Annotated in this window: 56 protein-coding genes and 2 pseudogenes (1 of these 58 only partly in view); 25 read left to right on the top strand and 33 right to left on the bottom strand. The window is 69.6% G+C overall.

From position 1 onward, the window contains the following. The first annotated feature begins 107 nt into the window (after positions 1-107). The gene (locus HH310_RS21610) at positions 108-701 is read left to right on the top strand and encodes a bifunctional 2-polyprenyl-6-hydroxyphenol methylase/3-demethylubiquinol 3-O-methyltransferase UbiG (RefSeq protein ID WP_211192451.1); all 594 of its coding nucleotides are present in this window, start codon (positions 108-110) and stop codon (positions 699-701) included. A gap of 6 nt (positions 702-707) precedes the next feature. Here the strand turns inward: HH310_RS21610 and HH310_RS21605 are convergent, their stop codons facing one another. The 3 genes from HH310_RS21605 to HH310_RS21595 all read right to left on the bottom strand — a co-directional run bounded on the left by HH310_RS21605 (position 708) and on the right by HH310_RS21595 (position 3762). Further along, the gene (locus HH310_RS21605; RefSeq protein ID WP_169177461.1) at positions 708-1619 is read right to left on the bottom strand and encodes a LysR substrate-binding domain-containing protein; all 912 of its coding nucleotides are present in this window, start codon (positions 1617-1619) and stop codon (positions 708-710) included. 2 nt (positions 1620-1621) lie between these two features. After that, positions 1622-2647, bottom strand: a complete 1026-nt coding sequence (locus HH310_RS21600; RefSeq protein ID WP_169177411.1) for a putative sulfate exporter family transporter — start codon at positions 2645-2647, stop codon at positions 1622-1624. A gap of 68 nt (positions 2648-2715) precedes the next feature. Next, entirely contained in the window at positions 2716-3762 is a 1047-nt protein-coding gene (locus HH310_RS21595; RefSeq protein ID WP_169177410.1) for a GDSL-type esterase/lipase family protein, read from the bottom strand. Between the two features lie 37 nt (positions 3763-3799). Between HH310_RS21595 and HH310_RS21590 the strand changes: the two genes are divergently transcribed. After that, positions 3800-4687, top strand: a complete 888-nt coding sequence (locus tag HH310_RS21590) for an NAD(P)H-binding protein (RefSeq protein WP_169177409.1) — start codon at positions 3800-3802, stop codon at positions 4685-4687. Between the two features lie 46 nt (positions 4688-4733). Here HH310_RS21590 and HH310_RS21585 read toward each other — a convergent pair whose 3' ends face one another. After that, on the bottom strand, positions 4734-5288 hold the full coding sequence (locus HH310_RS21585; protein WP_169177408.1) for a cupin domain-containing protein: 555 nt from the start codon (positions 5286-5288) through the stop codon (positions 4734-4736). A 100-nt stretch (positions 5289-5388) separates the two neighbouring features. Between HH310_RS21585 and HH310_RS21580 the strand changes: the two genes are divergently transcribed. After that, the gene (locus HH310_RS21580) at positions 5389-5970 is read left to right on the top strand and encodes a TetR/AcrR family transcriptional regulator (protein ID WP_169177407.1); all 582 of its coding nucleotides are present in this window, start codon (positions 5389-5391) and stop codon (positions 5968-5970) included. A gap of 108 nt (positions 5971-6078) precedes the next feature. Then, complete coding sequence (nuoF, locus tag HH310_RS21575) at positions 6079-7413, top strand: NADH-quinone oxidoreductase subunit NuoF (protein WP_169177406.1); 1335 nt, start codon at positions 6079-6081, stop codon at positions 7411-7413. A 157-nt stretch (positions 7414-7570) separates the two neighbouring features. Here nuoF and HH310_RS21570 read toward each other — a convergent pair whose 3' ends face one another. Beyond that, positions 7571-8731, bottom strand: a complete 1161-nt coding sequence (locus tag HH310_RS21570; protein ID WP_169177405.1) for a glycosyltransferase — start codon at positions 8729-8731, stop codon at positions 7571-7573. A gap of 275 nt (positions 8732-9006) precedes the next feature. Between HH310_RS21570 and HH310_RS21565 the strand changes: the two genes are divergently transcribed. Further along, positions 9007-9288, top strand: coding sequence for a DUF3099 domain-containing protein (locus HH310_RS21565; protein WP_169177404.1), 282 nt, complete (start codon positions 9007-9009; stop codon positions 9286-9288). A 13-nt stretch (positions 9289-9301) separates the two neighbouring features. Here HH310_RS21565 and HH310_RS21560 read toward each other — a convergent pair whose 3' ends face one another. Then, positions 9302-9916, bottom strand: a complete 615-nt coding sequence (locus tag HH310_RS21560) for an NAD(P)-dependent oxidoreductase (RefSeq protein ID WP_169177403.1) — start codon at positions 9914-9916, stop codon at positions 9302-9304. 104 nt (positions 9917-10020) lie between these two features. Here HH310_RS21560 and HH310_RS21555 point away from each other — a divergent pair, with 104 nt between their 5' ends. Beyond that, positions 10021-10410 carry a helix-turn-helix domain-containing protein gene (locus HH310_RS21555; RefSeq protein ID WP_169177402.1) on the top strand — a complete coding sequence of 130 codons (390 nt, stop codon included), beginning with the start codon at positions 10021-10023 and terminating at the stop codon, positions 10408-10410. A gap of 345 nt (positions 10411-10755) precedes the next feature. Continuing rightward, positions 10756-11502 (top strand): MBL fold metallo-hydrolase, encoded by a 747-nt coding sequence (locus HH310_RS21550; RefSeq protein WP_169177401.1) that lies wholly within the window; start codon positions 10756-10758, stop codon positions 11500-11502. Between the two features lie 773 nt (positions 11503-12275). On the opposite strand, the gene HH310_RS21540 is transcribed toward HH310_RS21550, so the two are convergent. Further along, the gene (locus HH310_RS21540; RefSeq protein WP_169177332.1) at positions 12276-12566 is read right to left on the bottom strand and encodes a hypothetical protein; all 291 of its coding nucleotides are present in this window, start codon (positions 12564-12566) and stop codon (positions 12276-12278) included. Between the two features lie 260 nt (positions 12567-12826). On the opposite strand from HH310_RS21540, the gene HH310_RS21535 reads away from it, so the two are divergent. Next, positions 12827-13210 carry an HPF/RaiA family ribosome-associated protein gene (locus HH310_RS21535; RefSeq protein ID WP_169177400.1) on the top strand — a complete coding sequence of 128 codons (384 nt, stop codon included), beginning with the start codon at positions 12827-12829 and terminating at the stop codon, positions 13208-13210. Positions 13211-13356: 146 nt separating this feature from the next. Next, a complete protein-coding gene (locus HH310_RS21530; protein WP_169177399.1) occupies positions 13357-13833 on the top strand; it encodes a peptidoglycan-binding protein in 477 nt (158 codons plus the stop codon). Positions 13834-14521: 688 nt separating this feature from the next. On the opposite strand, the gene HH310_RS44875 is transcribed toward HH310_RS21530, so the two are convergent. From HH310_RS44875 to HH310_RS21505, 5 genes are all read right to left on the bottom strand, one after another. Further along, a complete protein-coding gene (locus tag HH310_RS44875; RefSeq protein WP_211192449.1) occupies positions 14522-15262 on the bottom strand; it encodes a hypothetical protein in 741 nt (246 codons plus the stop codon). 484 nt (positions 15263-15746) lie between these two features. Continuing rightward, a complete protein-coding gene (locus HH310_RS21520) occupies positions 15747-17135 on the bottom strand; it encodes an MFS transporter (protein WP_248294242.1) in 1389 nt (462 codons plus the stop codon). After that, a complete protein-coding gene (locus tag HH310_RS21515) occupies positions 17110-18045 on the bottom strand; it encodes an alpha/beta hydrolase (protein ID WP_211192448.1) in 936 nt (311 codons plus the stop codon). Before HH310_RS21515 ends, HH310_RS21520 begins: the two co-directional genes overlap by 26 nt. A 100-nt stretch (positions 18046-18145) precedes the next feature. Continuing rightward, positions 18146-19102: an AraC family transcriptional regulator gene (locus tag HH310_RS21510; protein WP_169177396.1), complete on the bottom strand. Its 957-nt coding sequence runs from the start codon at positions 19100-19102 to the stop codon at positions 18146-18148. A gap of 51 nt (positions 19103-19153) precedes the next feature. Further along, positions 19154-20023 carry an AraC family transcriptional regulator gene (locus tag HH310_RS21505; protein WP_169177395.1) on the bottom strand — a complete coding sequence of 290 codons (870 nt, stop codon included), beginning with the start codon at positions 20021-20023 and terminating at the stop codon, positions 19154-19156. A gap of 233 nt (positions 20024-20256) precedes the next feature. On the opposite strand from HH310_RS21505, the gene HH310_RS21500 reads away from it, so the two are divergent. Continuing rightward, complete coding sequence (locus HH310_RS21500; protein WP_169177394.1) at positions 20257-21324, top strand: class I SAM-dependent methyltransferase; 1068 nt, start codon at positions 20257-20259, stop codon at positions 21322-21324. A gap of 9 nt (positions 21325-21333) precedes the next feature. Then, a complete protein-coding gene (locus tag HH310_RS21495) occupies positions 21334-21732 on the top strand; it encodes a rhodanese-like domain-containing protein (protein ID WP_169177393.1) in 399 nt (132 codons plus the stop codon). 45 nt (positions 21733-21777) lie between these two features. Here HH310_RS21495 and HH310_RS43980 read toward each other — a convergent pair whose 3' ends face one another. Continuing rightward, positions 21778-22236: a hypothetical protein gene (locus HH310_RS43980; protein ID WP_248294269.1), complete on the bottom strand. Its 459-nt coding sequence runs from the start codon at positions 22234-22236 to the stop codon at positions 21778-21780. Between the two features lie 132 nt (positions 22237-22368). On the opposite strand from HH310_RS43980, the gene HH310_RS43975 reads away from it, so the two are divergent. Beyond that, positions 22369-22590 (top strand): hypothetical protein, encoded by a 222-nt coding sequence (locus HH310_RS43975; protein ID WP_248294268.1) that lies wholly within the window; start codon positions 22369-22371, stop codon positions 22588-22590. A 164-nt stretch (positions 22591-22754) separates the two neighbouring features. On the opposite strand, the pseudogene HH310_RS43970 reads toward HH310_RS43975, so the two are convergent. Then, positions 22755-23012: pseudogene (locus HH310_RS43970) on the bottom strand (helix-turn-helix domain-containing protein); the annotation flags it as partial. 260 nt (positions 23013-23272) lie between these two features. Here HH310_RS43970 and HH310_RS21485 point away from each other — a divergent pair. The 3 genes and pseudogenes from HH310_RS21485 (at position 23273) to HH310_RS43960 (ending at position 25143) form a co-directional block, all read left to right on the top strand. Next, positions 23273-24052: a DapH/DapD/GlmU-related protein gene (locus HH310_RS21485; protein WP_169177392.1), complete on the top strand. Its 780-nt coding sequence runs from the start codon at positions 23273-23275 to the stop codon at positions 24050-24052. A gap of 304 nt (positions 24053-24356) precedes the next feature. Further along, positions 24357-24620, top strand: a pseudogene (locus HH310_RS43965) (acyl-CoA dehydrogenase family protein); the annotation flags it as partial. A 70-nt stretch (positions 24621-24690) separates the two neighbouring features. Next, positions 24691-25143 carry an acyl-CoA dehydrogenase family protein gene (locus HH310_RS43960; protein WP_312034249.1) on the top strand — a complete coding sequence of 151 codons (453 nt, stop codon included), beginning with the start codon at positions 24691-24693 and terminating at the stop codon, positions 25141-25143. A 49-nt stretch (positions 25144-25192) separates the two neighbouring features. On the opposite strand, the gene HH310_RS21475 is transcribed toward HH310_RS43960, so the two are convergent. Both HH310_RS21475 and HH310_RS21470 read right to left on the bottom strand, forming a co-directional pair. Continuing rightward, a complete protein-coding gene (locus HH310_RS21475; protein ID WP_312034248.1) occupies positions 25193-25666 on the bottom strand; it encodes an NUDIX hydrolase in 474 nt (157 codons plus the stop codon). Positions 25667-25787: 121 nt separating this feature from the next. Further along, positions 25788-27038 (bottom strand): DUF2786 domain-containing protein, encoded by a 1251-nt coding sequence (locus HH310_RS21470; RefSeq protein WP_248294241.1) that lies wholly within the window; start codon positions 27036-27038, stop codon positions 25788-25790. A gap of 244 nt (positions 27039-27282) precedes the next feature. On the opposite strand from HH310_RS21470, the gene HH310_RS21465 reads away from it, so the two are divergent. Next, entirely contained in the window at positions 27283-28479 is a 1197-nt protein-coding gene (locus HH310_RS21465) for a S9 family peptidase (protein WP_248294240.1), read from the top strand. Positions 28480-28530: 51 nt separating this feature from the next. On the opposite strand, the gene HH310_RS21460 is transcribed toward HH310_RS21465, so the two are convergent. From HH310_RS21460 to HH310_RS21450, 3 genes are all read right to left on the bottom strand, one after another. Next, positions 28531-29475 carry an NmrA/HSCARG family protein gene (locus tag HH310_RS21460; protein ID WP_169177390.1) on the bottom strand — a complete coding sequence of 315 codons (945 nt, stop codon included), beginning with the start codon at positions 29473-29475 and terminating at the stop codon, positions 28531-28533. Positions 29476-30295: 820 nt separating this feature from the next. Further along, positions 30296-30976: a hypothetical protein gene (locus tag HH310_RS21455; protein WP_169177389.1), complete on the bottom strand. Its 681-nt coding sequence runs from the start codon at positions 30974-30976 to the stop codon at positions 30296-30298. Between the two features lie 81 nt (positions 30977-31057). Next, complete coding sequence (locus tag HH310_RS21450; RefSeq protein WP_169177388.1) at positions 31058-31777, bottom strand: hypothetical protein; 720 nt, start codon at positions 31775-31777, stop codon at positions 31058-31060. A 133-nt stretch (positions 31778-31910) separates the two neighbouring features. Between HH310_RS21450 and HH310_RS21445 the strand changes: the two genes are divergently transcribed. Then, positions 31911-32672, top strand: a complete 762-nt coding sequence (locus HH310_RS21445) for a hypothetical protein (protein ID WP_169177387.1) — start codon at positions 31911-31913, stop codon at positions 32670-32672. Between the two features lie 24 nt (positions 32673-32696). Here the strand turns inward: HH310_RS21445 and HH310_RS21440 are convergent, their stop codons facing one another. Genes HH310_RS21440 through HH310_RS21430 form a run of 3 tightly spaced genes read right to left on the bottom strand, consistent with a single transcriptional unit; the run spans position 32697 to position 36423 of the window. Then, on the bottom strand, positions 32697-35123 hold the full coding sequence (locus HH310_RS21440; protein ID WP_169177386.1) for an FtsX-like permease family protein: 2427 nt from the start codon (positions 35121-35123) through the stop codon (positions 32697-32699). Further along, positions 35120-35836 (bottom strand): ABC transporter ATP-binding protein, encoded by a 717-nt coding sequence (locus tag HH310_RS21435; protein WP_169177385.1) that lies wholly within the window; start codon positions 35834-35836, stop codon positions 35120-35122. Before HH310_RS21435 ends, HH310_RS21440 begins: the two co-directional genes overlap by 4 nt. Beyond that, the gene (locus HH310_RS21430; protein WP_169177384.1) at positions 35833-36423 is read right to left on the bottom strand and encodes a PadR family transcriptional regulator; all 591 of its coding nucleotides are present in this window, start codon (positions 36421-36423) and stop codon (positions 35833-35835) included. The genes HH310_RS21435 and HH310_RS21430 overlap by 4 nt, the downstream gene beginning before the upstream one ends. Positions 36424-36585: 162 nt before the next feature. On the opposite strand from HH310_RS21430, the gene HH310_RS21425 reads away from it, so the two are divergent. The 4 genes from HH310_RS21425 (at position 36586) to HH310_RS21410 (ending at position 41000) form a co-directional block, all read left to right on the top strand. Continuing rightward, positions 36586-37488, top strand: a complete 903-nt coding sequence (locus HH310_RS21425; protein WP_312034247.1) for a hypothetical protein — start codon at positions 36586-36588, stop codon at positions 37486-37488. A gap of 45 nt (positions 37489-37533) precedes the next feature. Then, on the top strand, positions 37534-38466 hold the full coding sequence (locus HH310_RS21420) for an undecaprenyl-diphosphate phosphatase (protein WP_169177383.1): 933 nt from the start codon (positions 37534-37536) through the stop codon (positions 38464-38466). Positions 38467-38746: 280 nt separating this feature from the next. Then, positions 38747-39541: an alkaline phosphatase family protein gene (locus HH310_RS21415; protein WP_169177382.1), complete on the top strand. Its 795-nt coding sequence runs from the start codon at positions 38747-38749 to the stop codon at positions 39539-39541. A gap of 88 nt (positions 39542-39629) precedes the next feature. Next, positions 39630-41000, top strand: coding sequence for a cell wall metabolism sensor histidine kinase WalK (locus tag HH310_RS21410; protein WP_169177381.1), 1371 nt, complete (start codon positions 39630-39632; stop codon positions 40998-41000). Here HH310_RS21410 and HH310_RS21405 read toward each other — a convergent pair. The 8 genes from HH310_RS21405 to HH310_RS21370 form a co-directional block, all read right to left on the bottom strand. Then, the gene (locus tag HH310_RS21405) at positions 40973-41650 is read right to left on the bottom strand and encodes a response regulator transcription factor (RefSeq protein WP_169177380.1); all 678 of its coding nucleotides are present in this window, start codon (positions 41648-41650) and stop codon (positions 40973-40975) included. The two genes, HH310_RS21410 and HH310_RS21405, sit on opposite strands and share 28 nt — an antisense overlap. An 11-nt stretch (positions 41651-41661) precedes the next feature. After that, positions 41662-42576, bottom strand: a complete 915-nt coding sequence (locus HH310_RS21400) for a decaprenyl-phosphate phosphoribosyltransferase (RefSeq protein WP_169177379.1) — start codon at positions 42574-42576, stop codon at positions 41662-41664. 9 nt (positions 42577-42585) lie between these two features. Continuing rightward, the gene (locus HH310_RS21395) at positions 42586-43722 is read right to left on the bottom strand and encodes a hypothetical protein (protein WP_169177378.1); all 1137 of its coding nucleotides are present in this window, start codon (positions 43720-43722) and stop codon (positions 42586-42588) included. A 78-nt stretch (positions 43723-43800) separates the two neighbouring features. After that, entirely contained in the window at positions 43801-44622 is an 822-nt protein-coding gene (locus tag HH310_RS21390; protein WP_169177377.1) for an SDR family NAD(P)-dependent oxidoreductase, read from the bottom strand. Next, on the bottom strand, positions 44615-46003 hold the full coding sequence (locus HH310_RS21385; RefSeq protein ID WP_169177376.1) for an FAD-binding protein: 1389 nt from the start codon (positions 46001-46003) through the stop codon (positions 44615-44617). The genes HH310_RS21390 and HH310_RS21385 overlap by 8 nt, the downstream gene beginning before the upstream one ends. Before the next feature lie 59 nt (positions 46004-46062). Continuing rightward, complete coding sequence (locus tag HH310_RS21380; RefSeq protein WP_169177375.1) at positions 46063-46779, bottom strand: polysaccharide deacetylase family protein; 717 nt, start codon at positions 46777-46779, stop codon at positions 46063-46065. Continuing rightward, positions 46776-47876, bottom strand: coding sequence for a glycosyltransferase (locus HH310_RS45435; RefSeq protein ID WP_169177374.1), 1101 nt, complete (start codon positions 47874-47876; stop codon positions 46776-46778). The genes HH310_RS21380 and HH310_RS45435 overlap by 4 nt, the downstream gene beginning before the upstream one ends. After that, positions 47873-48679, bottom strand: a complete 807-nt coding sequence (locus HH310_RS21370) for a hypothetical protein (protein WP_169177373.1) — start codon at positions 48677-48679, stop codon at positions 47873-47875. Before HH310_RS21370 ends, HH310_RS45435 begins: the two co-directional genes overlap by 4 nt. A 118-nt stretch (positions 48680-48797) precedes the next feature. Between HH310_RS21370 and HH310_RS21365 the strand changes: the two genes are divergently transcribed. From HH310_RS21365 to HH310_RS21355, 3 genes are all read left to right on the top strand, one after another. Next, on the top strand, positions 48798-50213 hold the full coding sequence (locus tag HH310_RS21365; RefSeq protein WP_248294239.1) for a cell wall metabolism sensor histidine kinase WalK: 1416 nt from the start codon (positions 48798-48800) through the stop codon (positions 50211-50213). A gap of 60 nt (positions 50214-50273) precedes the next feature. Next, positions 50274-50894, top strand: coding sequence for a VTT domain-containing protein (locus tag HH310_RS21360; protein ID WP_169177372.1), 621 nt, complete (start codon positions 50274-50276; stop codon positions 50892-50894). Positions 50895-50977: 83 nt separating this feature from the next. Further along, on the top strand, positions 50978-51808 hold the full coding sequence (locus HH310_RS21355) for an alkaline phosphatase family protein (protein ID WP_169177371.1): 831 nt from the start codon (positions 50978-50980) through the stop codon (positions 51806-51808). A gap of 20 nt (positions 51809-51828) precedes the next feature. Here HH310_RS21355 and HH310_RS21350 read toward each other — a convergent pair whose 3' ends face one another. From HH310_RS21350 to HH310_RS21340, 3 genes are all read right to left on the bottom strand, one after another. After that, positions 51829-52731 (bottom strand): M48 family metalloprotease, encoded by a 903-nt coding sequence (locus tag HH310_RS21350; protein WP_169177370.1) that lies wholly within the window; start codon positions 52729-52731, stop codon positions 51829-51831. Beyond that, a complete protein-coding gene (locus HH310_RS21345; protein WP_312034246.1) occupies positions 52728-53105 on the bottom strand; it encodes a BlaI/MecI/CopY family transcriptional regulator in 378 nt (125 codons plus the stop codon). Before HH310_RS21345 ends, HH310_RS21350 begins: the two co-directional genes overlap by 4 nt. A 1761-nt stretch (positions 53106-54866) precedes the next feature. After that, positions 54867-55724 carry an ABC transporter permease gene (locus HH310_RS21340; RefSeq protein WP_169177369.1) on the bottom strand — a complete coding sequence of 286 codons (858 nt, stop codon included), beginning with the start codon at positions 55722-55724 and terminating at the stop codon, positions 54867-54869. Positions 55725-55901: 177 nt separating this feature from the next. On the opposite strand from HH310_RS21340, the gene HH310_RS21335 reads away from it, so the two are divergent. Further along, positions 55902-56084: the start of a bifunctional diguanylate cyclase/phosphodiesterase gene (locus tag HH310_RS21335; RefSeq protein ID WP_169177368.1), read on the top strand. 1773 nt of this gene lie beyond the right edge of the window; the window shows 183 of its 1956 coding nt (coding positions 1-183); it begins with the start codon at positions 55902-55904; its stop codon lies beyond the right edge, outside the window.

Below are 56084 nucleotides of genomic sequence, written 5' to 3'. Positions count from 1 at the left end.
CTAAATCGGACGGAAGATCCCCGGCCTCCACCGATCTATCGAGTCCCCCGAAGCCGCCGCCCGACGGCTGTCGATGGATGCCGCCGGGTCGGGTAGGCTCACGCGCCATGCGAGACACGCAGGGTGAGGACTACGCCAAGCGCCTCTACGACAAGGAAACTGCCCGCTGGAAGCAGGTCCTCAACGTGCAGGCGCCCTACCAGTGGAACCTGCGGCGCCATCAGCTCGGCCGCACGCTCGACGTCGGCTGCGGCATCGGTCGCAACCTCGAGACGCTCGGCGCGGGCTCGGTCGGCGTGGACCACAACAAGACGTCCGTGGAGATGGCGCGCGCGCGTGGCCTGACCGCCCTGACCGTCGAGGAGTGGGAGACGTCCGAGCTGCGCGTGCCCGAGTCCTTCGACGGGATCCTCGTGGCCCATGTCATCGAGCACCTGTCGCCGGAGACCGGCGAGCAGGTGGTGCGCGACTACCTGCCGTACCTCAAGCCCGGCGGCACCGTGCTGTTCATCTGCCCGCAGGAGCGCGGCTACGCGTCCGACCCGACGCACATCCGGTGGACCACCGGCCAGGACCTGATGGACCTCGCCACCAGCCTGGGCCTGCAGCCGCAGCCGTGGCGCAGCTTCCCGCTCCCCCGGCAGGCGGGCAACGTCTTCACCTACAACGAGTTCAACGTCGCGGCGACGAAACCCGCGTAGCGCCGATCACGCGCCGGCCGCGATGGCCACCAGCTCCGCGGCAAGCGCGTTCGGGGCGTGCCCGGGCCACAGCACATGCAGCGGCCGGCTCAGCGTCAACCCCTGCACGCGCAGCTCGACCAGCTCCCCGGCCGCGACGGCGGACGCGGCCGCGCGGGCGCTGATCACGCCGATCCCGCCGCCGGCGCGGACGGTGGACAGGATCGTGGTGGTCGAGCCGAGGCTGATCGCGTGCGGCAGCACCGGCGGGAAACCGAGGGCGTGCTCGAGCGCCTTCAGGAACGTGTCACGGGTGCCGGAGCCCGGTTCGCGCAGCAGCAGCGGCTGGTCGGCCAGGTCGGTGGGCCGCAGTTCGCGCCACGCGTGCGCGGCGAGCGGGTAGCCGGCCGCGACCACCAGCGCCAGCCGATCCTGGTCGACGACGCGCGAGCCCAGGTCGGCGGGGATCTCGGGCGCTTCGACGAAGCCGAGGTCCACCGTGCCCGAGCGGACCGCCTCGATCACGTGGTGGCTGTTCGCGACCTCGGCCGCGATGTCCACGTCCGGGTGGGCCCGGCGCAGCGTCAGCAGCCAGGCCGGCAGCAGGTACTCCGCCACGGTGAGGCTCGCCGAGACGCGCAGCCGGGCCTGCTGGTCGGCGCGCAACGTGAGGACCCCGTCGGCGAGCGTCCGCGCCGCGTCGATCAGGCCGCGCGACCAGGCGACCACCGCCTCGCCCGCGGGCGTGAGGACGCTCCCGCGCCGCGAGCGCACCAGCAGCGACACGCCTAGCTGCTGTTCCAGTTTCGTCAGGCGAGCGCTGGCGCTGGGCTGGGTGATGCCGTGCAGGTGCGCGGCGCGCCCGACGCTGCCGGTCTCGGACACGGAGAGCAGCAGGTCGAGCGCACCCAGGTCGCTGATCCAGGGCGGGAGTGGCATCGTCACACCACGTATTGCACACCAAGGCTGGTCACCGTCACCGCGGCCCACAGGATCAGGCCGAGCAGCAGCGGCCGGGCCCCGGCGCGGCGCAGCGCGGGCACGTCGGTGGAGAGCCCGATCGCCCCGAGCGCGATCGTGATGAACAGCAGCGCCACCTGGTGCAGCCCGCCCTGCGCGACGGCCGGGATCAGCCCCGCGGTGTGCAGCGCCGCCATGCCGAGGAACGCGACGAGGAACCACGGCACCAGCGCGATCGCGGGCCGGGCCGGTTCCCCCGTCGGTCGCGGCGTGCCCGTGCGACGCCGCGTCAAGAAGGTGAGCCCCAGCACCACCGGGATGATCATCAGCGTGCGCACGAGCTTGACGACCACGGCGTACTGGACCGCCTGCGGACCGTAGCTGCCGGCGGCCGCCACCACCGAACTGGTGTCGTTGACGGCGGTGCCCGCGAACAGCCCGAACGCGTGCTGGCTCAGCCCGAGCGCGTGCCCGAGCGGCGGGAAGATCAGAACGGCCGCGACATTGAACAGAAAAATCGTCGAGATCGCGTACGCCACGTCGTTGCTCTTCGCCCTGATCGCCGGCGTGGTGGCGGCGATCGCCGAGGCGCCGCAGATGCCGGTGCCCACACCGATCAGCGTGCGCAGGTCGGCGGGCACGCGCAGCCACCGGCCCACCGCCCAGGCGAGCGTCAGGCAGACCGTGAGCGTGCTCAGCATGACCGGCAGCGACGCCGCGCCGGCCGTCAGCACCTCACCCAGCGACAACTGCGCGCCGAGCAGCACGACCGACACCTGCAGCACCGGGCCCTTGGCCACGGCCAGCCCCGGCCCCAGCGCTCCGGACCGGGACCGCACCAGGGGGCTGAGCAGCACCCCGGCGACGACGGCGAAGACGGGCCCGCCCACCACCGGAACCATCCGGCCCAGCTCGCTGGCGACGACGCCGATGAGCACGGCCGCGCCGAGCCCGGCAGCCGGCGCCGGGATGAAGCCGTGGGTGAGTCGCCCCGCGAGAGTGGTCACCAACCAAGCGTCGGCACCGCCGGATGCGGCCGGTAGAGCAGTTCGCGTACCACGGTCATAGGCGTTGCCTATGACCTCAGAAGGCCGGGATCGACGGTGCCGGCCATGACCGCCGCGCCCCGGTCGTTGAGATGCATGCCGTCGCCGGCGCCGAGGGCGGCCCGGATGCGATCGGGAGAATGCGGATCCGCGACGGCCCGGGCGACATCGAAAACCGCGTCAACGGCCTTGGTCGTACGGATCCAGTCGTTGACCTCGTGCCGAATGCGGTGGTCGGCGCCGTCGAAGGGGCTGATGGTGGCGGCCAGGATCGTCAGTCCGGCCCGGTGCGCGCGATCGGCCAGGCCGGCGAATCCGTCGATGAGCTCGCCGGCGGTGACCGGGGCTTCGCCGAGCAACGCGGGCAGCGCGAGGTCGTTGATCCCGAAATGCAGCAGGACGTGCGTCACCGCGGGCACCGCGAGAACGTCCCGGTCGAAACGCGCGGCCGCATGGTCCCCGACCCCGTCGCGTAACAGCCGGTTCCCGGCGATGCCCTGGTTGACCACCCACCCGCTGTCGAGGCGCAGGTTGAGGAAGTCCACCGAGCGATGATTCGCGCCGATCGTGGTGCCGACCCCCTCGAACCAGGAGTCGCCGAACGCCACGGCGATCGCGGTGCCGTCCGGGACGAGCACGTCGATGCCCGAGACGAAATATCGTGCCTCCACCCGCTCGTTCCCGGGCCCGATGAGGGCGAGCTCGGCCGGCCTGTGCGAATAGGTGGCGAGACCCGTCTTCTCCGGGAAGTGAAGGTCGAGGAGCACGTTCGTGCCGGCGGCGACGCTCAGCTCCACCGGGTCGAGGACGGCCTCCTCGCCCGCCTCGACAACGAAGCGGTCCGCGCCGCCCAGGGTGAGGACGGCCCGCCGGCGACCGACGGCGACCGACGCGGCCCCGACGGACAACGGGGCACGCCCGTACTGGTTCGTCAGGCGCACCCGGAGCGCCTCTCCCCCGCCGGCCATGTGCAGCACCTGGCGCACGGTCTGGCCGTCGAAGCCCCGTGGCTCGGCGAACTGCAGCCGGTCGTAGGGGTCGATCACCGCGGTCCGGAAGCCGGCTGCCCACATCATGCCCGTAGTATAGTCCAGATCCTGGACAGTCCAATACATGGACTTTCTTATCGTCAAGGAAGGGACCCACGACGTGACGATTCTGGTCACGGGGACGACAGGCACCGTCTCTACCGAAGTTCTGCGCGGCCTCGCCGAGGCCGACCACCCGCCCGTGCGAGCGCTCGTGCGCGACCTCGCCCGCGTGCCCGACCTCCCCGGCATCGAGTTCGTGCAAGGTGACCTCGACGAGCCCGCCACCCTGGGCGACGCCTTCCGCGGCGTGGACACGTTGTGGCTGCTGTCGGCGTACGCGGCAATCTCGCCCCATCAGACGTCGAACGCGCTCGTGGCGGCCCGGGAAGCCGGCGTGTCGCATGTCGTGCGGATGTCCGCGATCGGCGCCGGGCACGACGCGCCGACCCGCAACGGCCGCCTGCACGCGCTCTCCGAGATCGAGCTGCGCTACGGCGACTTCGACTGGACGATCATCCGACCGTTCTATTTCATGCAGAACCTGTACGGATCGCTGCAGGGCGACGCGCTGTACGGCGGCCTGCAGGACGGGCGGGTCGCCATGATCGACGCCGAGGACATCGGGGCGTTCGGCGCCAAGATCCTGCTGGACCCGGCGGCGCACGCGTCGCAGGTCTACACCATCTCCGGCCCGCGCAGCATCTCCCTCTACGACTACGCCGCCGCCATCGGCGAGGTGACCGGCCGGCCGACGAAGTACCACCCGCTGGGGTTCGACGAGTTCCAGCAGATGATGCTCGACGCCGGCTTCAGCTCCTGGTTCGCGGGCGTCAACACCGAGTACGCCCGGGCCTACGCCGACGGCTGGGGCGACCGCACCACCGACGACTTCCCCCGGCTGATGGGCCGCCCGGCCCACGACATCACCGAGTTCGTCCGGGACCACCTTTCCGAGCTCCGCGGCCAGTGATCGGCGGGGCCGGTCGGCACCCCCACCGACCGGCCTCGCTCCGCGATCACACTCCGCCGGCGCCCGGCCCGGGGCGGAACAGATGGTCGAGCTCCGGGTGCGGGAAGATGTCGACGTCGAGGTGCGCCACGGCGTCGAGCGCCTCGGCGAACCGGTCCGCGTCCCACACGATCGGCGCCGAGCCCGGCGCCGGCTTGTCCCCGGCGTAGTTGAACATCAGCTCCGGCCCGGCCGGGTTGAAGAAGAACAGCAACCGGGCTTCGACGTCGCCGACGTTCTTGAACCGGTGCAGCGTGCCCTGCGGAACGTGCACGAAGGAACCGGGCTCGGCCGCGATCGTCTTGGTCCCGCTCAGAAACGCGATCGTCCCCGAGGCGACGAAGAAGCTCTCGTCCGACTTCTTGTGCACGTGCGCGATCGGGCCGCCGCCGACCGGCACGATCCCGTCGATGAACCCGATCCGTCCGACGCCGTCCTCGCGCGAGGCCGCGACGCGGTAGACGTCGCCGGACACCCAGCTCATCACGCCGGCGTCACCGGGCGTGTAGATCGTCCTGTCCGAATTCAAGATGTCGTCGTCGTACGGTCCCGCAACACTCACGGCGCCCCCTGATTTCTGGTCCGATCGTTCAAGAATGGCCAGACGCTAGCGTTTTCTGGAACGCTGAGTCAAGATAGGGCGCGCCAGCGAAAGGATCACCATGGCCCGCACCCGGGAGTTCGACACCGACGCCGCGATCACCGCGGCCATGGACCTGTTCTGGAGCCGCGGCTACGAGGGCACCAGCATCCAGGACATCGTCGAGGTCACCGGCGTGCAGCGCGGCTCTCTCTACGCGGCGTTCGGCAGCAAGGAGAACCTCTACCTGGTGGCCCTCGACCGCTACCGCGAGTTCCTGTCGCAGCGCATCACCGACCGGCTGCGCGCCGGGCAGCCCATTCACGACGTGCTCCGCAGCGCGCTGCTGTCACTGGTGGATCTCGCGGTGGACGCGCGGGGCACCCGCTGCTGCCTCATCATCGGCGCCACCGCCGAGCGCTTACCGGTCGATCCCCAGGTCGCGGCCCGCGTCCGCAACACCATGGACGTGATGGAGGAAGCCCTGCACGAGGGCCTCGCCGCCGCGCAGCAGCAGGGCCAGATCGCCGCCGGCAAGGACCCCCGCGCTCTGGCCCGGTTCTTCGTCATGACGATCCAGGGGCTGCGGGTCGTCGGCACGGTCCGCCCCGACCGCGACGAGCTCACCAGCACCGTCGACGCCGCCCTGACCGTATTGGGCTGATCAGCACCGACGTGTGAAGCACTTCACGTGCCGTTCGCTGTCACATCCGATGCCGCTGCGTCGTCTCCCTGCAGCTAGCAACAACCGCACGTGCGGAAGGTGACAAGCATGACCATCGAGACCTCGTACGCGGAGCCCCGCCCCGAAGTTCTCCGCAAGCTCACCCCGGTCCTCACCAAGCGGTGGCTCACGCCGGACGCGTACCGGATCGACGTCTACGAGCAGCTCGACGGCTATCGGGCGCTGCGTAAGGCCCTCGATGTGCACCCGGACGACCTGATCCAGCTGGTCAAGGACTCGGGTCTGCGCGGCCGGGGCGGTGCGGGCTTCCCGACGGGTCTCAAGTGGGGGTTCATCCCGCAGGGCGACGGGAAGCCGCACTACCTGGTCGTCAACGCCGACGAGGGCGAGCCGGGCACCTGCAAGGACCTGCCGCTGATGACGTACGACCCGCACTCGCTCATTGAGGGCGCGATCATTGCCGCGTACGCCGTCCGGGCGAGCCAGGCGTTCATCTACATCCGTGGCGAGGCGGTGCACGCGTCCCGCCGGCTGCGTAACGCGATCGACGAGGCGTACGCGAAGGGTTATCTGGGTCAAAATATTCTGGGCTCGGGGTTCGACCTGGACATGGTGGTGCACAGCGGCGCCGGCGCATACATCTGCGGCGAGGAGACCGCACTGCTCGACTCGCTGGAGGGCTTCCGTGGGCAGCCCCGGCTGCGGCCGCCGTTCCCCGCGGTCGCCGGCCTCTACGCGAGCCCGACCGTCGTGAACAACGTCGGCACTCTCGCCAGCGTGCCGCCCATCGTGCTGGGCGGTTCGGACTGGTGGCGCAGCATGGGCACCGAGAAGTCGCCGGGCCCGATCATCTACTCGCTGTCCGGGCGCATCGCCAACCCTGGCCAGTACGAATGTGGTCTCGGCACCACGTTGCGCGAGTTGATCGAGCTCGCGGGCGGCATGAAGCCCGGCCACAAGCTGAAGTTCTGGACGCCCGGCGGATCGTCGACCCCGCTGTTCACCGAGGAGCACCTGGACGTGCCGCTCGACTTCGACAGTGTCGCGGCGGCCGGCTCGCTGCTGGGCACCACGGCCATCCAGATCTTCAGCGAGCAGGACGACCCGGTGTACGCGACGTGGCGGTGGCTGGAGTTCTACCACCACGAGTCGTGCGGCAAGTGCACGCCGTGCCGCGAAGGCGCCTATTGGATGGTCAACACGTACCGGCGGATCCTGTCCGGCGAGGGCACCGTGGAGGATCTCGACACACTGCTGGACACGGCGGACAACATCAACGGCCGGTCGTTCTGCGCGCTCGGCGACAGCGCGGCCACGCCGGTGATGTCGACGATCAAGTATTTCCGCCAGGAGTACCTGGACTACATCGAGGGCCGGACCGCTCCGCGGTTGTCCGCGCGGGCCTTGGCCGGGGTGCACTGACCGCCGAGCGAAGGGGCTGGCGCAGCCCCTTCGCCGTGCGGCCCTTGCGCAGCCCCTTCGCCGTGCGGCCCTTGCGCAGCCCTTTCGCCGTGCGGCCCACGCGCAGCCCTTTCGCCGTGCGGCCCCAGCTCGCGGCCAGCCCTGTCGCCGTCCGGCCTCAGCTCGCGGCCAGCGCCTCGGCCAGGTCGGCGGCGACCCGCTCCGGAGCGGACATCGCCTCGATCTCCCGGCGGATCCGGCCGGCCGCGTCGGCGTACGCGGGATCGGTCACCACCTGGCGTACCGCCTCGCGCAGCACCGGCGCCGACACCGGGCCGGGCGGCAGGCCGATGCCGGCGCCGGCCGCGTGCACGGCGACGGCCTGCACCGGCTGGTCGAGGCCCTGCGGCCAGACCACCAGCGGCACCCCTTCGGCGAGACAGCCCAGCGTCGTGCCCGCGCCGCCGTGGATCAGCGCCGCGGTAACGCCGGTGAGCAGCCGGGACAGCGGCTGGAACGGCACCACGGTGACGTGCTCGGACCGGTGCCGGACCCCGGCCACGTCGGCCCCGGGGAGGATCGTCGCCACGAACTCGACGTCCAGCGGTTCGCTGCCGCCGGTCAGGTCGTCCAGCAGCTTGACGACGACCTCCGACGCGGCGAACTGCGAGCCCAGCGTGATCAGCACGCGCGGCCGGCCGGGCACCGGGGCGGGCAGCGCCGGCGCCGCCCCGGCCGAGTCGCGGTGCGCCTCGGGGCGCAGTGTCAGACGCTCGGCCTTGGTGGGCGTCCGGGAGGCGCTGAGGCCGTCCGGGCAGGTTTCGAGCACCCACCGCCCGGCCGGTAATCCGATCGGCGGCTCGTAGCCACGCGCGACGAAACGGGGTGCCGCGTTCGCCGCGATGGCGTCGAGGAACTCCGGCGGAGTGGCCGGGCCGAGCGAGACGGTGGCCAGCGGCGCCGTCAGCCCGGTGGCCACGAGAACGCCGACGAGATCGAACATCTCGTTGACGATCAGGTCCGGCTGCCACTGCCGCGCCAGGTCCAGGGCCGCGTCGCCGCCGAGGTCCAGCCGCGCTCCGGCGAAGAATTCGGCCACCGCGCCCGGTACGGCGCCCGCCACCTGATCCACGCCGCTGCGTCGCGCGGCCTCGGCGAACATCTCGTCGGTGGACGCGCCCGCGGGCAAATGCTCGAATCCTTCGATGGATACGTCCGGGGCCATCGAACGCGCGGTCAGAAAAGCAACCCGATCACCCCGCCGTACGAATGCGCGGGCGAGTGGGAGAAGCGGATTGTAATGGCCTTTACCCGGAACACAGGAGAACAGAACCTTCATGCGAGTGAGCGTATGTTTCGCCCCCGATCCCGTCACCGTGACGCATAACGCCGGTACATGGCACGGGAAAATGTCACATCCCGGTCGCCGAATTCGTCCCATCGGAGGGCTCCGTGCACCCACGGCACGACCGGGAACTTCGAACCCGAACTTCCGGTGACTCAGCCCCACGGCCGTACCGGGAAATGGTGTTTTGAATTGATCGACCGGCAGCTCTCCGGGTGCTGCCGGACACCAGCTGTCACATCCGCGGGGGCCGCCGCGTCATAGTCATCGTGAGGAAACAGTCGGAGCGGCCCGTTGTCATCACGAACGCGGCCCCGAGTCAGCAAGCGCAGTTGCACAGCCGGCAGGTCCGCTACGTGCTGATGATGGGCGTGCGGACCGGCTGTCTCGTCCTGGGCGCCGTGCTGGTCAGCGTGCACCCCCCGTTACTCTGGGTGTGGCTGGCCCTCTGCCTCGTCGGCATGGTGTTCCTGCCGTGGATAGCCGTCCTCGTGGCGAACGACCGGCCGCCCAGGTCGAAGACGCCCCGGCTCCGGGACATGCGCACGTGACCCGGCGCGGGATTCAGGACCGGACGCTGGCGGTCGCCCGGTGGTGGCGCGGCGCCTCGATCTCGTCGAGCAGCGCGACCGCGAAGTCCGCGTAGGTGATCAGGCTGGACATATCCCCGTGGTCGGCGAACCGGTAACGGCCGCTCGGCGTGCCATCGTGGTCGAAGTTGCCGGCCGGAGCCACGTACGCCCAGTCGAGCTCGGACTTCCGGAGCTCGTCCAGGCCGGCCAGGTGACCGAGGGCGAAGACTTGATACTCGGTCGGGAACCCGGGCTGCTCCATCAACGGCGCACCGGACGCCCCGGGCAGGATCGACGAAATACCGACAACCACCAGCCGCCGTACGCCCGCTTTGGTCAGACCGGCATCGAGAGCGCGCGCCGACGCGGTGAAAAACTCGTTCGGTGGCGCCGTCACGTCCACGGCCGCGCTGATCGCCGCGTCGTGCCCGGCGGCCGCCGCGGCGATGCTCGCCGCGTCCGTGACATCACCGGTGACCACCCGGACACCGGCCTGGTCGTGGTGCCCCCGGCGCACCACCGCGGTGACCCGGTGCCCGCGACGCGACGCCTCGGCCACCGCCTGCCGTCCGGCCCGGCCGCCGGCTCCGAAGACCACAATGTCCATAGTTATCCGCCTCTCTCCAACGCCCGGAGCTGGTGCTCCCACGCCGGTTGCGAAGCTATCGACGACGGTGGTTACCGATCGGATACCGGCTATCGTGAGGCTCCATGAGGCAACCCCTTCCGGCCGACATGTTCGACGAGGTCTGCCCGTCGACGCTCAACCCGATCCGCTTCGGCGACAAGTGGGCGGCGCTGGTCGTCCGGTGCCTCGAGCAGGGGCCGCGCCGGTTCTCCGAGCTGCGTGTGCCGCTGCGCCGGGTCACGCCGAAGGTCCTCACCCAGTCGCTGCGTTCCCTGGAACGGGACGGCCTGCTCACGCGCACCGTCATCGGGCCGCACGTGGAATACGAGCTGACCGCGGTGGGCCGCAGCATGCTCGAACCGCTGACGGCGGCGTGCGCCTGGACCGAGCGGCACTTCGACGAAATGCTGGACTCCCGGGAGGCGTACGACGGGCGTACCGGAAATTCGGGTTGGGACGCCGCCACCGGCTGACCGGCCCCGGCTGTTGGCCCTCGTCTGACCAGCTGCAGCTGACGGCCCTCGACTGACCGGCTCCAGCTGACGGCCCCCGGCTGACCGGCGCCAGCCGACGGCCCCCGACTGACCGGCGCCAGCCGACGGCCCCCGACTGACCGGCGCCAGCCGACGGCCCCCGACTGACCGGCGCCAGCCGACCGACCCCGACTGACCGGCGCCAGCCGACCGACCCCGACTGACCGGCGCCAGCCGACCGACCCCGACTGACCGGCGCCAGCCGACCGACCCCGACTGACCGGCCTTGGCCTACCGGCGCCGGCCCCGGCTGACTCGCCCCGGCGCGCTGGCACACTTGCCTGCATGGGCGATTGGTTTGCGCTGTCCGAAGTGACCGGTGACGTCATCCGGATCTCCGAACCGCACGTCAACGATCTGCTGGCGGCGAACTTCTGGTGGCTGCGCGGCAACGATCGCGACATCGTGGTCGACGCCGGGCTCGGCGTCGTCCCCTTGCACGAGGCCATTCCGGGCATGTTCGAGCGCGACCCGATGGTCCTGCTCACCCACGCCCATCTGGATCATGTCGGCGGGGCGTCCGAGTTCGGGGACCGGGCCGCCCATGCCGCCGAGTCGGAGCTGCTGGCCGCGGGCGTGCCGGCCAGCCTGTACGGCCCGGAGCTCTTCCACGAGCTGGGCATCGACGCGGCGGGAGAACCGGTACCGGAACTCATGATCGACGCCCTGCCCACGCCCGGCTACGACCCGGCCACCTACCTCGTCGCACCCGTGACCCTGCACCGACTGCTCGACGACGGCGATCGCATCGACCTGGGCGGCCGCGAACTGACCGTGCTGCACCTGCCCGGCCACACACCCGGAAGCATCGCCCTGCTGGAGGAGCGCACCGGCACCCTGTATTCAGGCGACATCATCTACGACGGCGGCCTGATCGACGACCTGCCGAACTCCGACGTGGCCGACTACCGCCGCACCATGGAGTTCCTCACCGGCCTCGACGTCGCCGTCGTCCACCCCGGCCACGGGCCCAGCTTCGACCGGACCCGCGTTCGCCAGCTGGCCGAGGCGTACCTGCGGCGGAAAGCCTAGAGACGTTTCCAGGTCGGGTTCCGAATCCGCATTGTTCCCTTTCCAAGCCCGGGCCGCGGCGGATCTCGATGCCGTACGGGTCGCGCAACCCGAACCGGCAACCGGCAACCGGCAACAGTGCGTGAACTGGTCTGCCAGCACCAGCTCACAAGCCAGGCGGCAAACTCGTTTTGCGACTCGCAGCCCGCGACCGACATCCGCCGCCGAGATACCCGATAAGCCGCACATGTCTGCAGGTCGACGCACGCCTCGCCGATCCATCCTACTATGTGGCGATCCCGACCACATCCTGAGTTTCATCGAGACCTTGGAGAGTTACGCCCACATGCGAACCCTAAGTATCCAAGGTCTACAAAACATCAGAGAACGCGGCCGACCAAACGGGGACGAAAGCGGAAAACGACGCTCCACTATGGATGTAATTCTCGCATTGTGGACCTGCTGCCACGATGTGGTCACCAATCCCGCACAACGGACGCGGATCCCACATGATGGCACTGCAGGGGCGTTGCAGGGCCGCGGTGGGAGCCGACCTGGCTTCCAGGGCGATTCCTGTCGGGTGGACGGTGAGACGCGCCCGCCCGGCGAAGCCGCAGCAATGCCCGCCCCCGCGCTGCGATCCCGATCGACGATGCCACGAGACGACCTCGGCTACCGTCGGCAGAGCCGGCCCGCCCAGACAACGCGAACAGCAACCAGATGTCCGGCATGGTCGCCAACCAGGTGCGCATCTATACGCTCCGCCCGGACGTGCGGAGCCGGCGCAACACGGCTTATATGACGTGTGCGCACGTCGGCAGGGGTGCGGGTTCCTGGGTTGGCGCCCGCGCGTACGCCTGTTTTGGCGTGTGCGGGTGCTGGCGTCGCTGGCCGGGGTGGCACTCCTGGGCTTTTCGTGCATCGCCGGCGGGTTTGCTCGCGGCCTTGCTCGCGGCCTTGCTCGCGGCCTTGCTCGCGGCCTTGCTCGCGGCCTTGCTCGCGGCCTTGCTCGCGGCCTTGCTCGCGGGTTTGCACGCGGCGTTGCCCGCATCCCCACTCGCGGCCTTGATCGCGGCCCTGCTCACGCGGGCTTGCTCGCGGGTTTGCACGCGGCGTTGCCCGCATCCCCACTCGCGGCCTTGATCGCGGCCCTGCTCACGCGGGCTTGCTCGCGGGTTTGCACGCGGCGTTGCCCGCATCCCCACTCGCGGCCTTGATCGCGGCCCTGCTCGCGCGGGTTTGCTCGCGCGGGTTTGCTCGCGGCGTTCGCTCGCGGGTTTTCGATCTTACGGATCGGGGAAATCTTGCGGCGATACGACGTTTACGCCGGTTTTGAGGAGATGTGATGAGTGCTGTGGCCAACCCAGCGAGCGTCGGCGAGTGCCTTCGGGTCGGCGCCGGATTCTCGCAGGGCGACCTGAACTGGATCGTCGAGCAGTTCGCGACACTCGACGGCCGGCTCGCCTCGTTCCCCACCGACACGACCGAGCTTGAGGTGTCGGTCAAGGATCGCGCCGCGCGGGGCCAGAAGGTCACCCTGGAATGCTGGATCGCCGGCCGGCCGAAGATCGTCACCACCTCGAGCGAGGACAACCTGCACGACGCCCTCAACGACGTGCGCGACGACCTGCGCCGGCGACTGAACGACGCGAAGTCGAAGCAGGAGCCCAGGCACAACCGCCACCTCCGCGAACACGTCGAGCCGGAATCGACAGACGTGCTCGAATAGAGCGAGCGATCGGGGACGGACGCACACCGCGCCCGTCCCCTTCCCGCCTTTCATAAACATTGTCCTTGATCGATTAATCCATTGACGCTCGTGAGAACGAGTCGTAGGTTTTGATCCACAATGGAAGATCGGGGAGCCAAATGATCATGCGAACGACCCTCAAACGCATCGGTGCGGTGTGCGCCGCCGCGGTCCTCGGCCTCGGCGTGAGCCTGGCCGGTGCCGGCGCCGCCAATGCCGACCCGGTGGGCTTTGCCACCGCGTCGTGCACCAAGGCCGCCCAGTTCCGGTCCGGCGCATATGAGGCCCAATACGTGCCGGTCACCGCGAGCGGCAGCACCAACTGCGGCCTGTCCCGCGGCAACAACAGCACGGCGGTCTGGGGCCTGCAGAACAACTTGAACATCTGCTACAACCGCTCCCTGGTCCCCGACGGCGACTTCGGCACCAACACCTACAACGCCTTGGTCTACGCGCAGGGCGTCATGGGCGCCGGCAAGGACGGCCAGTTCGGCCCGGAGACCCGCTCCAAGATGTCGATGTATTTCGCGCTGAGCGGCACCACGCCCCTGTGCATCAAGTGGAGCACCAAAACCTGGACGTTCGACCACTTCCAGAGCTGACGCCGCACTCCCGCCGGACGGGGCACCAACCCAACGTCCGGCGGGACGTACACCAGCGGATCAACCAGGACCCGCATCGAGAGCACAAGGACCGACGGCTGCTCGCGTCGGACGAGCCGCCCGGCGCCGATCTGCGAGGGCCGTCGCTGTGGGGAGCTGGGACCTTCCGGCCGTGGCGACTCCCCACACGTGGCTGGGGGTGGCCGCGGTGTGGGCAACCGCAGCATCCCAGGCGTCGCGACTCCCCACACCTGGGTGGGGGTGGCCGCAGTGTGGGCAACCACAGCATCCCAGGCGTCGCGACTCCCCACACCTGGGTGGTGTGGCCGCGGTGTGGGGAACTGCGGCCTGGTGGCGCAATATCGGCCTGGTCGCGGTCGCCTTCCGGCCGTCGCGGCTGCCCACACCCGGGTGGGGCGGCCACTGTGGTGAGCTGGGACCTGTCCGGGCCTATCGACGCGGGGCGGTGGGCGGCTGGCTGACGCCCTCCGCGCGGCAATGCCCGTCCCGAGCCACCGCGCTGCGTTCCCGGCCGCCGGGCTACGAACGTTCGATCCCGCGTTGGCCGGCCCACACTCCTACCAGATTCCGATGGATCTCCAGGTCGTCACCTCCCCAGCAGGCTGAACGACGGAGATCTCCACGCGGTCGAGCGGTACCGGAGAAACCCGGTACCGCTCGTCGCACGTCAGGAGCCGATCGGGCACAGAGTTTCGATGGCCAGACCGTCCGTGTTGACCTTCTGCAGGGCGGCTGCGCTGGGGGCCTGGCCCTTCTGCGCGTCCGCCACGATCTTGCCGGCGTCGTTGGCGAGTGTCGTCATCGCGGTCCGCACCTTGTCGCTCTTGGCCTTGGCGGCGGCCGTGTTCAGGTCGGTGATCGCACTCTGCACGGAGTCCAGCGACTGGTTTCCGGTGACCTTGAGGATCGCCGCCTGACCGGGAGCGCAGCCAGGGTCGAGGGAACTCGAGTTCGAGGCGGAGACGACCAAGGCGATACCCAGACCCGCGACGACCACGGAGATGACGACGCCGGAGACCGCGAGGCCGCGGCCCCGCTTCTTGCCCTTACCGGTCTGGAAGATGGCGATGAGGCTCAGCACGAACCCGAGCACGCCGCCGAGGAAGGACAGGACGAAGCCGGCGATCGCCAGTCCGCTGAAACGCTGCTGCGGCGGGGCCTCAGGCGAGTAACCGGGTCCTGGCGGGTAATCCTGACCCGGCGGGTAACCCGGACCCGGACCCGGCGGGTAATCCCCGGGAGGCGGCGGATAGCCGCCCCCGGGCGGCGGATAGCCCTGATTGCCCGGCGGGGGGAAACCTTGATTGCCCGGCTGCGGGTAGCCCTGGCCATCGCGCGGCGGATAGCCCGGCTGGCCGGGCGGCGGCGGGTAGCCATAGCCGCCGGTGGGCGGCTGGTCGTAGGACACTACTTTGTTCCTATCAGGAGATACTCAGCTTCGGCGGCTGCACATTACTTGCTCAGGCGCGAACCCGCCGACACCGTTTCCCAAACCGTTACAACGGTGTCCCTATCGGGTTACACCTGCTCACTTACGGTGCCAGCGATGTCAAAAAGCAATGCGGCGAATTCGGCCGCGCACGACCAAAACGGGGCCTGCCGATGGACGCGCAGTGACCATCCAGAATCTCCTTTTCAGCGAATGCGGGCGGTTACTTTACTCGCGTCCCGACGCAGTTTTAAGCATGCCGGATATCACGGCCACGGAGATGAACCATCGGCCTCGTTTGTGGAGGGTTCTCAAGAACTGGATCTTCCCGTTCACGAAAGGCTCCCCGGCCCTCTCACACGGATACTGCGGATGACGAAGCTCACCGCGAGCCGCGCCGGCGAGCTGTCGCCCAACTCACCGGCGGCCATCTCATGCTGGACGGCTCTCCGAGGCGATACGGCTACTCAGCGTTGACAGGCTCGGCCGGTCGGTGTCCCAGCGGCACCGGCCCGGGACCACGCTCGTCGAACGTCCGCACGTCCCGCCGCAGCAGCGGGACGATGGTGCTGGCAGCGAGCACCACGGTCGCCGCCAGCAGCACCCTCCGCTCACCCCAGGCGCCGAGCGCCAGCGGTGCGAGGGCCAGACCGACAGGCGCCAGACCGAAGGTGCCGAGCATGTCCACCGACATGACCCGGCCACGCAGCTCCTCCGGGATCGACTTCTGCAGCGCCGTGTACCAGAGCACCCCGAAAACCGCGTACCCGGCGCCGGTCGCCACCATCGCCGCACCCAGCACGAACAGCGGCAGTTCCAGGGCCAGCGCCACCAGTTGCAGACCCAGCAGTGCCAGGGCCGACACGGCCACCGCCCCCGGCAGCCGTGGCTTCCACGAGGCGATCAGCATCCCGCCGAGGATCGCGCCCACCGCCTGGAGCCCGGTCATCAGGCCGTAGTAGGCGAGAAGGCCGCGTTCCTGGAGCAGGATCGGCAGCAGGACCAAGGCGGGCGACATGACCAGCAGCAACTGCAGCGTCCCCTGCAGAATGATCGTCAGTACCCAGCGGCGTTCCCGCACCAGCGCGAGGCCCGCCTTGGCCTCGGTGAGGACGTTGCCGCCGGCCTGCCGCTCCGGCCGGGCGTCGCCCAGGCCGAGGAGCATGAGCATGCTGACCCCGAACGAGCCCGCGTCCAGCCAGAAGGCCGGCCCGGGCCCGGCGAACGTCAGGATGAGTCCGCCGACCGCCGGCCCGGCCACCAGAGCGAACCTGTTGGTGATCGAAACGAGGGCGTTGGCCCCGGCCAGGCCCTCCTGGGGAACCACCGAGGGCACCAGTGCTCCGTACGCCGGTTGGAACAGCCCGAGCCCCACACCCATCAACGCGGCCAGCACAACGGCGAGCGGCAGCGGCGCCGCGGCCGCCCCCAGCCCGAAGCCGACGGTCGCGCCGAAGCGGAGCGCGTCCGCCCCGATCATCATCCGGCTGCGGCGGAACCGGTCGGCCAGCACGCCGCCGAGCAGGGACACCGCGACGAGCCCGGCACCGTCCGCGGCGACCACGTAGCCGAGGTCGGCGGTGCGATGCGCGCCCAGCACCGAGGCGGCGAGCGCGACGGTGAAGACGCCGTTACCGGTCGAGCTGAGAGCTTGCCCGAACCACACTCGCCGGAACCGGGAGTGGCGCAGCGGCACCAGAAAGGCGGGGCTTTCACGGACGTCCTTGGTCGAGGCTAGGCGCGACGGTAAAGCTGAGACGGTCAAAGCCGAGGCCGTGGACGCTATCCGAGGGCCGTCACCGACGGCGACCCATTTTTGGGCATGGTCAGGCCAGCGCCCGCCGGACGGCATCGATGCGGAGCCCCCAGATCCGCCGGCCGAGCGCCGACTCCGGGGCGAACGTCTCGGCGCCGTGGTAGGCACCGGGATGCACATGAAGCTCGGTGGGGACGCCCGCCGCCATGAGCCGCTGGGCGAAGCCGACGGCCTCGTCCCGGAACACGTCGACGGTCCCGACGTCGATGAACGCCGGGGGCAGGCCGGCCAGATCGGAGGCGCGGGCCGGCGCGGCGTACTGGTCGGCGGGCCTGCCGCCGAGATACCAGGCCCAGCACTCGATGTTGTGGCTCCGGTCGAAGGCGCCGATGTCGGTGATCTCGTGGCTGGACGCGGTCGTGTTGGTGTCGTCGATCATCGGCGAGAACGGCATGATGAACCGGATCGAGGGGCCCTGGCTGTCGCGGGCCCGCATCGCCACCGCGATGGTCAGGTTGGCGCCGCTGCTGCCGCCGACGATGGCCAGCCGGCCCGGCGCGAAGCCGAGTTCGGCGGTGTTCGCGGCCGTCCAGACCAGGCCGGCGTAGCAGTCGTCGAACGGCGCGGGATAGGGGTTTTCCGGCGCCTGGCGGAAGCCCACCGAGACCACGACCGCGCCAAGCTGGTCGCACAGCATCGTCGCGACCGCGTCCTCGGTCTCGAGGCTTCCGAAGGACATGGCGCCGCCGTGGATGAACACGATTCCCGGGCCGGTTCCGTCGGCGCCGGCCGGGCGATAGACGCGTACCGGAAGATTGGGGTCGCCGCTCGGCCCGGGGATCGTGCGGTTCTGTTTACTGACGCCGGGGTTGGCGGGCGCGGGCAGGCTGTCGATCAAGGCCTCGAAGACTGCCCGGCGCTGAACCACGTCGGGTATGCCGGCGATGCCGCCGGGCACCGCCGCCAGCAACTGTTCGAGGGCCACGCGGGCCTCAGGATCGATCAAGTCATGACGAGAAAATCGGAGTTCTTCCACGTCGAGGACGCTAATTTCGCAGCGCGTAGCGAAGCTATCCCTGAGGCGTACGAGAATGTCCCTGGAGCGCTTAGGTCCCGCGCAGCGTTTCCGACGGCAGGACACCGAAGGTCGAACGGTAGACCGCGGAGAAGTGCCCGAGGTGCGTGACTCCCCATTTGTGCACGATCGACGCCACGGTGACCTCGGGGCCCGAGTCGCGCAGGTCGGCGTGGATCCGCTGCAGGCGCACGCTACGGAGGTACTCCATCGGCGTCGTTCCGAGATGTTTGCGGAATGCGGCGTGCAGTGTCCGGACGTCCACATTGCAATGCGCGGCGATGTGTAAGGGGGTGAGCGGCAGGTTCGCGTTCCCATCGATCAGCTCGGTCGCCGCACACAGGGTCGGTGAGAAACCGGCGCCGACCCGGCGATCGAGGTATTCGCGATATTCGTGCTGTGTCACCGACAGGAAACCCCGGACGAGACTGTCCGATAGCGAGGCCGACACGAACGAATGCCGTACGAGATCGCGGGACCGGTGCACGGTGCGCACCAGCTCGATCCACGCGGCCAGATCCGGCGTGCCGGTCCGCACCTGCGCCTGGAAACCGACGGATCGCCGGACCCCGCGCCCGAGCATGGCGGCGATCTCGTTCTCGAGCGGGCCCTCCTCGAACCACACCAGGAGAGCCTTAGTGCGCGCGCTCCAATGGATCAGATTGACCGGTTCCCGCGGAGCGACGACCAATCCGAGGCTCGGATCGACCAGGACCGTTGATTTCTGATGCTCGATGCAGACGAACCCCTGGACCGGCAGGAAGAAGCTGTAGCTGGACCGGAAACCGCCGAGCTGGATCGCGGCGTCCGCCTCGTACACGATCTCGGAGATCCGCACCGGCCCGAGCGGCATGTCGTCGAGGCTGAACGAGAAATCGCGCGGATCCCCGAGATGCGATATGCGATGGGTGAAAAAGAAGTTCCCACAGTACGCGCTGACCTCGTCCGCGTCCGTGGAGCGCAACAGAGAGGTTCCACGATTCGTCATCACCATCCGGCCACCATTCATCGATCCCGCTCCATGGAATGCCTGGCCGGGTCAGGCCGTGGTCACGCGCTGCCGCAGCCGGCTGGCGTCCTGCGCCGGAGGCAGACCGAAGGCCCGCCGGTACTCGCGGTTGAACTGCGAAGGGCTGGCATATCCGACGACGGTGGCCACCTGTGCGGCGCTGCCGGCGCGGGCCAGCAACAAACGCCGCGCCTCCTGCAGCCGTAGCTGTTTCTGGAAGCGGATCGGGCTCATACCGGTGGCCGCTTTGAACTGCCGGTGCAACGTGGCAACGCTCATGTGCGCGGTGGCGGCGATGGTCTCGATGCTCAACGGCTGGTCATAGTTCTCGCGAATCCACCGGGCGGCCGCGCGAATCCGGGACAGGCTGGAGTCGGCGATCGCGAACTGCCGCAGCACGGGGGCGACGGGACCGTTCAGCAGCCGGTACAGGATTTCGGTCTCGATCCCGGACGCGAGTGGTCCGATATCGGCCGGGGTGTCGAGCAGGCGCACCCATCGGGTCACCGCATCGGCCAGTTCCGGGGTGATCGGTGCGGCGACCTGTCCATCGGGACTGGGCAGCGCGCGCAGTTCGGTCGTGTCGAGTTCCAGGAGAAGGCCGGCCAGCACGGTGGCGTCGAGGCGCAGCACAACGCAGCGAAAGGGGGCTTGGTGGGCGCTGGCGGTGACCGGGACTTCGAGCGAGTTGAGGAACAGATCTCCGCGCCTGATCAGCCATGTGCGGTCACCGGCGGTGGTCCGTTTCGCCCCCTCGACGGCAAAGCAGATCATCGGCTCGTGCAGCAGTTCGGCCGATGCCGTCTCCTCGACGCTGACCAGACTCAGGCGTGGCACCGCCGTATGCGTCCACAACGCGGCGCTGTGGCGGGCGACGGCGGCACTCAATTCGTCGAGCATCCATTTCTCCCGATGCGATTTTTAGGCAAGGCCGCGCGATGCCACGGCCATGACAGGCATGAGCACGCACTCCTACGGTCAAAACCGTGCTCCGCGCAAGCGTCCGCGTACCGCAATTATCAGGTCCGTATCCAGGCGGTGACCCGTGGCGTCCAACACAGCGACACGCTCGCCATTCAGCCGCACGAGGCCGAGGAAGGCAACAGATCGAGATCGTCCTTAAGGAAACGGAAATGGATAGCGGAAATACGTTTGACGAGGGACGCATGATGCAGTTCCTCGGGCGGGTCACCGGCGACGCCGGTGCCGCGTTCTCGGCGATCTCGACGGTGCTGGGTGGCCGGCTCGGGCTCTACCAGGCGATGGCGATGGCCGGCCCGGTGACCGTGCGGCAACTCGCCGAGCAGACCGGGCTGTCCGCGCGTTACGTCAACGAGTGGCTCGCGCTGCAGGTCGCCAACGAATACGTCGTGGAGGAGAACGACACCTATCTGCTCCCCACCGAAAACGCCATGGTGCTGAGCAACGCCACGTCGCCGGTCTATCTCATGGGCCTGTTCGGGATGCTGCCCAGCCTCTACGCGAGCGGGAAAACCTTGGAACAGGCCTACCGTACGGGGGACGGAGTCGACTGGGACGAGCACGGCGCGGAGTTCTTCGCGGCCGCGGCGGAGTCGTTCCGGCCGGGTTATGCGGCCGCCCTGGTCTCGCGGTGGTTGCCGTCGATCTCCGGTGCCGTCGCGAAGCTGGACCGCGGCGTCGCGGTCGCGGATGTCGGATGCGGTTACGGGCATACCACCGTCCTGATGGCCAAGGCGTTCCCGCGGTCCCGATTCGTCGGCTACGACCCGCACCTGCCCTCGATCGTCGCGGCTCAGCTGCTGGCCGAGCGGGAAGGAGTGGCCGACCGGGTCACCTTCGAATTCGCCGCGGCGTCCGCTTTGCCGGCGCGGACCTTCGAGCTGATCACCTACTTCGACTGTCTGCACGATCTCGGTGACCCGCTGGCCGCCCTCGTCCACGCCGAGCGGGCACTTGCCGACGACGGCGTATGTCTGATCATCGAGCCGAACGCGCCGGCCCGTCCCAGCGAGGCCGGCACGCCGATCGAGCGGATCTTCTATGCGCTGTCGCCGATTCTGTGTCTTCCGGCCGCGCTTTCCGGCGGTGGCGGTCCGCAGGCGCTGGGCAACCACGCCGGGGAGGCGGCGCTGCGCGAGATCGCCGCCCAGGCCGGCCTACGGTATTGGCGGCTCGCCGCGGAAGGCCCGGTCAGCCGGGTCTACGAAGTCCGGCGCTAGGACGAACGCGTGCTGACTCCTCCCCCCGGCTCGCGCGGCATCGACGAGATCCTGGCCGCGGCCCGCACCCGGCTGCACCGGCTCGACCCGCGGGCGGTGGCCGACGCCCTGACGCGCGGCGCGATCCTGGTGGACATCCGCCCGCAGGCGCAGCGGTCCGAGTCCGGCGAGATCCCCGGCGCCGTGATCATCGAGCGCAACGTCCTGGAGTGGCGGCTCGACCCGCGCAGCGACGCCCGGCTGCCGTTCGCCGACCGCTTCGACCTCGAGGTGATCGTCTACTGCCAGGAGGGCTACACCAGCAGCCTGGCCGCCGCCTCGCTGCAGGACCTGGGCCTCCACCGGGCGACCGACCTGACCGGCGGCTACCTCGCGTGGCGCGCCGCAGGCCTCCCGACAAAGACCTAGACCGCGAGCGCCGCAAGGCAGGGGGTCACGCGAAGGTAGACGTGATTACACGATGCCGATCCGGGTGGCGAACTCACGAACGCCGGACAGGCTGTAGCTGGCCGGTGCCGAGAGGAGGTCGTGGGTGAGCTGCTGCGACCAGGGCCGGTAGCGGACCTCCTCAGGGACGTCACGTTCGGCGGCGAGCAGGGTGTCGAAGGCTGCCGAAGCCCGGCCGCGTCCCTGTAACGCCAGAGCGGTGTCTTCCCAGTAGCGGGCGCGGCGCTCGGCGTCGGTGATCGAGCGTGGATCGATCTTGCCGGCGTAGTCGACGGCGGCGCCGTAGTCGCCAAGCTTGCGAGCGACGCCAATGCGGTAGACGGCGAGCTCGGTGGTGTTGAACCGAGTGGAGGTCCCGGCCGCGCGGGCCGGTTGTTCCGCCTCCGACAGGAGCATCCCAGCGGTGTCGCGGTCGTCGCGGATCGCCGCGGTGTAAGCGGCGACGGCCAGCAACTGCCCGTACATGGCGTGGAAGGCAGCGCCGATTCCGTGGTAGAGCTGCGCAGCTCTCCGGCCGCCTGCAACACGAGCTTTTGAGCGCTGTCACGGTGGTCGACGCGGCGCAGCACGGTCGCCGCGAGCCGCCGGCTCTCTGCCATGATCAGCGGACTGTTGCCGGAGGCTGCCGCCTGTACGGCCCGGTCGGCGGTGGCGCAGGCCAGGCCATTGTCGTACAGCTTGATGAGCAGTTGCGTCGCGACGCCGTACGCCTCGGCGAGCCGCTGCGCGGCGGCGGCCTGCTCGCTCGGCCCGGCGGCCGAGCGGCTGGCGACTGCTTGGGCGAGCAGCCTCGGCAGTCGCCGGGCGAGCCGGGTGTAGCGGGTAGCCCGGTAGTCGGCTCGAGCGGCGGCGATCTGGGCTGCCAGTCGCTGGCCGGGCAGCGGCTCGGCAGTGAGCCGGCCGAACACCACGTCCTCGATAGTGGGCCCGGTCGGCGCCGCGGTGGCCGGCGTCGCCGGAAACGCCGCTGCGGCGCCGACGGCCGCTGCGCCTGCAAGGAAGTTGCGTCGGTGCACGGTGTCGCCCTCTCCGTCCACAGTTGTGGCCAGGGTAGCCCCGGCGGCTGGTCCGGACGTGGATGCCAGGCCGAACATTTCCGCAGGTACGTCGTACAGGTCAGCCAATGTGCGTAACTCGGTGACGTCGCGGATGGCCCGGCGCCCGCTCTCCAACCGCGACAAGGTCGACGCCGAGTAGCCGCCAGCCACGCCGAGCTGCCCCAGGGTCAGACCGGCTGCCATGCGGGAGAACCGCAGGATCGTGGCGAAGTCGCGGGCATGAACTGCCCGCTGGACCGCCGGATTGGCCGTCCAGTGCGGGGGTGCGGTCACGGTGGCTCCGTTCGTCGCACGGGAGTTTCAGGGTGACCGTCCGATTGCAGATCACGCAAGCCGCTTGCAGGGGAAGTGAGATGCCTTCTTGTCGGCGCCCGATGCGGGTGCACTGGATGCATGGCCCGCCTCACCTGTCACCGACGGGCGCCGAGTTGCAGGGAGTTTCGATGACACACCCGACGACACTTGCCGAGCCGATCACCGCGGCGCAGCTCGTCCAGGCCGGACTGCTGCGGATCGGGCCTGGCTGCCGCGTGCACCCGACCACCGTGTTCCTGGCCGCTGATCTCCAGGGCGTACACCGCCCGATCGTGCTCGGTGAGCAGGTCACCGTCGGCGCGAACGCCGTGCTGCACGGCGGCTTGACCATCGGCGACCACGCCTATGTCGGGCATCAGACCATCCTGGGCGAGCCCGAGTACGGCTATGCCGTACGCGAGTACTACTCCGGCGCGGGCGGCACCACGATCCTTGGCACCGCGGTGATCATCCGCGCCGGTGCGATCATCTACGCCGGTGTCACGATCGGTGACGACACCACGATCGGGCACCACACCCTGCTGCGCACCGGTGTCAGCGTCGGTGCGCGAAGCCAACTCGCCGCAAACCTCACCGTCGAGCGGGGCACCCGGATCGGCTCCGGTGTGCGCTGCTCGCCCGGCTCGCACTTGACGGCCGACACTGTGGTCGGCGACCACGTGTTCCTTGGCGCCGGCGTCCGTACGATCAACGACAAACAGCTGATCTGGCGACAGCCCGAGATCGAGTTGGCCTTGACCCCGCCGACCTTCGGCGAAGGCTGCAAGATCGGCAGCGGCGCCGTGGTGCTGGCCGGCGTCGCCATCAGCGCGGGTGCGCTGGTCGGCGCCGGTTCGGTGGTCACCCGAAACGTCGCCGACAACACGATCGTTTACGGCGTACCCGCCGCGGTGTACACGAAAGGGTGACCCCGTGAACGCCCTGGCGTGGCTGGAACCTTTGCGCAGCAGCGTGCCCGAAATCGACCCCGCGGGGTGGATCGCCCTCGAACGTTTCGACGCCACCCTCGATGGGCTGTGCCCGGCTGCGCCCGCTCGAACCGATGCGGTCGCCTGGTCAGCGTGGCTGCTCGGGCTACGCCGTGAATTGGCCTCCCGCGGGCATCGGGCGCCGTCCGGTCCGGTCGGCCCGTTGTGGCAGACCCTCGCCCAATTCCTCGCCGGCGCCCGCGATCTCGATCTGCGCGACTGCACCGGCGCCGGGCACGGCGCGATGGTGCTCACCCACTCCCCCACGGCCACCGCCAATGCCTGGGAGCAGCGGCTGCGCGCCGGTGAGCTGATCGGCATCGCCGCGACCGAACGCCACGGCGGATCCCGCATCCGCGAAATCACCACCCAGGCACGCCTGGGCAGAGACGGACGATGGCGCCTGACCGGCGAAAAGTGCTGGGTGTCGCGGCTGACCGAGGCGGCCGCCTTCGTCACCTTCGTCCGTGACCCGGACGGAAGCATCAGCGCGGTCCTCGTCGACGCCGAGGACCCGCGAATCGAACGAGAGGTGGTCGAGCCGTTCGGGCTCGGCGGCTGGGGCTGGGGGGTACTGCGTGATCACCGCGACCGCGTTGGGCACCGCAGCCAGTGTGCACGACCTGGTCACCGACGTGCTCGCTGTCCGCCACGACATCGGGGTCCTGGAGCGGGTCCGGGACAACGCGCTGATCATGCTGGGTCGCACTCATGCCCAGATCACCGCGGCGCTGCTGGCTGCCTTGACCACCAGCCGGCTCGCCGCCACCGATCATCCGCAGGCCGGGCTGCTCGCACGCCTCGGCAAGGCAGCCGGCGTCGACACCGCCGTACGGGCCGTCACCGACTTGGCCCCGCTGATCGGCGCGGCCGGTTACCAGCGCCGTCACCCTGTCGCCAAGGCGTGCGCCGACCTCACCGGACTGCTTTACGCGGACGGTATCCACGACAGTCTCTACCGCTCCGGCGGCATGAGCCTGCTGGCCGCCCACATCAAGAACCGGCCGGCGGAACTCGCTGCCGTTGCCTGATCCCGAGCACAACAGGTTCTGCGGCGGAGCCTGTCCATGGCCTCGGCGGTCAGGCCACGAAAAACCCGTTCTCCAGATAGGCCACTGTGCCCTCGGCCCGCGCCCGGACCGCCGCGCTCATACGGCGGGCCAGCGACGCCGAAAGCCGCTCACCGGCTTCCTGCTCGGTACACCACGCCCAGCCGTGCAACTCGTCGGCCGGCAACCGAATCTGCTCGGTCTGCGACGGCGTCAGAAACCCGCCGTCGAAGACCATCATCAGGCCCTCGGTACGACCCGGGCGCGGCGGCACCCAGTCGACCACCAGCAACCGGCCCGGCCGCAACGCAAGGCCAAGCTCCTCCTCGAGTTCCCGGATCACGGCAGCAAACGGCGACTCATCGGCCTCCACCGAGCCGCCAGGAGCCTCGAAGTGCGGCTTATAGGTGGGCTCCACCAGCAGCACCCTGCCCCGATCATCGGTCAGCAGCGCGGCAGCCGCCATCCGCTTGCGCGGCAACGTCGAGGTGAAGTCGTCGGTCACCGCGTCAGGCTAGTCGTCGTCGCGCGTCAAATGATCCAGGCGTCGCCGAGCACGCAAACCAGTGCCCGCGGAGGGACTCAACGAGCCGTTCGCCAGCCGCCCGAGCAGCTAGCGGTTTCCCTCAGCCGGACAGTTTCGCCCGACCCTGGAGAACGGCACGGTCGGCGGCGGCACGGCCGGATGCCCAGCCCTCGCTGTTGTTCACATGGGTCGGAACCTGCGTCATTTCCGGGAACTGCTCGCTGAAGGCGTCGTTCACGGCCTCGGTCCGGGCGGCGAGCACGGGCACCAGAGCGGCACCCCGGTCCGAGGCTGCCGCTTCCTGGCCGATCCGCTCCGAGGCCGCGTTGAGTCGTTCACCGATCCGCGACGCGTACGAGGTCAGGAAGGACTGCCGGAACGAACGGGTGGTGTTACGCCCCGACCTGTCGGTTTTCGACCCGGCGCCCGTCATGACCCGGGTCGCCTGCACCAACAGCGAGGTGAACAGCACCTCGGTGGCGTCCAGATCCGAGGCATAGCCGACCACCGCGACCAGTCCGAACCGTTTCATCCACACCGCGCGGCAGCTGTTCGCGTCGGCCACCACCTGCAGCAGCAGAGACTTCGCCGCCTCGTACGGGTTGTCGACAGCGATACGCACACTACTCGGCCGATCGCGCTTGCCCGCCGTCGCCGCGAGCAACGCGTGATCGATACGGTGACGGGTCATCAATTCCTGAGCTTTTGCCGTGTACGCCTCGGCCTCCTCCGGAAACTCCGTCCGCTCGGCCTTCGCGAGCAGGGCCCGTACGCGATCCAGGAGCCGCTGGTCGAGGTGCCCGTTCGCAGCCACCGTGTCGACGACACCGGGCATCGGGCCGATCGGCTCGACTGCTGGCATGGACAACAACAGGTGCAGAACCTCGATCGCCGTGGTGATCGCGGCGGCGCGGTCGACGCCGTGGCGGACCGCCCAGACATCGACGAAATGGTCGTCGTGCGTCCACCAGACGTCCGCCTCGACGGCCTCGAGCTGCGCCTTCCACGTACGGTCGACGGAGGCGATCGGATAGGCACGGATCTGGGCCGCGCAGGCGTCGGCGACCAGCCGGGCATGCCGCGCACCACCCTCGCGGCGGGCCGCCCGGACAAGCTCGGACGGCTGCCAGCCGCGACGCCAGGCGTGCTCCACCTCGCCGACCAGCGAAGAGAGCAGCGCCCGGTTGACAACCTGCACGCCGACCGCGCCCCCTGGGCCGGCAACCAGCAGGTCACGGCAGATCTCGAACTCGTCCGCCTGCTGGTGGTGGACCGCGGCGATCGCCCGGTCGATCAGTTGCTCGGGCAGCGGACCCTCGCTCCCCGGAAACGGACCCACGGGTTCGCCCAAGACAGAGGGTCTACGGTTCCGTGCCGCGTCGGCAGCCTTCCGCTTGGCCTTGTGCCGCTCCCGGCTGTTCCTGCCCACGGGACCCCTTTCCGGCTGGCCGACCCACGCGCGATCCGAAAATGGTAGCCGCCGGGGCCGACGGCGGGCTCGAGGGTCACTCGGACGCATGGTGCGGCCAGCCCTACCCCGGATCCGGGTGCTGGCGTTCCTGACTCGCCGCGCACTGATCCCTAGCGTCGAACGCATGAGGAAACTGCTGAGTTTGAGCATCGCGGGGACGCTCATCGCATCCTCGCTGGGGGTGGCCGCGTCACCGGCCACGGCGGCGAACGGCCGGCTCGTGTCGGCCACCGCACTGCACACCTACGCCACCCGCTCCGACGTGGACGCGGCGCTCACCACCGACAAGTTCGATCCGGGCACCGACCGCTACGGCGTGCGCACCTACCGGCTGGTCTACCGTACGACGGACGCAACCGGGCATCCGACCACGGCGAGCGGGCTGGTCGCGCTGCCGATCAACGATCGGATGCGTCTGGACACGGCGTCGTTCGCGCACGGCACGTCCATCTACAAGGGAGACGCGCCGTCCGTCTCCGACGACGTGTTCCTGATCGGCCCGGCGCTCACCCTCGCGTCGGCCGGCTTCGCCGCGGTCGCGCCCGACTACCTCGGTCTCGGCCTCGGTCCGGGTGCGCATCCGTGGATGGACATCCCGTCGGAGACGACCGCGTCGCTCGACCTGCTGCGCGCGGCGCGGGCCTTTGTCGCTGGTGCGGGCCGGCAGCTCTCCCGCGACGTCTACGCGTCCGGCTTCTCGCAGGGTGCCTCGGCCGCTCTTGGCCTGGCTCGCGCGCTGCAGTCCGGCGCCGACCCGTGGTTCCGCGCGGCCGCCGTGGCCCCGATCAGCGGCGCCTACGACTTCCGCCACGCGGAGATCCCGGCGCTGTTCACTCCCGAGGTGCATCCGGTGCTGGCCAGCGCGTACACCACGTACCTGCTGTCCGCGTACGACCGCCTGCACGACATTTATCCGGACCCGGCCGACATTTTCCAGCCGCCGTACGTCGGTCTGCCCGCCCTGTTCGACGGCACGCACCCCGGCGACGAGATCATCCCGGCGCTGCCGCCCACGATCGACGATCTGCTGACGCCCCGGGGCAAGGCGCTTTTGCTGCACCCGACCGGCCGTTTCGCCGCGGCGCTGGCCGTGACCGACAGCGTCTGCACCAACTGGGATCCGGCCATGCCGGTACGCCTCTACTACAGCCCCGGTGACGAGGAGGCCGTCAACGCCAACACCGAGCACTGTCATGCCACGCTGGGCGCCCCCACGGTGAACGTGGGCGTCAACACCACCTACAACGGTTTCGTCCACGAGGGTTCCGAGGTGCTGAGCGTGCCGCGGGTGACCCGCTGGTTCCTCGATCGAAGCCACTGAACCGCCGCACCGCTTCCGGCCGCGCCGGAAGCGGTGCGCACTACGACCAAATCAGTCGGTGGGGATCAGGTGGCCGTTCAGGCGCAGCCACTCCTCGTACGACTTCAGCGCCGGGTGCAGCCGCCGCACCTCGTCGAGGTCACGCCCCGCGATGAACTGCTCGGCGAACTCGTCGTAGTACTGGTGCATGTTGCCGACCTCGACGCCGAGCGCGCCCCGCTCGCGGTATTCGTCGGCGCTCAGCGGGCGGTAGACGACCGGCTCGCCGACCGTGCGCGTCAGCCCTTCGGCGAGCTGGTGCACGGTGAGGAACTCGCCGGCCACGCTGACGTACTTGCCGACGAACTCGTCGCCGGCCTTGAAGATCTGGTACGCGACGGCGCCGATGTCCTCCGCGGCGATACCGGCCAGGCGCGATTCGCCGTTCGGCCAGTCCAGGGTGAGCACACCGTTCGCGTCCCGGGTCGCGCGCCACCCGTTGATGAGGTTCTCCCAGTAGAACGCGGTGCGCAGGAACGTGGTGGGCACGCCCGCGTCACGGAAGAGCCGCTCGGCGTCGGCCTTCACGTCGAAGTGCGGCACCTTGTAGCGGTCCTGCAGCGTGGGCATCCGGTCGTCGTCGACGGGGATGCTGTCGCGGGTGTCCTCCAGCGTCGACCAGACGACGTGCTTGAGCCCCGCCTTGCGGGCCGCGTTGGCCAGGTTCCGCGCCTCCGCCAGCTCCTTGTCGGCGGACAGGTGCTCCCAGAAGTTGGTGATGATGAAGGCGCCGTACGCCCCCTGGAAGGCCCGGACGAGGCTCTCTTCGTCGTTGTTGTCGGCCTGGACCACCTCGGCGCCCTTCTTGGCGAGCAGTTGCGCCCGCTCCGAGGTGACGTCGCGGGTCAGAGCCCGCACCGCATACCCACCATAGGGATCGGACAGGATCGCCTTGGCAGCACCGCCGCCCTGGTATCCGGTGGCACCGACGACGGCGATGATCTTGTTCTCGCTCATGAGGACGCTCTATTCGTAGTCCGTGATCTTTGTACGACCTGCAAGCAACCAACACGCTACGTCGTCTTCTTAAAATCTGAAAGATCGAAATATCACACGGCACTACATCAATGTCTGGTATTTTGCCAGCTCAGCCACCCCGAGTGGGCTTCTCCCCCCGTTCCGCTGTCTCGTTGATCACCACTATCCGGAGTGGTCTCCAGTTGCCGAACGTCACGGACCCACCCGGCGAACTGACCGACCGTCAGCTGCTCATCGCCCGGCTGGCCGCCACCGGCAGACCAAAAAGGAGACCGGCGAGGAGGGGTCGAGCAACCCGCAACCCGCGACCGGCACTGGCACCCGGGCAACCGGGCAACCGGGCAACCGGGCAACCGGGCAACCGCAATAGTTCTGCGACTCGCGGCACGCGATCGACATCCGCCGCCGAGTTGCCCGACGAGCCGCACCTGTCTGCAAGTCGACGCGCACCTCGTCCACCCATCCCACTATGTGGCAATCCCGACCACATTCTGAATTTGGTTGAGACCTTGGAGAGTTACGCCCACATGCGAGCCCGAAGTTTCCAAGGTCTACGAAACGTCAGAGAAAGCGGCCGACGAAACGGGGACGAAAGCGGCGAAAAGATACTCCACTGTGGATGTAATTCTCACGTTGTGGACCGGCCGCCACCATGTGGTCCTTAATCCCGCACAACGGACGCAGATCCCACATGCTGGCGTAGCAAGACTCAACACAACCGGATGGCATAGCAGCAAATCGACCGGCGCCGAGACCTCTGACGCGAAAGGTCGCTAGTCAAGCAGACCCCGCGATCGCCCTATGCCTTCTTTTCGATCTCGGCGCGCAGCTTGGGGAACTCGGCCGCGACGGCGGTCGCGGACTTGGCGAGGAAGACGACCAGGCCGAGGCTGCCCTCGTCCGCCCAGACGCAGACCGCGGCCTTCTGACCGGCGACGACGGTGTTGGCGCACGTGGCGTTGCCGCCCAGCGAACCCGTCGAGGGGTTGACGACCCCGACGGTGTCCATTCCGAAGATCGTCAGCGTGATCTGGACCTCCTGAAAGGGCAGAGCGTCGGGCCCCGCGGAGGCCGCCATCAAGACCTGGTTCTTCGTGCCGGGCTTGCCGTAGACGGCACTGACGGAACTGGTGTCGGTCGGCCCGGAGATCCGCCCTTTGAGCATGTCAGCGGTCGCCTGGAGGCCGCGCTCCTGCACCTTCACCCGGCCGCCCAGCGTCGTGGGCGCGACGATCTTCACGGTGGGGGCGGGCGCCGGGGCAGCCGGTTCGGCGGGGACCGGTGTGGGCGCCGGCGAAGGCGGGGCACCGGCCGCGCTGACCTTGTCATCCTGGCTCGGCCTTACGAGGAAGGCGGCCGCGCTGCCACCACCCGCGCAAAGCACCAGCAACACCACGACCACAGTGAGCACGATCGGAAACGTCCGGTCCTTCACCCCGGCCGGCAGTCCGGGATATGGCGGCTTCGGGAGTTGCGACATCAAGGCTCCATCGATCGGTTGCCGGCAGAGCTTATCCAGGACGCGCTTACCGCCAACGGAAGCCGGCCCAGTCCGGCCTGGTCAGGTGTGATCCAGGACGGTCTTCATGTCGACCGTGGTTTGGGGGGCGGGGTCCACAATGGGATCGGACGGGGTTCCGTAGGCGGTGAAGTCGGCCACCGTGCCCAGGCCGAAGTCCCAGCGGACGGGGTAGGGCTCGCCGTTGGTCGCCACCGAGATCTTGGTTCGGGCGTTCTCGGTGGTGGAGGGGTCGAGCACCGTGATGGTGGGCACGCCGCCGATGTCCTTGGCGTCGCCCAGGGCCATCTGCCTCGGCACCGCGCTGTTCAGGAAGGTCCGATCGGCGAACAGGAACGCGCCGTCCAGACCCGCGGTCTTGAGCAGCGGGTCGCCCCGCTCCACCTTGATCCATCGGGCGCCGGCGAAGGTGGCGTACGCGTGGGCCTGCTCGGGTTTCTCGAGTTCGATGGCCCAGAACGTCTCGTCGGGGCGGATGTAGAAGTTCGTCCCGGCCTTGAGGATCTCGGTCGTCCCGCCGTCGCGGGTGAGGCTCCCGTGGAGGTCCGCTCCCACCACGTCGAGCTTGATCGACAGCGGGTTGCTCGCCTCGCCGCCGTGGACCTCCACGCGGTAGGACGGGGCTGACTTGAAGGCCGCGAGCGACCTCTCCACCACGGTCGGCGCCGGCAGATCCGTGAGGCCCTTCCCGGCCGGCGCGGCCGCGTCGTGCGCGCATCCGGCCAGCAGCAGCATCGCCGTCGCGGCGACGGCCGCCCTCATGGACATTCTCATGCAGTTCCCCCCGTACGGTTCGGCCTCGCCAAGCAGCCGCCACAGTAGCGGGCGGCCCGCGCCGAGAGCGTCGGCGTTCGCGGATCGCTAAGGTGGTGGGGCACCAAACGGGGAGAAATAAGTGAAAAGACGCCTTGTGCTTGCCTCTGCCGTCCTTGTGGCGCTCGGGGGCTGCACCTCATCGCCCAGCGCTGCGGGATCGTTCGACACGAAGACGCCGGCTTCTGCCAAGCCGTCGCCGTCCGGGCCCGATGCCCAACAAGAACTGATCGCCGCGCTCAAGAAGACGCACGCCAACTCCTACAAATTCTCGCTCAAAGCCGACCTGCCCGACAAAGCCAAGGTCCAGGCCAGCGGCGCGTTCGATCCCCGGCAGAAACGGTTCAGCCTCACCGAGAAGGAGTCCGGCAACGGCGGGCTCGGAAACGGGCAGAGCATCGTCGTCGGGACCGACTATTTCAACCGGCAGAAAACCAGTGAGCAATGGGTTCACCTGGACCTGAAACGGGTCAAGCCGAGCAGCTCGTTCGCCGACGTCAACACCAAGGACCCCAACGGACTGGGCAAGTTCATCACGACGGTCCACTCGGTGCAGCCGGACGGGCAACACAAGTATCGCGGCACCTTCGACCCGGCGCCCACCGGTGACGGCGAGCCGTTCGCTCCGATCGGCGCACCCAGCGTCATAGCGTTCAGCGTCGGGACCGAAAGCATCTTCACCGCCACGACCAACGACGGCGGATGGGTCACCTCGATCTCGCTGGAGATGTACGACGAGAAGACCAAGCTCGTCATGACGACCACACTGAGCAACCACGGCAAATCCACCGGGGTCGCCAAGCCGTCAAGCTACGACGAGGCCGACGACTTCTACTACAAGTAATGTGCTCGGGCGGCGTGGGCTGGTTCATTCGAGGGGAGACCGGGCAACACCTGTCGGTTCGCGGCCGGCCAGCAGCCAGGCCGCAGCCGCCGCGACCAGGGGCAACCCGATGATCAGGCCGCTCAGGTGTTCGACCGGCACCCTAGCCAGGGAGTGCAGGTCCTGGTGATACCAGGCGATCAGCGCCGCGTACGCCCCGGCGGTGCCGAGCACGGCACCGAGCAGCGCGAGCGCCAGGGTGGTCGCGGCGGTGAGCCGCCGCCGGGTACCGCGGGCAGCCCCGTTCGCGGCCAAGGTGCGCAGGTCGCGTCCGGCCTCGGCACGAATCAACCCGACCGTCACCGCCAGCACGCCGAGCGCCACCGCCGCGCCGATCGCCGCGGCGCCGGTGCGCAGCCGGGACAGGTCGGCGGCCAGCGGCCGGGTTTCGACGGCCAGGTCGAGACCGGACGCACGCGCCGCCTGCTGCGCCTTGTCCACCTGCGCCGGAGTGAGCGGCTTCGTCGTGGCGATCAGCCAGCCGACCGGGGCGGGTGTCAAGCCGAGCGCGCGCATCCCGTGCTCGGTGAGCAGCGTGGTGGGCTCGGACGTGTTCGCCGGCAACTGGCCGATGTGCTGGGTTCGGGGCTGCCAGGACTCGCCCTGCCGGTCGGCGCCGATCAGCCGGTATCGGGAAAGGTCGGTGTGCGAGGTGAGCACGTCGGCCGCCGGATCGATCGAGCCGGCCGTGATGCCGTAGCGGCCGAGGATGTCGGGGGTGGCGAGCAGCAGTGGGATCATCTCGTCGCCGTGATACTCGGTGCTGCCGCCCGAGCGGTGCGGAATGGCGAAAGCGACCACCGGTTTACCGCTGAGACCGCTGTCGTTGAGGGATTCCAGTCGCGCGCCGGGGCTGATGCCGGCGATCAGCGGCAGCGGTGTTCCACCGTGGATGGTGCCGGCGATCGCGGACACCGCGGACCGTGCCTGGGCCAGTTGGCTGGCGTCGAGCTGCGGCACCGGCCCCTCGATCCGGGAAGGTGCGACCCAGACGATCAGCTCGTCGTCCGGCAGGTTGCCGCCGGAGGGCGCCGCGGCCTGAGCAGCGCCGGCGCCGACGATGATGGCGGCGGCGATGCCGGTGGCCATGCTGATCGCCGCGAGCGCGGCCCCTGACCGGGCACGGTAGCGTCCCAGGTCACGCAACGCGATGCGGGCCGCGACCGGAAACGCCCGGGCGACCGTGGCGAGGACCGCCACCAGCAGCGGCGCGAGCAGCAGCATCCCGGCCGCGGTGCCGGCGACCCCGCCCACCACCAGCGCCGGCCGCTCCGGGTTGGACTGCGCCAGCAGAATCAGACCGGCGGCGAGCAGCAGAGCACCGAGCACGGCGAACCGGTGCACCGGCCGGGGCTGCGGCGGCCGGGCGGACAGGGCGGCCACCACCGGGACCCGGGCGGCGGCGCGGGCCGGCCACCATGCGGCGACCACCGCGGCGACGACAGCCAAGGCGGCCGCGAGCAGGATTTGCAGCCAGGGCAGGTCGAACCGGTTGATGCGGTGCTGCACGACCGTCTCGAGGCGCGGGGTGAGCAGGAGCCAGGCGGCCAGCCCGGTGATCCCGCCCACGATCGCGGCGACCGTGCCGACGACGGCGCCGTTGGCGAGCATGACCAGGCGCAGGTGACGGTGGCGGGCGCCGATCGCGGCAAGCATGCCGAGCGCGCGCAGCCGCCGCTGGGCGAGGACGGCGAACCCAGCCGCGGCGAGCAGGCCCACGAACAGCAGCCCGATCGTGGCCAGGATCAGCACGATGAAGGCCGGGTCGGGACCGGCGTCGCCGCGGAACTGGACCTCGGCGGTGGCGGGTCGCTGCGCGGCCCGGAACTGGGCGGCGGTGGCGCGGACCAGCACGGTGACATGGTCGGGCGAGCCAATTTGTCCGGGCGCGGCCAGGGCGAACGTGTCGAGCAGGTTGTTGGGGTTCTCCACGATGCCGACCACGGACCAGCGACGGCCGCCCTGCTGCCAAGCGTTCCCGACGGCGAGGTGAAACAGGGTGGCGGTGCGGTCGGTGACGGCGATCTCGGCGGAGCCGGCCGGATAACGGCCGGCGGTCAGCCGGAGCATCGGCGCGCCCAACGCGGCGCCGGGTGCCTGGTCGCGAAGGTCGACCGGGTTGGCCGACCCCGGTACGGCGATGTTCTGATGGTTGATGACCTCGGACGCCGGGAACGCCTGCCGGACCGTGGCGACGTCGCCCTGCATGCCAGCCCCGCGCAGGACCATCAGGTAGTCGGCGTCGCCGAACTGTGCCGCACCGGACGGCAGGGCGCTGCCCGCCGCGCCGAGCCCGAAAACCGTGGCGGCGACAGCGACCGCGAGCAGCGCCAGCACCAAAGCCTGACGGCGCCATTCGCGGCGGAACAGCCGCCACGCCCAGCGCAGCACGGCGATCCGTGCCGGCATCATCGGTCGGCCTCCAGCAACGACTCCGGCCCGGGCGGCGGCATCGTGCGGTCGATGACGCGGCCGTCGCGCAGGAACACCACCCGGTCGGCCCAGGAGGCCAGTTGCGCATCGTGGGTGACCACCACGGCGGCCACGCCTCGCTTGCACGCGGCGAGAATGAGACGCATGACCGCCTCGCCGGTGGCCGAGTCGAGGGCGCCGGTGGGCTCGTCCGCGAGCAGCAGCCGGCGCTCACCGACCACGGCCCGGGCGATCGCGACCCGCTGACGTTCGCCGCCGGACAACTGGTCGGGAAAGTGCCCGGCCCGGTCGGCCAGACCGAGCAGGTCGAGGGCTTCGAGCCCGTGCTGCCGGGCCACCCGGGCGCGGACGCCGTCCAGCTCCAGCGGCAGCGACACGTTCTCCGCGGCGGTGAGACCGGGCAGCAGATTGAAGTCCTGAAAGACGTATCCGATGCTGCGACGGCGCAGCCGGGCCAGATCGTCGCGACTCATCCCACTCAGACTCACGTCGTCGATGAGCACCTCCCCGGAGGTGGGCGACTCCAGGCTGCCCGCGATGGTGAGCAGGGTGCTTTTGCCGGAGCCGCTCGGCCCCATCACCGCGACCATCGTGCCCGCCTCGACGGACAGGTCGACGCCGGCGAGCGCGATCACCTTCCCCATTCCTTGCCCGTACGCCTTGCCGACGTCCCGCATCTCCAGAACGCTCATCGCCGGCCCCCCACTCTCCGTCGCATCTTCGGCAGTGGCCCCGCGGCAGCCGGTGCGGGATCCGGTGGATCGACCGTGGCGCGGCGTATCCGGCCGTCCGCGGTGTCGAGCCAGCGGATCACCGAGTCCAGCCGGAACAGTTCGGCGTCGACCGCCAAGGACAGCCCGAGGTCGGCGCCCGCCTCGTCCTCCTTCAGCCGGGTCCACTGCTGCATCAGCTCCACCAGATAGCGGCGGTGCACCTGAATGACCTCGTGCACGTCCACGTCGGGCAGCCGCACCGCGACCAAGACCTTGATGACCAGCTCGTCGCGCGGTGGCAAGGAAAGATCGGGTGGGGTGCGCAGCCAGCCGCTCAGCTCGAGCGCGCCGCCGTCGGTGATCCGGAACCCCTTCTGCGGACCCGGCTCGGCAGCGTCGTCGGACTCCACGAGGCCGTCGCGTTCGAGCCGCTGCAGTGTCGTGTAGACCTGCCCGACATTCAGCGGCCACACCTCACCGGTCCGCTCGACGAACTCCTCACGCAGCTGAAGCCCATACTTCGGACCCTCCGCCAGCAGGGCGAGCAGCGCGTGCCGGACGCTCACGGCATCAACCCAACACGTATCATGCCCGGGATAATACTGAGTATATAGAGAGATCGCCATCCCCTCCCGTCACCGCTCCGGCCATTTCCGCGTTTGCAGGACAGCTGCCACCTACATTTCGTAGGAGATGACCCGCTATGTCCTGGAAAGGCGCCCACAACCGTGAAACAGCCCGACGTCTTCACCGAACTCGACCTGGCCGGCCGCGGCCGCTACGTGCTGAAGAAGCTGCCCGAGGTCACCCTCGCCTTCTGGATCATGAAGATCGCCGCCACCACGCTCGGCGAGACCGCGGGCGACCTGTTCGCCCAGACCCTGAAGCTCGGCTACTTCCTGACCACCATCGCCCTGCTGGCGGTCTTCGTCGTGACGCTGGTCGTGCAGCTGCGCTCGCGGCACTACAACCCGTTCTTCTACTGGACCGTCATCCTGTCCACCAGCATGGCCGGGACCACCGTCTCCGACTTCATGAACCGCGACACCAGCTACCTCGCCGCCGGCAGCACGTCACTCGGCTGGGGACCCCAAGGGCTCGGCCTCGGCTACCCCACCGGCGCCGCCATCCTCATCTCCCTGCTCATCGCGATCTTCATCGTCTGGAAGACCACCGGCCTGACCTTCGCCATCAACGACATCGACACCTTCCGCGGCGAAGCCCTCTTCTGGAGCGCGATCCTGGTCTCCAACACCCTCGGCACCTCGATGGGCGACTTCCTCTCCGACAGCTCCGGGCTCGGTTACGCCGGCGGCGCCCTGCTCGTCACCGCCCTGCTCGCGCTGTTACTCGCGCTCAAGTACGTGCCCGCCGTACCTAATGTCCTGCTGTTCTGGCTCGCCTTCGTGCTGACCCGCCCGCTCGGCGCCACCGCCGGCGACTTCCTCACCAAACCCACCGCCAAAGGCGGCCTCGACCTCGGCACCCTCGGATCATCACTGGTCCTGCTCACCGTCTTGCTGGGATTGATGGCGTACGCCCGTGCCCAGCAACGCCGCCACGAAAGGCACCCGGTCGGCACCGCCGGGCCCGGACCCCGGGCACACGAGGCCGGCGCCACCCGCGGGTGATCTCTTCAGCGAATCTTCAGGACCGCGTATGGAAGATCCGGCCGCATGACCGTGCCGTCACTGACCTATCCCGAGGCGATCGTCATCGGGCTGCTGCAGGGTGTCACCGAGCTGTTCCCGGTCTCCAGCCTCGGGCACAGCGTGCTGCTGCCCGCGGTGATCGGCGGCCGGTGGGCGCGCGACCTGAGCCTGAGCGCCGACCAGTCCCCGTACCTGGCCTTCGTCGTGGCCGTGCACGTGGCGACGGCCGTGGCGCTGGTGTGGTTCTTCCGCGCCGACTGGGTCCGGATCGTGCGCGGCCTGATCACCTCGATCCGGCAGCGGAAGATCACCGACGCCGACCAGCGGCTGGCGTGGCTGCTGGTCATTGCGACGATACCGGTCGGGCTCGCCGGTCTTGCGCTCGAACACGTCGTGCGGACCGCGTTCGGCAAACCCTTGCCGGCCGCGCTGTTCCTGATCTGCAACGGCATCCTGCTCGCCACTGTAGAACGGCTACGCAGCCGACAGCACGCCATGCCCGTGCCGATCGGCGCAGGCGGCGTCTACACGAGCAGCTCCGCTGCCGACACCGATATCGCATCCGATCGGCGCATCTCGGGACAATCCTGGGGTCAAGCGCTGCTGATCGGGTCCGCGCAGATCCTCGCGCTGCTGCCGGGTATCAGCCGGTCCGGCTCGACCATCGGAGCCGGACTCCTGCGCGGGCTGTCCCACGAGGACGCGGCCCGTTTCGCGTTCCTGCTGGCCACGCCGGTGATCGCGGCCGCCGGCGTGCTGAAACTGCCGGAACTGGCCGGCCCGGAAGGCCACGGCATCCTGGGCCCGGTCCTCGCCGGCAGCCTCGTAGCAGGCATCGCGGCGTACGTCTCCCTGCGGTATCTCACTCGCTACTTCGAGACTCGGACGCTGAACCCGTTCGCGATCTACTGCATCGTCGCCGGCCTCGCCGCCGCCGTCTGGAGCATCGCCTCATGAAGCGTTTCTGCTGCTCGACCTCATCGGCTTGGCCCATGGCCGCTTTCATCGCTTTCTCAGCCTTCGGTCATTAACGTCTAACGTCATGACCTTCCATCGATGGCAGTACCGCGGACGAGGTCGCACGGCACCCCTACTTGTGGCCGTCACCGCAATGATCACGGCGTGCGGGCAAGGCAGCCCGGCTCCTCCGCCGTCTGCCGCGCCTCCGCCGTCGGCCACCAGTCCCTCGCCGTCGGACGATACGTCCCGGCAATCTGCCGGCCCAGGCCGCAAGGTCATGATCATCGCGGAGGAGAACCACGGTTATTCCGAGATCATCGGCAGCCCGTCCGCGCCGTATCTCAACGAGCTCGCCACCGGCTACGGCACCGCGACCGCCTACGACGCCGGCTACCCGGCGGACTGCCCGTCGCTGGGCGCGTACATCCTGATGACCAGCGGCACCACCGCCGGAATCTGCGACGACGACGACCCGGAAGCCCACCCGCTTCGCGGCGACAACATCTTCCGCCAAGTCGCCGCGTCCGGCGGGCAGTGGCGCAATTACGCCGACGCCGCGCCGGGCAACTGCAGACTGACCGACGACGGCCGCTATCTCGTACGCCACGTCCCCGCCACCTACTACACCGGCGAACGTGACGACTGCCGCCGCTGGGCCATTCCGCTCGGCAGCACCACCGCCGGCGCCCTGCACGATGATGTCGCCGCCGGCCGGCTCCCCGCCTATTCCTTTGTCAGCCCCGACGCCTGCAACGACATGCACGGCGACGACGGCTGTCCCGACGACCAGGTCGCGACCGGCGACCAGTGGCTGCGATCCTGGCTGCCACAGATCATGGCCGGCCCCGACTACCGCGCCGGCCGGCTCACCGTGATCATCACCTGGGACGAGGGCACCGGCACGAGCAACCACATCCCGACCCTGGTCGTCGCGCCCACCGTCCGGGACGTAACGACCTCGAAGCCGCTGACACACTGCTCACTCTTGCGGTTCACTGAAGAACAACTACGGCTGCCGTTGCTCGGCTGCGCCGCCCGAGCACCGTCGCTAGGGCCGCCATTCGGGCTATGAGGACCAGCTGCGACCCGTACGCCCCGACGTCGTTCCCCGAACCGAGATTCAGCGTCGATTCAGCTGCGCCGGTCTAGCGTCCAGCGGCATGTCGAAGATTGCCCGGCTTGATGGCGTACGGCTTCGCTCGGCTCTTGCCGCCGCCGGCGTTGTCGGCGTGGCTGCCGCCGTAGCCGCGGTGGTCTTCGTCGCGTTGGTGCGCGGCACCCTGACGGGCAACGTCGACAGCACCGCGGAGCAGCGCGCCGACGAGGTCACCGTGGCACTGCGAACCGACGACGACCTTGAAGAAGCGCTGCGCCCCGGCATCCGAGGCGCGGTCCAAGTGCTGAGCACCGGCGGCGACATCGTCGCGTCCTCGCCGGCCGGCCCGAACCAGCCTGTTCTCACCGCGCTACGCCCTGCCCCGGGCGAGCAATCCTGGCAGGATCAGCTGATACCCGTTGTCGGGGAGGGCCGATTTCGTGTCCTCGCACGTGGGGTGGATACCCCGGACGGGCCTCGGATCGTTGTCGTCGCCCAATCTCTGCAACCGGTGGCCGAAGCCGCGGAGGCGGTCACCCGCACGCTTGCCTGGGGGATGCCGGGACTCGCGCTGGTGGTGGGCGTGGCCGTCTTCGTGTTCGTGGGCCGCTCGTTGCGGCCGGTCGAACAAATCCGGCGGCGGGTGGCAACGATCAGCGGGCAACGGTTGCACGCGCGGGTACCGGTTCCCGCGACCCACGACGAAATCTCCGCGTTGGCCGCGACGATGAACGCGATGCTTGATCGGCTCGAGGAGTCCGCGGCCGCGCAACGCCGGTTCATCGCCGACGCGAGCCACGAGCTGCGCAGCCCGCTTTCCACCGTACGGGTCGGGCTGGATCACCTGATCAGGTCGGGCTCGCCAGGCGGTGAGGTTCGGCTGCGGCGGCTGCAAGCCGAGGTGAGCCGCCTCGGCGATCTCGTCGCCGACTTGCTGCTGCTGGCCCGCATCGACGAGAACGACCCGGTGGTCCGCCGCGCCGGAGTCGACCTCGACGACCTCGCCTACGCCGAACGGGACCGGCTGCGAGCCGTGCACCCCGGCCTGCGGATCGAGATGCGGGTCAGCCCGGTGCAGGTGACCGGCGACGCCGCCCGGCTGGAACGAGCACTGCGAAACCTGGGCGACAACGCCGCCCGCCACGCCCGCACCACGGTCACGCTTTCCACGTGGGCCGATGACGATGGTGCGCATGTGGTGGTCGGGAACGACGGGCCGGGGATCGCGGCGGCGGACCGCGAGCGCGTGTTCGAGCGTTTCGTGCGGCTCGACGACAGCCGTGCCCGCGCCGACGGCGGTGCCGGGCTTGGTCTGCCGATCACCCGGGAGATCGTCGCCGGCCACGGCGGTCAGATCGTCATCGACGGCGACGCCGCGTTCCACATCCGGCTTCCGTTGCCGGCTGGTCAGCCGTCCTCGGCGGTGAGCCGGTAGCCGGCGCCGCGGATCGTCTGGATGAGGCTGGGCTCGGACAGCTTGTCGATCTTCTTGCGCAGGTAGCTGACGTAGACCTCGACGATGTTCGGGTCACCGTCGAAGTTCATGTCCCACACGTTCTCGACGATGTCGTGCTTGGACACCACGTCGCCGCGGCGGCGCATCAGGAATTCCAGCAGCGCGAACTCGCGGGAGGTCAGCGGCACCTCGACGCCGGCCCGGGTGACCCGCCGCCGCGCCGGATCGACCGCGAGGTCACCGGACGTGAGCACGGCCGGGCGTTGCGGGGCGCCGCGGCGGACCACCGCGCGCAGCCGGGCGGCCAGCACCACGTACGAGAAAGGTTTGGTCAGGTAGTCGTCCGCGCCCAGGTCCAGCGCGTCGGCCTGGTCGTACTCGCCGTCCTTGGCGGTCAGCATCAGCACCGGCGTCCACACCTGCTGCTCACGTAGACGCCGGCACACCTCGTAGCCGCTGAGCCCGGGCAGCATGATGTCGAGGACGATCACGTCGTAGCGGTACTCCGTGGCCGCCCACAAGGCGTCGGTGCCGGTGTGCGCGAGATCGACCGCGAAACCCTCGTCGGTGAGGGCCTCGCGCAGCGTGTCGGCGAGCGCTTTCTCGTCCTCGACCACCAGGATCCGCATGGTCCCGGCCCCTATCCGAGGTAGAGGGCACCACCGGCGGTGGCGGCCCACACCACGCCCGCGGCGAGCAGGAAACGGTCGGAGGTGAACACGGTCTCCGGTGCCTCGCCGGCGCCTTTGGCCACGAGCAGGCTGTAGCGCATCAACGCGGCCAGGAACGGCACCAGCGATACGGCGAGCAGTGGCAGCGTGGCATCGGCTCCCCGGTACTGCAGCGCCCAGACGGCGTAGGTGAGCACCGTCCCGGTCAGCGTCATCGTCAGAACCTGTTGCAACCATGGCGCGGAGTAGCCGGCCAGCACCCGCCGTCCGGTGTCCGGCACCGCGCGGGACAGCTCACCGGCCCGTTTGGCGATGACCAGATACAGGGAGCCGAACAGGATCAGCAGCAGGAACCAGTTCGACGCGGTGGTGCCGGTCGCCGCGGCCCCACCTACGGCCCGCAGCAGAAAGCCTGCCCCGACGATGAGAACGTCGAGAACCGGCACGTGTTTGAGGCCCGCACTGTATGCGCCGGTCAGCGCGAGGTAGCCGGCCACGCAGGCCACGAATTGCCAGTTCACGGTGCCGGCGAGGAGGAGCGCGGCGGCGGAACTGCCGTAGCCCGCCCAGCGGGCCGCCGATCGGCTGATAAGACCGGCGGCCACCGGTCGCCGGGATTTGACGGGGTGCGTCCGGTCGATGTCGGCATCGGCGGCGTCGTTGACAAAGTAGGTGCCGGCCGCCGCCAACGTGAAGATCAGAAACGCGAGCAGGCTGCCGCGCAGAGCCGCGGCGGTGAACAGGACGCCGGTCGAGGCAGGTGCGGCGAACACCAGCACGTTTTTGATCCACTGCCGGGGCCGGGCGGTTTGCAGAATCGCCAGCACGGTGGCACGCGCCGGCAGGGGCAGCGGACGCAGGCCCGGAAGGGTGGGTGCGGACACGGTGTGCTCCTAACCGGCGTCGCGGGCGCTGAGGTAGACGAAGTCGCGCTGGTCGGGGACCAGGTAGCGGTGCGCGGAGCGGGGCATCGCCGGCAGCAGCTTGGTCGGCGCCGGTGCACCGGCTGTGTCGGGCCGCCAGGAGGCGAACGAGGCCATGCCGCTGTGGATGTCGAGCTGCATGCCCCGCCGGACTCCGGCGTCGGCCATCGCGGTCGCGAGCATGGCCAGGTTCATGTGGTCGCCTGCGACATAGATGAGGTTGCCGTGCACGTCGACGCCGAGCCCGGAGCGCCACGTGTACTGCAGCTGGTTGTGCGCACTTCCCCACCGGCCCGACGGGTTGGTGGCCAGCCCGGCGACCGGCCGGCCGGATTCGACGATCATGTCGAGGCTCTGCCGGACCGCCACCACGTTGCCGTTCATCCGGACATCGCTGCCCCACGCGCCTACCGTGATGCCGCCCCGCCGGTCGATCACCATGGATGCCTGCCCGTCGACCAGCGGTCGTGCGGTTCGTCCGTTCAGGTAGAAGCCGCCGCGGATGTCCTGCAGCTTGAACCCGGAGTTGAACGTCGCGACCAGATCAGGCACGTCCGTGGCCGCCACGGAGGCGTTGCCGGGCCAACCGGATCCGCCCGGCTGGGCGGTGCCGGCGACCAGGTGCGCGACACTGCCGCCGGCCCGCATCCAGGCCACCCCGGCGACCACGCTCAGGTGTGCGGCATCCGGGCGCAGATAGCTGGTGTAGATCAGTGGCCGGCCGCTGCTGTCGGTGCGTCCGGGATCCCAGACTGCCTCGCCGGGCAACGTGGCCACACCGGCAAGGGTGGGCAGCGCGGGCGGCGCCGCGGCGACAGCCGTCGCCGTCTCCGGGCCGGTTTTGGGCAAGATGGCCGGGTCGGGCGGTCCTGCGGGCGGCTGATGGCGGGTGTAATACCAGTTCTCGATGGCGTTGATGAGACCGTTGCCGTGATGGCCGCGGACCCAGTCCACGGTGCGCTGCCCGACGGGGGCGCTGCCGGGGGCGGTCAGGGCCCGGGCGTACGAGATGGTCGGCCCGATCACTAGTGCCGCCACCACGAGAAGGCTGATGAGGGCGATCCGCCGGCGCCGTGCCGGCGTTCGGCTGCCGGAGTAGACGGCCATCAGTCACTCCCGCGCAGCATGCCGTGCTCGGGTGGCAGCACGATCGGCTGCATGATGACGGTCAGGGGTGCTTGCATGTCAACGGTTCCTCGGCTCGGTGATCGTTTCCGCCGAGGGTGCGCCGCCGCGCCTTGGAGCAGCCTTAAGCTCGGTGACCCGGTTGAAGATTGTGGCCGGCAGCAGCCGCAGCCCGGCCACGACCGGGCGAAGCATCGCCGGGGCGTAGGTGACCGCGGATCCGCGGCGCAACGCCCGGGCCACGGTGGCGGCCACCGCTTGCACAGTGGTGGTGAACGGCGGCTCGGCAAGCCCGGCGGTCATCCGGGTCCGGACGTGGCCGGGCCGTACGACGAGCACCCGGGCGCCGCTGCCGCGCAGTGACACCCCGATGTGGCGGGCGTAGGCGTCCAGCGCGGACTTCGCTACGCCGTAGGTGAGCAGCCGGGGCCGGGCGCGGACGGCCGACACCGAGGAGAAGACGACCAAGGTGCCGTGTCCTTGCCGTCGCAGCCGCTGCGCGGTGGCGTGCACGGCCAGCATCGGGCCGAGCATGTTGGTCTGCAGCGCATGTTCGGCAGCGGTGCTGTCGGCGCCGATGGACGGCTCGCCGGTCAGAGCGCCGACGCACAAGACGACGACGTCGAGGTCTCCGGCCTGTGCCGCGGCGGCCGTAAGCACGTCAACGGTGGCGGCCGCGGTGCCGGTCGCCTCATAGGCCACGGTTTCGACGTGCCGGCCGGGCCGGAGCCGGGCCGCGGCTGTGTCGAGCATGGCCGGGTCCCGGCCGGCGAGGATGATCGTGCCACCGGCCGGGACCAGCGCGTCGGCCACGGCGGCGCCGATCTCGGAAGTTCCGCCCAGCACCAGCACGGTTTGCGCGCGCCCCAGCCCGTCACGCATGACCGGTCTCCGCGTCTTCGCTCAGGTGCAGGCGCCGGTTGAGGTCGGAGGTCATGACACCTTTGGGGTCCAACGCGGCGCGTTCAGCTCGCCACCGCGGCAGTTGCGGATACATCGCCGAGACCAGATCGGGCCGCAGCCTGCTGTCCTTGACCAGGTAGACCCGGCCGCCCGCGGCGGCGACCCGTTCGTCGAGGGCGTCCAGGACCCGGGCAAGCCGTGGGCGGGCGGGAAAGTCGAGTGCCAGGCTCCAGCCGGGCAGGGGGAACGACAGCGGCGCCTCACCGGCGGCGCCGAAGACCTTGAGGGCGGCCAAGGTGGCCGAGAACCCGGACTTTCGGGTGTGGATGAGGGCGGCCCGCAGCACGTCCTCGGCGCCGAACGGGACGACGAATTGGTACTGCACGAGCCCGAGACGGCCGTGCAGGCCGGGCCAGCCGGGCAGAGTGTCCATCGGATACAACACCTCGGGCAGCGGCAGGATCCGGTGTGGGCGTACCCGCGCGGTGGCAAGGCGCAGCCGGTTGGCTACCGCGGTGATCCCGACCGTGCCGATGCCGGCGCCGGGCAGCATCGGCACGGAAACCCGGGGAGCCGGGAGACGGCCACCATCGTGCGGCGGTGTCCGGCGAGGCATCAGTGGTCCGGCGTGGCTGATGACGCCCGCGCCGATGTGCGCCCCGGTCCGGACCGCGTCGATCCACCCCACCGCGTAGGCGCTCGCCTGCGACGCGTCCGTCAGCCCGGTCAGCATCGCGTCCAGGTCGGTGGCGATGGTGTCGGTGCAGCGGAACAGCCAGGAGTCGAGCGGGACCAGTTCGAGCCGGGCCTGGCGGATCACGCCGGTGAGCCCGAGCCCGCCGACGGTCGCCCAGAACGCGCCGGGGTTCACCGTCGGGCTCATCAACACTTCGCCGTGCCCGGGTGTCAGCACCGTCATCTCGCGGACGTGCGCGCCGAACGTGCCAGTGTGCACATGGTTCTTGCCGTGCACGTCGGCGGCGATCGCCCCGCCGACGGTCACCCCGCTGGCGCCCGGCACGACCGGCAGCGTCCACCGCAGCGGAGCCAACGCACGAATCAGCGCGCCGAGTGTCATCCCGGCGTCGGCCACGACGGTAGCGTCCGCGACGACAAGACGCGTCAGATCGTCGCCGCCGGTGGTCAGCGCCACGGTCCCACCGGCGTTCTGAGCCGCATCACCGTAGGAACAGCCACCGCCGCGGGCGATCAACCCCCGCGGACCCGCCTCCGCCAGTCGTTCCTGCCATTGGGCGCTGCCGGTGGGACGCGCCACCAGGGCGTGGCTGCCGGTCGCGTGTCCCCAGCCCCGAATCAGCCGGGCCGGTTCGGAGCCGGACTGCGTCGCGTGTGTGAGCATCGCTGCCTTCTCTCTCTTCTGCACAACGGAGGCCGGTCCGGAGGGTGCGCCGAAACCGATCAGTGGATGCCGTGTTCGGCGAGCGGGCCGACCTCGAAACCGCGGGCCTGGCAATAGGTGAGGATCGCCGGCAGCGCTCCGACGGCGTTCTCCCACGACAGGGGTGTGGCGGCGTGGTCGCTGTCGTGCAGCAGGATGGTGCCGCCACCACGCAGTCCACGCCGCACGGTGCGGAACACTGATTCCGGGGTTGCCGACGGTGTCCAGTCGCGGCCCCAGCAGGTCCACAGCACCGGGGTGAGTCCGAGCCGGCGCGCGCCGAGCAGCGCGGCCGTGCTGGCCACCCCGTACGGGGGCCGCCACCAGCGCGGCGTCTGCCCGGTGATCGCGGTGATCGACGCACAGCCACGGGCGAGGTCGCCGAGCGTCGCGGCAACCCGGCGTTTGAGCAGCAACCGGTGTTCGTAGCCGTGCAACCCGATCTCATGGCCGGCGTCGACGATTGCCCGGGCCACGCCGGGGTGCTCCTCGGCCATGCGGCCGAGAAGAAAGAATGTCGCCCGCACACCGGCGATGTCGAGCAGCCGCAACACCTCGGGCGTGGCCTCCGGATGGGGTCCGTCGTCGAAGGTGAGTGCGACGTGATGGCGATCCCCGACCCCGGACAGCGCCGGCAACAGGCGCCGTCGCGCCGGACCGACCGCGGCCAGAGCCGGGCCGGCGTAGGCGGCCGCGGCCGCGGCGACGGCCACACCGACCAGCTGGGCGGTACTCATGCCGCGATCACCTCGGCCGCGGCCGGCACCACCCCGGTGGCGGTCAGCGAAGTGATGATCGCTGTGGCGTCCGGGCCGGCCTCGGCGGGCGGCCGGCGGGCCATCCCGGTAATCGCCAGCTTGACTTCCACGGTCAGCTCCGCCACGGTTTGTGGCCATGGTGAGACGTCGGCGTCTTCGAGAGCCGCGGCGTTGGCGACGCCGTGGCCGGGCAGGCAGCGGTAGCTGATCACCGGTACGCCGCTGGCCATCGCCTCGGCGCTGGACAACCCGCCGGCGTTGTGCACGACCACGTCGGCGGCGCGCAGCAGGTCGGGCATCGTGTCGACCCAGCCGAAGACGATTGCATCTGAGGTTCGGTCCAGGCGACGGTGCAGCCTCTCGTTGCGTCCGCACACGACAACCGGCACCGCGACACCGCTCGCGGTGATGTCGCGTGCGGTGGCGGCCACATCGCCGACGCCCCACGAGCCGGCGACCACGACAGCGAGACGTTCGTCGACAGGTAATCCGAGCCGGTGGCGGGCCGCGGCTCGTTCGCCGGGCCCGGATACCGGCTGGAACGCCGGACGCACGAGCGGGGCAACCGCCACGGCGGGCCCGCCTAGCCGATGCACCTGCGCGGCGATCGGCCGGCCCGGAGCAAGGTGCACGTCGACACCGCCGGCGACGCACAGCGGATGCACCCACGGGTCGGTCATCACCGCGGCCACCGGCATCGGAAGCCGCTCGGTGCTACGCAGCCGGCCGAGCACCTGTGTCGCGAGCGGGTATGTGGACACCACGGCGGACGCGTCCAGCGGAATCGCGGCCAGCATCCTGCTCGCGGCCAGCCGCACGGACAGGCCGGCGGCACCGGACGCGACGCGGGGACGCCCGGCCACGGTCAGAACATGGGCCCAGCTTTGCGGAAACGTGTGCAGCTGCGACGCGTACAGGGAACGCAGTCGCAAGCCGAGCCCGGCAGGGAGCATGTCGAGAAAGTCGTGCCGGACCACCGCCTGCCCTTGATCTTCGAGGCGGCGGGCGAGCTCGGCGGCGGCACCGTCGTGCCCGGCCCCGATGCTCGCCGAGAAGATCACCACGGGAGCGCTCACCACGCGGACCCGGCGCGGCGTGCGGCGTTGTCCAGGCTCGGCCGGTCGCGTTGCGACATCGTCAGATACACCACCAGGCCGAGGATCGTGACCAGGAAGATCAGGCTGGTGAACACGGTGCCCAGCCCCAGACCACCGGCGACGCGCGGCTGGGCGAGATAGTCGCCGAGCGAGGCACCGAGCGGACGGGTCGCCACGTACGCGATCCAGAACGCGACCACCGTGCCCAATCGCAGGTAACGATGCGCGTCCCACACCGCGGCGATCACCAGGACGAACAGGATGGCCGCCGCGGCGTACCCCAGACGGAAGACCTCGGAGACCAGATCGCCGAACGAGGTGCCCAGCGCGAACGTGAAGAGAATCGCCAGCCAGTAGAAGGCCTCACGACGCGGCGTGTCGACTGTCGTGATCGACAGCGTCTTCTCCGTGGCGTACCAAATGGTGAAGGTTGCCGCCAGCAGCACCGCGAACACCCCGGTGGTGACCTCCAAGGACACCCCGAGGTCGTCGACCAGGCCGTCGGTGAACAACGTGCCGACGATGCTGACCAGCACCACGACCAGCCAATACAAGGTCGGGACGTAGCGAATCTCGCGGAACTGCAGCACCAGCACGACGGCGAGGACCGCGCACATCACCACCGTGGTCAACGTCAGCCCCAGACCGAGCGTGGTGTTGAGGAAGTCCGCGAACGTCTCGCCCACCGTGGTCGCCAGAATCTTGATGACCCAGAAGAAGATCGTGACCTCGGGGACCTTGCTCAAGAAACGGCGAAACGGCCGGTACCCATCCGTGTTCATGGCCGCACCCTGACGACCACCGGCTAAGAAAACCCTGAAGAGGCCGATCTTCAACGTTTCTTCAGCTGAACAACGGCTTTCAGGGCTCGTTCAGCACCGCCCTCTTAGCGTGGCGGCCATGCGAAAACCCCTGGTCGTGAGGCTACGACGGCGGCTCGGAGTGCGGATGCGTTCCGCGCTCGCGGCCGGTGTGGTCGTCGCGGTCGCCTCGCTGCTCGCCGGTGGGGTGCTGCTGCTGACCGCGCACGGCGTGCTGGTCGACAACGTCAACACGGCGGCCGGCGACCGCGCCACCCAGCTGAGCACAGCGATGGCCGCCGGCGACGCGTCGGCCGTTACGGCGGCGCTGCGCCCCGCGTCCCCCGGCCGTACCGTCGCTCAGGTCCTCGACTCCGCCGGCCAGGTCATCGGCGCTTCGACGGCGATCGCCGACCACCCGCCGATCTCCGCGCTACGGCCGGCCGCGGGCAAACGCCTGCAGGAGACCAAACACCTCAACCTCGGCGAAGAAGCCCCGTTCCTGATCATCGCGACCGGTGTCCACACGCCCACCGGGGTGCAGACCGCGCTGGTCGCCGAGTCCACCGACACGGTCAACGACGCCGATGAAGCGATCGCCGCCGCGGTGGTGGTCGGCCTGCCGGTGCTCACGATCATCGTGGCGGTGGCGACGTTCCTGTTCGTCGGGCGCACGCTGCGCCCGGTCGAGGCGATGACCCGGCAAGCCGCCACGATCACCGCGCGGAATCTGCACACCCGCCTGCCCGTGCCGGTCGCCGACGACGAGATCGCCGCCCTGGCCGACACGATGAACACGATGCTGGACCGGATCGAGACGGCCTCGGCCGCGCAACGCCGGTTCGTCGCCGACGCCAGCCACGAACTGCGCAGCCCCCTCGCCACCATCCACGCCAACGCCGACCTGCTCGTCTCCGCCGGCCTGCCCGACACCGAAGCCGCCCCGGCCGGGCGCATCCACACCGAGAGCCGGCGCATGGCCAAACTCGTCGACGATCTGTTGCTGCTGGCCCGGGTCGACGACCAGGCATTGCGCGTACGCCATGAGGACGTCGACCTCGATGATCTCGTCTACGTTCAGCGCGACCGCGTTAGTCTCGAGCACCCGCAGTTGCTGGTTGACGGGCGGGTCGAGCCGGTCCGGATCAGCGGGGATCCCGAGCAGCTGCACCGGGTGCTGCGCAATCTGGTCGACAACGCCGTCCGCCACGCCCGCAAGACCGTCACCATCAGCCTCACCGCCCGTGACAGCGGCGGCATCGGCATCGGCATCGGCGAGATCGTCATCGGTAACGACGGCCCGCCGATCCCGGCTGCCGACCGCGAACGCATCTTCGACCGCTTCGTCCGGCTCGACGACAGCCGCTCCCGGCACGGCGGCGGCGCCGGACTGGGCCTCGCGATCGCCCGCGACATCGTCACCGCTCACCACGGCACCCTCACCGCCGACGCCCTGACCCACGGCGCCGCGATGCGGATCACCCTGCCGCTCATGTCCAATACCTACAACATGTAGGTTTAAAGTTCCGCCTGCTGGGCATTCCGCCCTCGCAGGCCATCGAATGAAAGGCGGAACGTGGGCCCGTCATTTCTCGACCCGCAATCGCTGATCTCGACGTTCGGCCTGATCGGCATCCTCGTCATGGTGTTCGCCGAATCCGGGCTGCTCATCGGCTTCTTCCTGCCCGGCGACTCGCTGCTGTTCACCACCGGCCTGCTCGTCGCCGACGGCACCTACCTGCACCAGCCACTCTGGCTCATGTGCCTGCTCGTGTCGGCCGCGGCCGTGGCGGGCGACCAATTCGGCTATGCGTTCGGACGCCGATTCGGCCCGTCGCTGTTCCGGCGACCGGACTCCCGGCTGTTCAAACAGGAGAATCTGACCCGCGCCGGCGAGTTCTTCGCCAAATACGGCGCCCGCTCCATCGTGCTGGCCCGGTTCGTGCCGATCGTGCGCACCTTCACGCCGATCGTGGCCGGCGCCAGCCACATGCATTACCGCACGTTCCTGCTCTACAACGTCATCGGCGGTACGGCCTGGGGCTGCGGGGTGACAATCCTGGGCTATTTCCTGGGCCAGGTCACCTTCGTCAAGTCGAACATCGAGCTCATCCTCGTCGCCATCGTCGCGATATCGCTGATCCCGGTCGCGATCGAACTGCTGCGCGCGCGCCGTAAGAAGTCGCCACGCCACTGAACGGGTGTCGTGCCGGCTTTCCAGCACGCACTCCTACAAGATGTAGGCGTAACCGGATATTTCGTATTTTCTCGGGAGACGTCATGCGTGCCGCACTCGTTATCACCACCATCGCCGCGCTCACCACCAGCGCATCACCGGTCCACGCCGCCCCTTCGCCACCTCGACCCGACCATGTCGTGATCGTGATGCTCGAGAACAAGCGCTACGACGCGGTGGTCGGCAACGCGAAAACGCCCTGGATCACCGCCCTGGCCCGCAATTCCGCCAGCATGCTCGACTTCCGCGCCGAAACCCACCCCAGCCAGCCGAACTACCTCGCCCTGTTCTCCGGATCCACCCAGGGCGTCACCGACAACGGCAGCCCGCACGACCTCGGCGCCCGCCCCAACCTCGGCCGCCAGCTCATCGACGCCGGCCACACTTTCGCCGGCTACTCCGAAGACCTGCCGCACGCCGGGTTCACCGGCTGCTCCTACCGCCGCTACGTGCGCCGCCACAACCCCTGGGTCAACTTCAGCAACATCCCATCAACCGCCAATTTGCCGTACGCCTCCTTTCCGTCGGATTTTCGCCGCCTGCCCACGGTCGCCTTCGTCACCCCGAACCTGTGTCACGACATGCATGACTGCCCCAAGGCGTACGGGGATCGCTGGCTCGGAAAGCAATTCACGCCCTACATCGACTGGGCCACAACACACAACAGCCTGTTCGTGCTCAGCTTCGACGAGGACAACCGCACCGGCGGCAACCGCATCGCCACCATCATCGCCGGCGCCGGCGTGCGCCCCGGCCAGTACCGCGACCGTGTCGACCACTACGACCTGCTGCACACCCTGCAAACCATGTACGGTCTCCCGCACACCGGCATCGCCCGGCACCGCAACGGCCTGCCGGACATCTGGCGGCGATGACGGCGTTTGAGCCCGCTGTCTCACAGCCAGGCTTGGGCCAGGTGGACGAACGCCTCCGTGGTGGCCGCGGCGACGCCGAGAAGGATCACGCTGAGCAGGACCGGAATGGCCAGGCGGCGGCAGTGCGGGGTGGGGGCGGGCTGAGTCAGCGCTTGCACCCGTCGCACCACAACGCCGCCGTCGATGCCCAGCGCGGCTGATGCCGGCGAACCGGACGCCGCGAGGGCAGCACGGGCCACCGCCCGCGCCGCGACACCACGATCGCCGACCTCGGCCGCCGCGTCCTCGTCGGCCCAGCGTTCCACCAGGTACGCGACCGCGTCACGCACCGGTATCAGCAACGGGTTGAGCGCGGCCGCCGCCGCGGCGGTCGCGGTCAGCCGGTGATGGCGGTGAACGAGATGGGCGTGCTCATGGGCGAGCACGACCCGCCGCTCCCCGGCGTCGAGCAACCGGAGAATGCCGGTGGTGACCAGCAGATGTCCCCGGCGACGGGCGGTGCCGGGAATCGCCACCGCCATCGGCGTCTCCCAGTCCGCCACCACCATCCCGGCTTCGGCCTGCTGGCGAGCGTCGCCAATGGCCCGTAGCCGCCGATGCGTGGTGACCCTGCGGTGCGCATCGATGCCGAGTCGCGCGGCGCCGCCGATCAATACGAGGGCCGCCATGAACGCGACCGGTCCCGGTACCGGCTCCGGGAGTTCCAGCGCGGGATGGTTGTCCAAGGCTGCCAACGGTGGCACGTCGTCCAGCATGGTCAGCGCGAGAAGCGCCAGCGACCAGGTCGAACACGCGGCCGCGATCGCCGAGGCGAGGCTCAGAGCCCAGGCGGCCGGTCCCGGAGCGCCCCGGGCGGCGATCCAGGGCGCCGCGAGCGCCAGCGGCAACCCCAGCAGCAACGGCAGGTAGACGGCGACGGTCACCGCCGGCGCCTCTCGGTACCGGCCAGCACCTGCCGCAGCAACGCCGCATCGGCCTCGTCCAGAGACGCCGCGAACTGCTGAAGCACCGCGTGCCGGTCGGACCGCTCCCCCAGCGCCGCTTTCATCTGTGCCGCGGCCGCCGTCGCCGCATCGACCACCGGCCAGTAAGTGTGTCGCCGACCGTCGAGCCGACGCTGCACGGCGTTCTTCTCGTGCAGACGGGTGAGGATGGTCTGCACCGTGTTGTAGGCCAGATCGCCGCCGAGTTCGTGCTGGACCTCAGTGGCGGACATCGGGGCCTGCGCGGCCCACAACGCCGTCATGACCGCGGCTTCCAGGGCGCCTCGCGGCCGCCGGTTGTCGTTCGTCGTCACCGTCGCTGACCTCCGGCTTCACGATATCCCGGCCCGGCAGCTCGGCGCGGCCGCCGACACGAATTACACCTACATGGCGTAGGTGTAAGGTCGGAAGATGACCGTCGACCGACGCACGCCCCTTCTCTTGACCGGTCGGTCGGCGGTCGCTTTCGCTCTGCTCACGGTGGCCGTGGCCGGTCACAGCGCACCGCTGCTCGGCCTGGACAGCTATCTCAGCGCGGCTGCTGCTGCTCGCCGCCGCGGCGATCGCCCGGGTTTGCTCGCATCGAAGCCACCAACGCTCTGTGTGGGTGTACATGCAGAGCCAGATACGCCAGCGAATACGTAAGCCTCGGGCCAGTATTGCTGCAGGGAGAACCCAGAGATCAGCGATTACGCGAAGTGATGCACCACCGCCATTCGGCGGCGTCCGGATTTGCCGAGATGAGTGCGGCGAATTGCTCGGCTAGCCCTGCGTGCAACGCGTGGCGACGGGCGCGTCTAGCTCTGGCGAAGGTCCTGAACTGCCGGGGTGGACCGCACAGCCGTTCCGCTGAAGGGGTGTTCGCCGTCGTCGATCGGAAACGTTGGCGCACGGCGGTCCGCGGTCCTTTCGTCCAATATTCCGCAGCTTTACCCGCTGATCCGGGCAGGCGAATTGGTGGCGGGTTTTTCCGGGCCGTTGTCGTGTGCCGGTGGCGTGACAGCGGAATATGGGCACGATGTGCTGGGCGGGTGTGAGTCGTCGCCAAGCCGGTGGCCTGATTGCCGTGCCCGCCGACGGCCTTGCTGTGGGTCGCCTCCCGTGCTGGTGGCCGCGACGTGCCGGTGCAAGCATGCGGGCGGCGGGGGCGGCGCTCTCGTCTGGGGGTCGCATGCTTGCCGCGGCTGGGGGCGGCCCGCGGTGTGGGTCGCCACGCTGCGCGGGCGCGACCCGACTCTCGCGCGGCGCGGCTGGGTTGCGGAGCACAGCCGGGTTGGGTGGGGCGGACGGGTCGCGGGGTGCGGCGGGATTACGGGGTGCGGCCGGATTACGGGGTGCGGCGCGGTCTACCGGCCCGGTGTGACCGGTGAGCTCGCGGTGCCGGCCGGTGTCGCGGCAGGCTACGTAATCGGGGTGACCCGCCGGCGCGGCTCGTCCATCCGGGCCGGCAGGCCGGGCGCGCTGCGGCGTGGCTTCCGGGGCCGGGGAGCCTGCCGGTACGGCACGGCTTGCTCTATCCGGCTGGTTGGCTGCCGCTGGTGCCGGGCGCTGGGTCAGGGTTGCCTCGGCGGGCCAGATCAACGGCGGGACCGCCTCAGCCAGGTCATGCAGGCCGATGATCGCGCATTCGTCGGAACAGCCATGCGCCCGGCACAGTTTACGCGCGTGCCGGCGCGCCAACCCCCAAGACCGCCGCCGTGCCTGTTCACCACGAAACGCGTCCTTTCCCGGCGAATATCCTCGTGCCTTAGTGCGGTCACGCAGAGCAGCCGTCACCGGCCGGGTGAACAAGGAAAGCTGCTGGTACCGCATGAATACATTTTCCCGCCCTGCGGACGGCCTCGCATCAAAACGATCGTGCCAACCCCAGAAAACCATAACCGTCCACACAAGACACATTGCCGGCACGCCAATTCCGGGCTATTCATCAGCTCTCTTTACCAGCTTACGGAAGGCGACTCTCATGCCGCGATTCGGGCGTCGGCGGCCCTCGATGTTATTACTCACCGTATGCAGCGGATATGGGTCGCCCGGCCAGTGACAGACGGAGAACGGCCTTTGGGGCTGGCTCCGCCTCACCGCTGGCGTTTCCCCCGGCGAGCCAGCCAAGATCGGCGTTCTGGTTCAGAAGATCCCGGCGTGGTGGACGTTCGCGACCGCCAGCCGGATCTCGTGGGAGTTTCTGTCCCGTGTGGTCTGCGGATCAACCCGCGGGCGACCAGTTCCAGCGTCACCGCCGCTGCAATCGCCTCCGCCGCCAGCAACGCGATGAGCACCAGCAGCTGGGTCGCCCCGGCCTGTACCGCTGATCCGCCACCGAGCAGAACACCGACGAACGCGCCGGGCAGCGTCACAAGCCCCACCGTGCGTGTCTGGTCCAGAGCCGGCACCAGGGCCTGCGCGGCCGTCGGCCGGGCCACCTCGAGTGCGGCGTCGCGTGGTAGAAAGCCAAGCGCCAGGGCGGCCTCGTATTCACCGTGCCGGTTACGTAGCTCGTCCAGCGCCCGCCGACCGGCGAGCGAGGTCGCGGTCATCGCACCGCCGATCAGAATCCCTGCGATCGGCAGTACCGCCACTTCGGTCATGGGCATCGTTCCGGCGGCCACGATCACGGTGCCGGCCGGCGCCACACCGAACACGATGGGCAGAATCACCAGCCATCCCAGCCGCAGTGTGCTCACCCGACGGGCCGAGGTCGCGGTTGCCACCAGCGTCATCAGCACGATGAATCCTGCGGTCGCCCACCAGGAGTGCAGCACCGCCGCGATCAGCAGCGACACCGCGCCGAGCTGGACCACCGCGCGGACGGAAGCGGTGATTACCGCGCGGCTGACGCCGAGCCGGCCGATCGCCGCGGCCGCCACCGCCAGCGTCACCAGTGCCGCCAGGACGACGGCGAGCACCGGCCCGGCCGAAACCGTTGCTTGCCCCATCGGGGAACATTGCCACACCACAGGGCAAATCCGCGCCAGCGAGCCCCGCCCGGCGCCCGACGCGTGCGAGAGCTCCGAGTTCTCAGATCAGCCGTCTGATATGCCGATAAAGGCGACGTGCGGACTCTTCTCTCACGGTGGCGGCGGCGCGGATCATCGCCGGGATCCGCTCAGCACATGGCCAGGCGCGGCGCGACCATCGTGCCCCCGGTCGATGCCGCACGAGGCGACGCCTCCCGCTGGCGGATGGGCCTGTTGTGGCTGCTGGCGCTCACCGCGATCGTGGTGGCCGGTGTGAGCACCGTGGCGATCACCAAGTTGCAGAAGGACGCGGAACGCAGCAGCGAACTGCGCCTTCTC

Origin of the sequence: Actinoplanes sp. TBRC 11911, from assembly GCF_012933445.1 — a bacterium.
GTDB lineage: Bacteria > Actinomycetota > Actinomycetes > Mycobacteriales > Micromonosporaceae > Actinoplanes.
This window is presented reverse-complemented; position numbering and strand designations above follow the sequence as displayed.

Excerpts from the sequence above, each read along its gene's own strand:
- HH310_RS21610 (WP_211192451.1), top strand. The coding sequence starts at position 108 with ATGCGAGACACGCAGGGTGAGGACTACGCCAAGCGCCTCTACGACAAG.
- HH310_RS21605 (WP_169177461.1), bottom strand. The coding sequence starts at position 1,619 with ATGCCACTCCCGCCCTGGATCAGCGACCTGGGTGCGCTCGACCTGCTG.
- HH310_RS21595 (WP_169177410.1), bottom strand. The coding sequence starts at position 3,762 with ATGATGTGGGCAGCCGGCTTCCGGACCGCGGTGATCGACCCCTACGAC.
- HH310_RS21590 (WP_169177409.1), top strand. The coding sequence starts at position 3,800 with ATGGACTTTCTTATCGTCAAGGAAGGGACCCACGACGTGACGATTCTG.
- HH310_RS21580 (WP_169177407.1), top strand. The coding sequence starts at position 5,389 with ATGGCCCGCACCCGGGAGTTCGACACCGACGCCGCGATCACCGCGGCC.
- nuoF (WP_169177406.1), top strand. The coding sequence starts at position 6,079 with ATGACCATCGAGACCTCGTACGCGGAGCCCCGCCCCGAAGTTCTCCGC.
- HH310_RS21570 (WP_169177405.1), bottom strand. The coding sequence starts at position 8,731 with ATGAAGGTTCTGTTCTCCTGTGTTCCGGGTAAAGGCCATTACAATCCG.
- HH310_RS21560 (WP_169177403.1), bottom strand. The coding sequence starts at position 9,916 with ATGGACATTGTGGTCTTCGGAGCCGGCGGCCGGGCCGGACGGCAGGCG.
- HH310_RS21555 (WP_169177402.1), top strand. The coding sequence starts at position 10,021 with ATGAGGCAACCCCTTCCGGCCGACATGTTCGACGAGGTCTGCCCGTCG.
- HH310_RS21550 (WP_169177401.1), top strand. The coding sequence starts at position 10,756 with ATGGGCGATTGGTTTGCGCTGTCCGAAGTGACCGGTGACGTCATCCGG.
- HH310_RS21535 (WP_169177400.1), top strand. The coding sequence starts at position 12,827 with ATGAGTGCTGTGGCCAACCCAGCGAGCGTCGGCGAGTGCCTTCGGGTC.
- HH310_RS21530 (WP_169177399.1), top strand. The coding sequence starts at position 13,357 with ATGCGAACGACCCTCAAACGCATCGGTGCGGTGTGCGCCGCCGCGGTC.
- HH310_RS21520 (WP_248294242.1), bottom strand. The coding sequence starts at position 17,135 with ATGCCGTCCGGCGGGCGCTGGCCTGACCATGCCCAAAAATGGGTCGCC.
- HH310_RS21510 (WP_169177396.1), bottom strand. The coding sequence starts at position 19,102 with ATGACGAATCGTGGAACCTCTCTGTTGCGCTCCACGGACGCGGACGAG.
- HH310_RS21505 (WP_169177395.1), bottom strand. The coding sequence starts at position 20,023 with ATGCTCGACGAATTGAGTGCCGCCGTCGCCCGCCACAGCGCCGCGTTG.
- HH310_RS21500 (WP_169177394.1), top strand. The coding sequence starts at position 20,257 with ATGGATAGCGGAAATACGTTTGACGAGGGACGCATGATGCAGTTCCTC.
- HH310_RS43980 (WP_248294269.1), bottom strand. The coding sequence starts at position 22,236 with ATGTACGGGCAGTTGCTGGCCGTCGCCGCTTACACCGCGGCGATCCGC.
- HH310_RS43975 (WP_248294268.1), top strand. The coding sequence starts at position 22,369 with ATGATCAGCGGACTGTTGCCGGAGGCTGCCGCCTGTACGGCCCGGTCG.
- HH310_RS21485 (WP_169177392.1), top strand. The coding sequence starts at position 23,273 with ATGACACACCCGACGACACTTGCCGAGCCGATCACCGCGGCGCAGCTC.
- HH310_RS21465 (WP_248294240.1), top strand. The coding sequence starts at position 27,283 with ATGAGGAAACTGCTGAGTTTGAGCATCGCGGGGACGCTCATCGCATCC.
- HH310_RS21460 (WP_169177390.1), bottom strand. The coding sequence starts at position 29,475 with ATGAGCGAGAACAAGATCATCGCCGTCGTCGGTGCCACCGGATACCAG.
- HH310_RS21455 (WP_169177389.1), bottom strand. The coding sequence starts at position 30,976 with ATGTCGCAACTCCCGAAGCCGCCATATCCCGGACTGCCGGCCGGGGTG.
- HH310_RS21450 (WP_169177388.1), bottom strand. The coding sequence starts at position 31,777 with ATGAGGGCGGCCGTCGCCGCGACGGCGATGCTGCTGCTGGCCGGATGC.
- HH310_RS21440 (WP_169177386.1), bottom strand. The coding sequence starts at position 35,123 with ATGATGCCGGCACGGATCGCCGTGCTGCGCTGGGCGTGGCGGCTGTTC.
- HH310_RS21435 (WP_169177385.1), bottom strand. The coding sequence starts at position 35,836 with ATGAGCGTTCTGGAGATGCGGGACGTCGGCAAGGCGTACGGGCAAGGA.
- HH310_RS21420 (WP_169177383.1), top strand. The coding sequence starts at position 37,534 with ATGACCGTGCCGTCACTGACCTATCCCGAGGCGATCGTCATCGGGCTG.
- HH310_RS21415 (WP_169177382.1), top strand. The coding sequence starts at position 38,747 with ATGATCATCGCGGAGGAGAACCACGGTTATTCCGAGATCATCGGCAGC.
- HH310_RS21410 (WP_169177381.1), top strand. The coding sequence starts at position 39,630 with ATGTCGAAGATTGCCCGGCTTGATGGCGTACGGCTTCGCTCGGCTCTT.
- HH310_RS21405 (WP_169177380.1), bottom strand. The coding sequence starts at position 41,650 with ATGCGGATCCTGGTGGTCGAGGACGAGAAAGCGCTCGCCGACACGCTG.
- HH310_RS21395 (WP_169177378.1), bottom strand. The coding sequence starts at position 43,722 with ATGGCCGTCTACTCCGGCAGCCGAACGCCGGCACGGCGCCGGCGGATC.
- HH310_RS21390 (WP_169177377.1), bottom strand. The coding sequence starts at position 44,622 with ATGCGTGACGGGCTGGGGCGCGCGCAAACCGTGCTGGTGCTGGGCGGA.
- HH310_RS21385 (WP_169177376.1), bottom strand. The coding sequence starts at position 46,003 with ATGCTCACACACGCGACGCAGTCCGGCTCCGAACCGGCCCGGCTGATT.
- HH310_RS21380 (WP_169177375.1), bottom strand. The coding sequence starts at position 46,779 with ATGAGTACCGCCCAGCTGGTCGGTGTGGCCGTCGCCGCGGCCGCGGCC.
- HH310_RS21370 (WP_169177373.1), bottom strand. The coding sequence starts at position 48,679 with ATGAACACGGATGGGTACCGGCCGTTTCGCCGTTTCTTGAGCAAGGTC.
- HH310_RS21365 (WP_248294239.1), top strand. The coding sequence starts at position 48,798 with ATGCGAAAACCCCTGGTCGTGAGGCTACGACGGCGGCTCGGAGTGCGG.
- HH310_RS21355 (WP_169177371.1), top strand. The coding sequence starts at position 50,978 with ATGCGTGCCGCACTCGTTATCACCACCATCGCCGCGCTCACCACCAGC.
- HH310_RS21340 (WP_169177369.1), bottom strand. The coding sequence starts at position 55,724 with ATGGGGCAAGCAACGGTTTCGGCCGGGCCGGTGCTCGCCGTCGTCCTG.